At 62.3% G+C, this 55766-nt stretch carries 56 protein-coding genes (1 of these 56 running past the window's edge); 27 read left to right on the forward strand and 29 right to left on the reverse strand.

Annotated elements, in window-relative coordinates; genetic code table 11:
* Positions 1 to 1130 (forward strand): Ulp1 family isopeptidase (locus CWO89_RS01220; protein ID WP_245475629.1); only part of this gene is annotated, 1130 nt, incomplete at its 5' end.
* A gap of 258 nt (positions 1131 to 1388) precedes the next feature.
* Here CWO89_RS01220 and CWO89_RS01225 read toward each other — a convergent pair.
* From CWO89_RS01225 to CWO89_RS01280, 11 genes are all read right to left on the reverse strand, one after another.
* Positions 1389 to 1946 (reverse strand): hypothetical protein, encoded by a 558-nt coding sequence (locus tag CWO89_RS01225; RefSeq protein ID WP_130576859.1) that lies wholly within the window; start codon positions 1944 to 1946, stop codon positions 1389 to 1391.
* Entirely contained in the window at positions 1943 to 2548 is a 606-nt protein-coding gene (locus tag CWO89_RS01230) for a hypothetical protein (protein WP_130576860.1), read from the reverse strand. The genes CWO89_RS01225 and CWO89_RS01230 overlap by 4 nt, the downstream gene beginning before the upstream one ends.
* Before the next feature lie 4 nt (positions 2549 to 2552).
* On the reverse strand, positions 2553 to 2828 hold the full coding sequence (locus CWO89_RS01235) for a hypothetical protein (RefSeq protein WP_130576861.1): 276 nt from the start codon (positions 2826 to 2828) through the stop codon (positions 2553 to 2555).
* Between the two features lie 10 nt (positions 2829 to 2838).
* Positions 2839 to 4200 carry a DNA-packaging protein gene (locus tag CWO89_RS01240; protein ID WP_130576862.1) on the reverse strand — a complete coding sequence of 454 codons (1362 nt, stop codon included), beginning with the start codon at positions 4198 to 4200 and terminating at the stop codon, positions 2839 to 2841.
* Positions 4197 to 4838: a hypothetical protein gene (locus CWO89_RS01245; RefSeq protein WP_130576863.1), complete on the reverse strand. Its 642-nt coding sequence runs from the start codon at positions 4836 to 4838 to the stop codon at positions 4197 to 4199. The genes CWO89_RS01240 and CWO89_RS01245 overlap by 4 nt, the downstream gene beginning before the upstream one ends.
* Positions 4839 to 5221: 383 nt before the next feature.
* Positions 5222 to 6631 (reverse strand): primase-helicase family protein, encoded by a 1410-nt coding sequence (locus CWO89_RS01250; protein WP_130576864.1) that lies wholly within the window; start codon positions 6629 to 6631, stop codon positions 5222 to 5224.
* Between the two features lie 2 nt (positions 6632 to 6633).
* Positions 6634 to 7563 (reverse strand): DUF7146 domain-containing protein, encoded by a 930-nt coding sequence (locus CWO89_RS01255; protein WP_165420945.1) that lies wholly within the window; start codon positions 7561 to 7563, stop codon positions 6634 to 6636.
* 284 nt (positions 7564 to 7847) lie between these two features.
* The gene (locus CWO89_RS01260) at positions 7848 to 8093 is read right to left on the reverse strand and encodes a hypothetical protein (protein WP_130576866.1); all 246 of its coding nucleotides are present in this window, start codon (positions 8091 to 8093) and stop codon (positions 7848 to 7850) included.
* Complete coding sequence (locus CWO89_RS01265; protein WP_130576867.1) at positions 8090 to 8356, reverse strand: hypothetical protein; 267 nt, start codon at positions 8354 to 8356, stop codon at positions 8090 to 8092. Before CWO89_RS01265 ends, CWO89_RS01260 begins: the two co-directional genes overlap by 4 nt.
* Positions 8357 to 8658: 302 nt before the next feature.
* Positions 8659 to 9192 carry a hypothetical protein gene (locus CWO89_RS01275; RefSeq protein ID WP_130576869.1) on the reverse strand — a complete coding sequence of 178 codons (534 nt, stop codon included), beginning with the start codon at positions 9190 to 9192 and terminating at the stop codon, positions 8659 to 8661.
* Positions 9189 to 10505 (reverse strand): tyrosine-type recombinase/integrase, encoded by a 1317-nt coding sequence (locus tag CWO89_RS01280; protein ID WP_130576870.1) that lies wholly within the window; start codon positions 10503 to 10505, stop codon positions 9189 to 9191. Before CWO89_RS01280 ends, CWO89_RS01275 begins: the two co-directional genes overlap by 4 nt.
* Positions 10506 to 11609: 1104 nt before the next feature.
* Between CWO89_RS01280 and CWO89_RS01290 the strand changes: the two genes are divergently transcribed.
* Positions 11610 to 12527, forward strand: a complete 918-nt coding sequence (locus tag CWO89_RS01290) for an NADP-dependent oxidoreductase (RefSeq protein ID WP_130576871.1) — start codon at positions 11610 to 11612, stop codon at positions 12525 to 12527.
* Between the two features lie 448 nt (positions 12528 to 12975).
* Here CWO89_RS01290 and CWO89_RS01295 read toward each other — a convergent pair whose 3' ends face one another.
* The gene (locus tag CWO89_RS01295; RefSeq protein WP_130576872.1) at positions 12976 to 13257 is read right to left on the reverse strand and encodes a hypothetical protein; all 282 of its coding nucleotides are present in this window, start codon (positions 13255 to 13257) and stop codon (positions 12976 to 12978) included.
* Positions 13258 to 13524: 267 nt separating this feature from the next.
* Here CWO89_RS01295 and CWO89_RS01300 point away from each other — a divergent pair, with 267 nt between their 5' ends.
* The 3 genes from CWO89_RS01300 (at position 13525) to CWO89_RS01310 (ending at position 16232) form a co-directional block, all read left to right on the forward strand.
* On the forward strand, positions 13525 to 14322 hold the full coding sequence (locus CWO89_RS01300) for an enoyl-CoA hydratase/isomerase family protein (RefSeq protein ID WP_130576873.1): 798 nt from the start codon (positions 13525 to 13527) through the stop codon (positions 14320 to 14322).
* A 13-nt stretch (positions 14323 to 14335) separates the two neighbouring features.
* Complete coding sequence (locus CWO89_RS01305) at positions 14336 to 15589, forward strand: CaiB/BaiF CoA transferase family protein (RefSeq protein WP_245475631.1); 1254 nt, start codon at positions 14336 to 14338, stop codon at positions 15587 to 15589.
* A gap of 139 nt (positions 15590 to 15728) precedes the next feature.
* On the forward strand, positions 15729 to 16232 hold the full coding sequence (locus CWO89_RS01310) for a winged helix-turn-helix transcriptional regulator (protein WP_130576875.1): 504 nt from the start codon (positions 15729 to 15731) through the stop codon (positions 16230 to 16232).
* Positions 16233 to 16410: 178 nt separating this feature from the next.
* Here CWO89_RS01310 and CWO89_RS01315 read toward each other — a convergent pair whose 3' ends face one another.
* On the reverse strand, positions 16411 to 17154 hold the full coding sequence (locus CWO89_RS01315; protein ID WP_130576876.1) for an IclR family transcriptional regulator: 744 nt from the start codon (positions 17152 to 17154) through the stop codon (positions 16411 to 16413).
* A 286-nt stretch (positions 17155 to 17440) separates the two neighbouring features.
* On the opposite strand from CWO89_RS01315, the gene CWO89_RS01320 reads away from it, so the two are divergent.
* The 4 genes from CWO89_RS01320 to CWO89_RS01335 all read left to right on the forward strand — a co-directional run bounded on the left by CWO89_RS01320 (position 17441) and on the right by CWO89_RS01335 (position 22545).
* Positions 17441 to 18661, forward strand: a complete 1221-nt coding sequence (locus tag CWO89_RS01320; RefSeq protein ID WP_130576877.1) for an ABC transporter substrate-binding protein — start codon at positions 17441 to 17443, stop codon at positions 18659 to 18661.
* A gap of 122 nt (positions 18662 to 18783) precedes the next feature.
* Positions 18784 to 20277 carry an aldehyde dehydrogenase gene (locus CWO89_RS01325; RefSeq protein ID WP_207234373.1) on the forward strand — a complete coding sequence of 498 codons (1494 nt, stop codon included), beginning with the start codon at positions 18784 to 18786 and terminating at the stop codon, positions 20275 to 20277.
* A 49-nt stretch (positions 20278 to 20326) separates the two neighbouring features.
* The gene (locus CWO89_RS01330; protein WP_130576878.1) at positions 20327 to 21097 is read left to right on the forward strand and encodes an SDR family NAD(P)-dependent oxidoreductase; all 771 of its coding nucleotides are present in this window, start codon (positions 20327 to 20329) and stop codon (positions 21095 to 21097) included.
* A gap of 170 nt (positions 21098 to 21267) precedes the next feature.
* Positions 21268 to 22545 (forward strand): cystathionine gamma-synthase family protein, encoded by a 1278-nt coding sequence (locus tag CWO89_RS01335; protein ID WP_130576879.1) that lies wholly within the window; start codon positions 21268 to 21270, stop codon positions 22543 to 22545.
* A 184-nt stretch (positions 22546 to 22729) separates the two neighbouring features.
* Here the strand turns inward: CWO89_RS01335 and CWO89_RS01340 are convergent, their stop codons facing one another.
* The 4 genes from CWO89_RS01340 to CWO89_RS01355 form a co-directional block, all read right to left on the reverse strand.
* Entirely contained in the window at positions 22730 to 23686 is a 957-nt protein-coding gene (locus tag CWO89_RS01340) for an MBL fold metallo-hydrolase (protein WP_130576880.1), read from the reverse strand.
* A gap of 89 nt (positions 23687 to 23775) precedes the next feature.
* Positions 23776 to 24981: an NAD(P)/FAD-dependent oxidoreductase gene (locus CWO89_RS01345; protein ID WP_130576881.1), complete on the reverse strand. Its 1206-nt coding sequence runs from the start codon at positions 24979 to 24981 to the stop codon at positions 23776 to 23778.
* A gap of 123 nt (positions 24982 to 25104) precedes the next feature.
* Positions 25105 to 25422 carry a hypothetical protein gene (locus tag CWO89_RS01350; RefSeq protein WP_130576882.1) on the reverse strand — a complete coding sequence of 106 codons (318 nt, stop codon included), beginning with the start codon at positions 25420 to 25422 and terminating at the stop codon, positions 25105 to 25107.
* A 102-nt stretch (positions 25423 to 25524) separates the two neighbouring features.
* On the reverse strand, positions 25525 to 26478 hold the full coding sequence (locus CWO89_RS01355) for a helix-turn-helix domain-containing protein (protein WP_130576883.1): 954 nt from the start codon (positions 26476 to 26478) through the stop codon (positions 25525 to 25527).
* A gap of 736 nt (positions 26479 to 27214) precedes the next feature.
* Here CWO89_RS01355 and CWO89_RS01360 point away from each other — a divergent pair.
* Complete coding sequence (locus tag CWO89_RS01360; protein ID WP_130576884.1) at positions 27215 to 28141, forward strand: helix-turn-helix domain-containing protein; 927 nt, start codon at positions 27215 to 27217, stop codon at positions 28139 to 28141.
* A gap of 30 nt (positions 28142 to 28171) precedes the next feature.
* Here CWO89_RS01360 and CWO89_RS01365 read toward each other — a convergent pair whose 3' ends face one another.
* Positions 28172 to 29098 carry a catalase family peroxidase gene (locus CWO89_RS01365; protein ID WP_130576885.1) on the reverse strand — a complete coding sequence of 309 codons (927 nt, stop codon included), beginning with the start codon at positions 29096 to 29098 and terminating at the stop codon, positions 28172 to 28174.
* Positions 29099 to 29357: 259 nt separating this feature from the next.
* Between CWO89_RS01365 and CWO89_RS01370 the strand changes: the two genes are divergently transcribed.
* A complete protein-coding gene (locus CWO89_RS01370) occupies positions 29358 to 30308 on the forward strand; it encodes a c-type cytochrome (RefSeq protein WP_130576886.1) in 951 nt (316 codons plus the stop codon).
* 37 nt (positions 30309 to 30345) lie between these two features.
* On the opposite strand, the gene CWO89_RS47505 is transcribed toward CWO89_RS01370, so the two are convergent.
* Entirely contained in the window at positions 30346 to 30795 is a 450-nt protein-coding gene (locus CWO89_RS47505) for a hypothetical protein (RefSeq protein WP_245475632.1), read from the reverse strand.
* Here CWO89_RS47505 and CWO89_RS01380 point away from each other — a divergent pair.
* Together CWO89_RS01380 and CWO89_RS01385 are read left to right on the forward strand one after the other, a co-directional pair.
* Complete coding sequence (locus CWO89_RS01380; RefSeq protein WP_130576887.1) at positions 30772 to 31218, forward strand: baeRF12 domain-containing protein; 447 nt, start codon at positions 30772 to 30774, stop codon at positions 31216 to 31218. The two genes, CWO89_RS47505 and CWO89_RS01380, sit on opposite strands and share 24 nt — an antisense overlap.
* A gap of 348 nt (positions 31219 to 31566) precedes the next feature.
* Entirely contained in the window at positions 31567 to 31779 is a 213-nt protein-coding gene (locus tag CWO89_RS01385) for a hypothetical protein (protein WP_130576888.1), read from the forward strand.
* A gap of 69 nt (positions 31780 to 31848) precedes the next feature.
* Here CWO89_RS01385 and CWO89_RS01390 read toward each other — a convergent pair whose 3' ends face one another.
* Positions 31849 to 32208, reverse strand: coding sequence for a BA14K family protein (locus CWO89_RS01390; RefSeq protein ID WP_245475633.1), 360 nt, complete (start codon positions 32206 to 32208; stop codon positions 31849 to 31851).
* Between the two features lie 373 nt (positions 32209 to 32581).
* Between CWO89_RS01390 and CWO89_RS01395 the strand changes: the two genes are divergently transcribed.
* From CWO89_RS01395 to cutA, 5 genes are all read left to right on the forward strand, one after another.
* Positions 32582 to 33553, forward strand: coding sequence for an isopenicillin N synthase family dioxygenase (locus tag CWO89_RS01395; RefSeq protein WP_130576889.1), 972 nt, complete (start codon positions 32582 to 32584; stop codon positions 33551 to 33553).
* Positions 33554 to 33565: 12 nt separating this feature from the next.
* The gene (locus CWO89_RS01400) at positions 33566 to 34330 is read left to right on the forward strand and encodes an alpha/beta fold hydrolase (RefSeq protein ID WP_130576890.1); all 765 of its coding nucleotides are present in this window, start codon (positions 33566 to 33568) and stop codon (positions 34328 to 34330) included.
* Between the two features lie 137 nt (positions 34331 to 34467).
* Positions 34468 to 35346, forward strand: a complete 879-nt coding sequence (locus CWO89_RS01405) for an FAD binding domain-containing protein (protein WP_130576891.1) — start codon at positions 34468 to 34470, stop codon at positions 35344 to 35346.
* A complete protein-coding gene (locus CWO89_RS01410; protein WP_245475635.1) occupies positions 35346 to 35873 on the forward strand; it encodes a (2Fe-2S)-binding protein in 528 nt (175 codons plus the stop codon). The genes CWO89_RS01405 and CWO89_RS01410 overlap by 1 nt, the downstream gene beginning before the upstream one ends.
* A complete protein-coding gene (gene cutA, locus CWO89_RS01415) occupies positions 35873 to 38266 on the forward strand; it encodes an aerobic carbon-monoxide dehydrogenase large subunit (RefSeq protein ID WP_130576892.1) in 2394 nt (797 codons plus the stop codon). The genes CWO89_RS01410 and cutA overlap by 1 nt, the downstream gene beginning before the upstream one ends.
* Positions 38267 to 38426: 160 nt before the next feature.
* On the opposite strand, the gene CWO89_RS01420 is transcribed toward cutA, so the two are convergent.
* Genes CWO89_RS01420 through CWO89_RS01440 form a run of 5 tightly spaced genes read right to left on the reverse strand, consistent with a single transcriptional unit; the run spans position 38427 to position 43435 of the window.
* The gene (locus CWO89_RS01420; protein ID WP_207234374.1) at positions 38427 to 39362 is read right to left on the reverse strand and encodes an ABC transporter permease; all 936 of its coding nucleotides are present in this window, start codon (positions 39360 to 39362) and stop codon (positions 38427 to 38429) included.
* Positions 39363 to 39372: 10 nt separating this feature from the next.
* Positions 39373 to 40440 (reverse strand): ABC transporter permease, encoded by a 1068-nt coding sequence (locus CWO89_RS01425; protein WP_207234375.1) that lies wholly within the window; start codon positions 40438 to 40440, stop codon positions 39373 to 39375.
* Between the two features lie 22 nt (positions 40441 to 40462).
* Entirely contained in the window at positions 40463 to 41965 is a 1503-nt protein-coding gene (locus CWO89_RS01430) for an ABC transporter ATP-binding protein (protein WP_130576894.1), read from the reverse strand.
* Positions 41966 to 41981: 16 nt separating this feature from the next.
* A complete protein-coding gene (locus CWO89_RS01435; protein ID WP_130576895.1) occupies positions 41982 to 43061 on the reverse strand; it encodes a BMP family ABC transporter substrate-binding protein in 1080 nt (359 codons plus the stop codon).
* Positions 43061 to 43435: a hypothetical protein gene (locus CWO89_RS01440; RefSeq protein ID WP_130576896.1), complete on the reverse strand. Its 375-nt coding sequence runs from the start codon at positions 43433 to 43435 to the stop codon at positions 43061 to 43063. The genes CWO89_RS01435 and CWO89_RS01440 overlap by 1 nt, the downstream gene beginning before the upstream one ends.
* 24 nt (positions 43436 to 43459) lie before the next feature.
* On the opposite strand from CWO89_RS01440, the gene CWO89_RS01445 reads away from it, so the two are divergent.
* The 5 genes from CWO89_RS01445 (at position 43460) to CWO89_RS01465 (ending at position 50225) form a co-directional block, all read left to right on the forward strand.
* Complete coding sequence (locus CWO89_RS01445; protein ID WP_130576897.1) at positions 43460 to 44134, forward strand: cysteine hydrolase family protein; 675 nt, start codon at positions 43460 to 43462, stop codon at positions 44132 to 44134.
* A gap of 167 nt (positions 44135 to 44301) precedes the next feature.
* Positions 44302 to 45156 carry an FAD binding domain-containing protein gene (locus CWO89_RS01450; RefSeq protein ID WP_130576898.1) on the forward strand — a complete coding sequence of 285 codons (855 nt, stop codon included), beginning with the start codon at positions 44302 to 44304 and terminating at the stop codon, positions 45154 to 45156.
* Positions 45153 to 47468 carry a xanthine dehydrogenase family protein molybdopterin-binding subunit gene (locus CWO89_RS01455; RefSeq protein WP_130576899.1) on the forward strand — a complete coding sequence of 772 codons (2316 nt, stop codon included), beginning with the start codon at positions 45153 to 45155 and terminating at the stop codon, positions 47466 to 47468. The genes CWO89_RS01450 and CWO89_RS01455 overlap by 4 nt, the downstream gene beginning before the upstream one ends.
* On the forward strand, positions 47461 to 47949 hold the full coding sequence (locus CWO89_RS01460; protein WP_130576900.1) for a (2Fe-2S)-binding protein: 489 nt from the start codon (positions 47461 to 47463) through the stop codon (positions 47947 to 47949). Before CWO89_RS01455 ends, CWO89_RS01460 begins: the two co-directional genes overlap by 8 nt.
* Positions 47946 to 50225 carry a xanthine dehydrogenase family protein molybdopterin-binding subunit gene (locus CWO89_RS01465; RefSeq protein WP_130576901.1) on the forward strand — a complete coding sequence of 760 codons (2280 nt, stop codon included), beginning with the start codon at positions 47946 to 47948 and terminating at the stop codon, positions 50223 to 50225. Before CWO89_RS01460 ends, CWO89_RS01465 begins: the two co-directional genes overlap by 4 nt.
* 7 nt (positions 50226 to 50232) lie before the next feature.
* Here CWO89_RS01465 and CWO89_RS01470 read toward each other — a convergent pair whose 3' ends face one another.
* On the reverse strand, positions 50233 to 50853 hold the full coding sequence (locus CWO89_RS01470) for a helix-turn-helix domain-containing protein (RefSeq protein WP_165420946.1): 621 nt from the start codon (positions 50851 to 50853) through the stop codon (positions 50233 to 50235).
* A gap of 112 nt (positions 50854 to 50965) precedes the next feature.
* Between CWO89_RS01470 and CWO89_RS01475 the strand changes: the two genes are divergently transcribed.
* Complete coding sequence (locus CWO89_RS01475) at positions 50966 to 51358, forward strand: cupin domain-containing protein (RefSeq protein ID WP_130576903.1); 393 nt, start codon at positions 50966 to 50968, stop codon at positions 51356 to 51358.
* Positions 51359 to 51361: 3 nt separating this feature from the next.
* Positions 51362 to 51766 (forward strand): cupin domain-containing protein, encoded by a 405-nt coding sequence (locus CWO89_RS01480; RefSeq protein WP_130576904.1) that lies wholly within the window; start codon positions 51362 to 51364, stop codon positions 51764 to 51766.
* 466 nt (positions 51767 to 52232) lie between these two features.
* On the opposite strand, the gene CWO89_RS01485 is transcribed toward CWO89_RS01480, so the two are convergent.
* Complete coding sequence (locus CWO89_RS01485) at positions 52233 to 52592, reverse strand: BA14K family protein (protein ID WP_130576905.1); 360 nt, start codon at positions 52590 to 52592, stop codon at positions 52233 to 52235.
* Between the two features lie 157 nt (positions 52593 to 52749).
* On the reverse strand, positions 52750 to 53139 hold the full coding sequence (locus CWO89_RS01490) for a hypothetical protein (RefSeq protein ID WP_463700729.1): 390 nt from the start codon (positions 53137 to 53139) through the stop codon (positions 52750 to 52752).
* A 504-nt stretch (positions 53140 to 53643) separates the two neighbouring features.
* Here CWO89_RS01490 and CWO89_RS01495 point away from each other — a divergent pair.
* Positions 53644 to 54642, forward strand: coding sequence for a helix-turn-helix transcriptional regulator (locus tag CWO89_RS01495; RefSeq protein WP_245475637.1), 999 nt, complete (start codon positions 53644 to 53646; stop codon positions 54640 to 54642).
* Positions 54643 to 54725: 83 nt separating this feature from the next.
* Here CWO89_RS01495 and CWO89_RS01500 read toward each other — a convergent pair whose 3' ends face one another.
* A complete protein-coding gene (locus CWO89_RS01500) occupies positions 54726 to 55121 on the reverse strand; it encodes a YciI family protein (protein ID WP_130576906.1) in 396 nt (131 codons plus the stop codon).
* A 199-nt stretch (positions 55122 to 55320) separates the two neighbouring features.
* On the opposite strand from CWO89_RS01500, the gene CWO89_RS01505 reads away from it, so the two are divergent.
* Positions 55321 to 55766, forward strand: partial view of a hypothetical protein gene (locus CWO89_RS01505; protein ID WP_130576907.1) — the 5' portion only. The gene runs 304 nt beyond the window's last position; 446 of the gene's 750 nt are visible here — the first part of the coding sequence; it begins with the start codon at positions 55321 to 55323; its stop codon lies off the right edge, out of view.

Below are 55766 nucleotides of genomic sequence, written 5' to 3' on the forward strand. Positions count from 1 at the left end.
GCGGCGAAGTGCGTAACGATGCTCACGACAGCCGGGCTTCCCGCGAGTTGAGACAACCGCAACACTCATCTCATCCGGTAGCCACGATACCGGCTTTGGCGCCGGCGCCTGATTTCGAACGTGATTTAGGATATCTCGTCGGCTCGGGCTTCATTCACGGCCCCCAACGCGCCCCCGAGGTCCTGATTGGCGCACTGGCTAGACGCGGCGTGCTGCCGCAGTCACCTCAGCAGTCGACAAATCTGATTATTGATGAACGGCCCTATACGGTGGCGTTCGAGTTAGGGCAAGCGACCCCCAACTATTCCTTGGGCGCGATCATGCTGCGGCCGCGGCCGTTTATAGACACATGTCGATCCACCGCTCAGCAGATCGGCAGCGCGGAGAGGTTCGCTTCCGGTGCGGGCGGGGTCGTGAGCGCGTGTTTGCCCAAAGCGTTCCGAGGGAGCCGTCGCGAAAAGTCGTCGGCCCAACTGGATCAGCCGGATGGACAGGCCTCCGGATCCGGCGTCCGAGTGCCGGCTCCGCCTTTGCCCCACAACGAGTGGCTAACTGACGCGCATATCACGGCGGATTACACGGGCCTGGAGCGGGAGCTGCAGAGGGATCATCCGGATCTGGCTGCTCGGATGCGGCTGCTGCGCCCGGCGGTAGCCCAAATGCTGCGCTTGACCGACAACGCGGTCGAATTGCTGTTAGCCGTGCAAGGAATCGTCTACGATGAGGATCAGAACGATACCGCCGACTTCCTGCTCGTGCCAGTGAACGATGGCAGAGGTGTCGAGGCCGACGACGGCGACCACTGGTCGCTACTGCTCGTTGATCGCCGCAATCGGGAGAACGTAGTTGCCTATCACTACGACTCCAGTCGGAATTTTAACCTCACTCGCGCAGAACAACTCGCGGAACGCCTTGGCGCCAACCTTCAGTCCGCCCGCATGGCCCAACAGCCGAACGATTATGATTGCGGCGTCTTTGTGGTGGACGCCACACGGACGCTGGCGAGACGATTGGCGGAAGGAGAGCGGCCTGATGACGAGCCGCTGCACCTCGACAACCTCGTCGCCGATCGGCGGGCACTCCAGGATCGACTGAGCGGTCGTGCGCATTTAACTCGGCGTTTGGGCTGATGGAGCTGGCTGGCGCGCCTCTTGCCGCCACCAGAGTGCCCGGGAGCCCGCCCCCGCCCGTCCCTGCTCGCAATTGATACGTCGGCGACACGGCCGCCGTGGTGATCGCCTGGTTGAGGATGGCGGCCATTAACTTACCCCTTCATCGGTGGAAATTTTGCTCGGCGTGGCCACCACGCCCCGCCGAGCAGCGCGTCGCCGCGCAGGAGCGCCCGGAGGCGGCCCAAGGATAAACCGAGGCCGGGCACGCCATTCTGATCATTCGACTCGCTCGGTCTTGCACAGCTCGGCGAGCTCACGGTTTTTCGGATCTATGAAGACTTTCGCAAACGCGCCGGCCTCAGTCAGCGAGGGATCAACGGACTGAAGGCCCTTCGCGATCTCCACCAATTTTGCGTAGGCGCTGTCGGCTTTGACGACCGGCGCCGGCTCCGTGGCGGGTGTCCAGTCAGGACCCGATGCGCTCTTGTAAGCGGCGAATACCGCGCGACCGCCGTCATCCTGGGTCACGAAGCGTGCGAAAGCCTGCTCCGTAGTTTCATCATCGCGGCGCTGGTCGGCGGCAAGCTTTGCGAGCGCAACATACCATTCCGATTTGCTGCGATAGTTTTTCATCTCGCCGGCGGCAATCTTTTTTGCCAGTTTCACAATTCCGATTGCGGGGTCCATTTCGGTGTCCTTCGCGGTGTTGGTACCGGCATCTCGTTTGAACAGCGTGATGTGTGCGTGCTGATTGGCGCCCTTATCAACGAGGCTGACTTCGCTAATGGCGAGGCGGCGAATTTTCGCGACCGGCTTTGTCCAGAAGCCCATCATGCCGCCTCCCTCTCTTTTTCGGTACCGAGAACGCCGGCAATCCAATTTCGGATCGACCGGCCCCACGGCGTGGTCAGCATTTGAACCGTGGTGCGCTCGTCTGGTGCCAGCACGACCGTGTGCAACGGCGAAAACATGTTTGCCGAAACGACTGCGCGGCACAAGTTGACTCGAACGCTCTCGGTCATCGGACCGCCACCGCTAAGGCGCCGAAGTTCGGCGAGCTTATTCTCGATGAGAACCGCGGCGTCTTTGGCTGCCGTCAGTGCCTTATCCATCTCGCACCCGAGGCCCTCGACTTCTGCGACGATCGTTTCGGCCTTGCGTGCATCATCGCGACGCCGCTTCGCACGCTCGGCCACCGCAGCTGCGGCTTCGCGCTTGGCAGCCTCCTTGAGGGCAGCCGAGATGGCGCCAATCTGGTTGGTCAGCCCGGAAAGCTCAGAATTGATGGCGGCGACGCGATCGGCTGCCTTCTTGTCGCGGTCAACCAGCGCCGCGAACGCCAGCTCGTCGCGCTCGGCGATCAACTCGACTTGTTTGTGCTCGACGTCGTTTAACTTCGCGCGCAAATCGAGGATAATTTTCGCTTCTTTTGTCATCGGCTTAATCCAGCCCGCCGATCGCGGCGAGAAGATTTTTGATGTCGTTGAGACGCTGATTGACGCTGGCAAGATCGGCGATCGCGGAGTCAAGCGTCGTGCGCAAATCGGCTATGTCGGATCTCCAGGAGGTCGAGCTGGTCGCGAGATTGACCAGCACAGTGCCGGGCAGGCCCGCTGCCATGTTGGCCTGAAGGGTCCGCGCGTTCGAAACGGCGGTCGCAAGCGCGGTGGTGATGGCGGTGGCTGGGGTGGTGATGTTGGTTGCAAAAGATGCCATGGTGGTCTCCTTAACTTGATCTGGTTGGTAAATATGGAACGTCGTTGGCGCCAGCGTAGTAGGGTCCGCGAGCGAGGTGCGGCGAGGTCGCACGCGCAATGTCGGCGCTCGTGATGACGACGGGCGCGACGAAGTTCATCGGAATCGGGCCCGAGACCATCAGCTCGGACAACGCCCAGACCAACGCGTCGACACGGTCGGGAGAGCCGTCTCCTGTGTAGCCGTCGCTGGTCATCGCGGCCATCTGGTCCTCCAGCTCGACGAAGGTCGCGGCGTGTCTGATCTTCGATTGTTCGTAGAGCGCGGCCACAGGTTCTGCGCGGGCAATCTTGCCGCGGGATGCAACAACTTCTTTGTAGGGAACGTTCGGATCTACGGTCTTAATAACGTGCGCTACCATCGCACCGCCGTAATTTCGTTCAGCAATGATGCGATCCGCGCGGAAATCATGATATGCCCGCACGGCCACGCGGCCCCAGCCGTCGGGGCTCAATTTACATGTACGATCGGCCAAAACATAACCGAAACCATCCGACCCTAGGCCGGCAACGACGATGCCGACGCTATCGCCGCTGTCCTCCTCGCCCTTCGTGCCGCTGGGATCGATCGCAACCACAACGCGCTTCATGTCCGGCAGCTTCCATTGCCCATTCGCGCGGTCGATCACTTCCCGGGTCCAGAGGGCTCCGGGGGTGTCCAAAAGAAGCTCGGCGTTCAGCTCCTGACGACCAAGTCGCGTTCCTGCGTATCTGGCCGTCACCGCCTCGATGAATGCGGGAGCGAGATTTGCCGCGTTGTCGAACGTCGAGCCGCGGGTTACGCGGACGTCGCGACCCTCGCGGGCAAGCAACTCGCGCAACAGCTTGATCGGTTTTGGTGTGGTGCTGATGAAAATCCGCGGGTCGCGGCCATGCCGCAGGGTGAATTGAAGTTGATCCCACGTGGCCTGCGGCTCGTTCCACGCTGCAAGCTCATCGGACCACGCCGCGTCGTGATTTGGTCCCCTCAGCCGCTCGGGTTCCTCGCTGCTAAAGGCGGTAGCGATTGCGCCATTGGGCCAGGTCAGCTTGCGTTTGCTGGGCTCATACGTCGGCCGAGCCCAATTGGGTGCGGTCTCCAGGATGCCAGAGACGCCCTCGACCATCGTATCTCGAGCGTCGGCGGCCGTGGGGGCCACGAGGGCAATGCGGCCATACTTGCCGCTCTGCACCAGTTCGTGAACCCAGCTTGCCCCAGCTAGCGTTTTGCCCGCGCCTCTCCCTCCAAGGAACAACCAGATGCGCCAAGGACCGGGCGGGGCCAGCTGCTCGGGACGGGCCTTGAGGCGCCAGCTCTCCTGTAGCGCCGATGCGAGCTGGTCGGTGAAACTCACGGGTTTGCCCTCAACTCGATGAGACGGCCATTTGCGGGGCCAGGCTCGGGCTGTGGCGCGTTCGGGTTGGCGGGATGCAGGGCAGCCAGTACAGCTCGAGCCGCCTCTGGGAACGGCCCCAAAGCTTGTAAAATTGCGACCCGCGCCCTGATGAACTCAGGATGCTCACCGACGACGACATTGTTCGTGATGTTGGTGACGCTGCCTGCCAATGTGCTGACCTCGCCGGTGATCCGTGCCATCCGATCAAGGACATTTGTCAGAGCGACTGCAACACGAGTCGCTAGAAGCCCGTCGCCAGCCTCAGTTGCAGTAGCCAACTGGGAAACCAAGCTGGACCTGCATAGTTTTAAATAATCGATGACGGAATCGCCCTCACGGGCTGCCTTCAGGGCCCAGTTCTCGATGTCGGATGGGCCGACCAAGTACGAAGCCTTAGCCTCGGCCGAGACGTGTTTATGCCAGTGCGAATGGATGGCGTCCCGAGTGACGTCGAACTTAGAAGCGAGGGCATCGAGCGATGCGCCGCCGGCACGCAGCAATTCGATCCGCCATTTCTCGGGATGACGGCAAATTGCGCATTTGCGGCGGCCAATTTTCTGTTGAGCGCTTAGCGACATTGTCAGTTCGTTACCCACGCGTTACCCTGATCAAGATGTACACCATGTCTCACACATCTACAAGATTGACAATCAAGGACAATTCCAGACTTGAGGGCCTGATTGGCTTTCAGGCGACTGCGGTTGGAAATCGTTTGTATGCAAACGTTCGTATACAAACGATCGAAGATGCGGCGAGGGGAACGGCGACGGGTGCAGAGATGTGTCGCGTTCACGGGGACGTTACCTAGCGTGCGAACCAGTTTGGCTGGCGAGGATGGACGGGGGCGTCATGCAGTGTGTGCAGTAAATGCAGTGATCCACCATTCCCCTTATATATTTACCACCTAGGGAATATCCCCAAAAATTCGAGGGATAGGAAACCACTGCATTTACTGCTTAGAATGCACGGCGGTTTATCGTTATGCCCGCGTAATCTCACGCGCTGCCACAAGTCGCTCTGCGGCTGATAGGTTCGTTCTGGCGTAGATCACCTGGCGTTTGCCATGCGCCACCCATAGTCCGCTCTCGGCCGTTGGATTCCTTATTGGTTGATAGCCGGCCACTTCCAGTCGATGGGGGATGACGCGTCTGTTCTTCCGATCTTGCAGCCAGTCTGCGAAGTCGCCGCTCGCTGCTGACTGAAGTCGCGACATCGCAATTGCTGGAGGCCTTCCGATGGCGTCGATCACGTCTGCCAATTCGGCGTCCTCTGGCGCGCGTCCGGCATCTGCGATTGCCCAGAAGGCTGGGGTCTTCTGCGGCGGTGCCTTGGGATCGAAGCCTGAAAGGTCGCGCTCGGCTAGCCACGCAGCCACATGGCCGTCGCCACCGCTGTCGAGCCACGCGTAAAGCTCACGCCAGTATTCTGCCGGGAAGTCTTCACGGCGCGCGTCGCTCCACGCCACGAAATGTCTGCGATCTTCGGGCGGCAGGTACAGGCCGTCCGTTCGGTGGTTGGTCGTAATGACGACCCCAACGCAATTTGGAATCGCATATTCCCGCAGGAATTTTTCATCGACGCGAAGGACGTCTGGTGGGGCCGCCATGAGAGTTTTCGTTCGATCGTAAAATGTGAAGCGATCGATCTCGCCAAGGTCGCGCGCTTCGCTGACGCGAAGGATGACAGACTTAAGGAATCCATTGAACCGACCCAGTATTTGTTGTGGGCCTACCTCGGCGAAGTTCCACGCTCCTACCGCACGCTTCACCGGCTCGAGCAGCGTATCCTTGCCTATTCCCTGCGCGCCGCCCAGCACCACCGCGTGGTTGATCTTCTCGCTCGGTCGCTGGACGCGGTGAGCAAACCAATTGAGGAGGTGTTCAGCTTCGTCTGGATATATCTTTTGAATGTGGTCCAGCCACGGCCCAGCTAATTTTGTGCTGCCCCGCTTTAACGCCGGCGGCCGATACAAATTGAAAATCTTGACGCCAGGCCGGTCAATCATGCCGCCATCGAGAAGCAACTGGTCGGGTATCAGCATCGGCCGGCCCGGAACCCAACTCATCTGCTCGCACCGCCGGTAAAGGGCCAACCACTTCGATGCCTGCATCGTCCGGCGGTTTCCGCGATCGTCGAGAAGCGGCTCGCCGTGCTCGTCGTTAAGCGGGACCGGTTCGAGCACGCCGTCGACGGACCTGGCCGACCACAAATCCCCAGTTGGCAGATATGCGATCTTGTCCTGCGGCGAGATGGCGCGAAAGTTACTGATCTTTTCGCTAGCCTTCCCGACGTCCATGCGAAGCTGGCACACTACCGTGCGGCTGGGATGGGCTGGGACAAAGTGCGCTTCAGGATCGTATGGAATCAACGATATTTTCCGCTCACTCATGGTCACACCTCGATGTCGGCGGCGTCGGCGCCAGCCACGTTAGGAATTAGGATTTGCGCTTCGCGTCCAGCGGCGAGCCATCTGTGGAGACAAACTTGAGCTGCACGCTGGCCGGTGCCGTTGGCGTCGTTGTCGGCAATGATCGTCAACGCATCGATGCCGCTGAGCACTGGGAATTTGTCCATCGTGGCCGTTCCGCCCGTTGCCCAGAGGGGCCGCAGGCCGAGTTCGCGCGCTCTCAATCCAGTCTCGACGCCCTCAGAAATATGAAGGCCATACTCAACGTTCGCGTCAGCGTCGATCTTGGCGACGGCGCCAGCCGCAGGCCCAAGGGTCAATCGCTTGATCTTCCGCCCTTCAGCGTCGAGCGCGGTGCGAGCAATGCACTGCGGTGCGTTTGTTTTGATGTTCCGGAAAAGAGTAATCATCGCCGGATGGCGCTCACCCTCAAAGTGGCACCGGGGGGAGAAGCGGAAAACGTCGTCCACATCCACGCCGTTGAGGTTGAGTTTTCTGGTGTCGAGCAGGTATTTCTCGGCCAAAGAGTTGGCGAACGGCCTGGCGTCATCCCAGATGCGGAGAGCAAATTCGCTGTTAATACTCGGCTCGTGTCGAGCTAATGGAGTGGTGCGGACGACAGGGGCGGCAACTGGCTGCTGCGCGCCACCGAGGTAACGAACCGCCTGCCGAAAACCAACGCCGTCGATGTGCGCGACGAGGCTGATCACGTCACCGCCGCGCTGGCACTGTCGGCAATTCCAAAGTTGCTTGGCGACGTTGATGGAGAACCGGTCCCGGCCGCCACATCGCGGGCAGGGGCCACACCGATCGATGCCGTGACCGCGGAGCTCTATCGCACGACGCTGACACTCATCTTCGATGCGTACCGCCTTGGCCGTATCGATTTGACTTCCAGGAAGAGAAAAATGCATTTGTCTGTCCTTGAAAATTTTTTGGACAGAGCGGTTTGCGCTTGCATTTTTTGTGCATCTGTGGCACATGAAGTCAGCTCCTGTGAAAGCTCTGTCCTATTTGCGTATCGCCCCGCTGGCTGCTCACCGGCGGGGCTTCGCGCATTTGTGTACGCCCGGCGCGTCCCCGGATTTGTGCGGCTTCCCGCTCTGCCTGATCCGGATGCTCTGGGGCGGCGAGATGGGTCTCGTTCTGGGCTGTGGTGAACTGCTGCTGCGCGCCCGTCCAGACGACGCGCTATGTTTTACTGTATCGTGTCGACCGTCGGTGCGGCCTGGTTGGCCCGCCGCGCGCTGATAATTCGCAGCACGTCTGCACCGCTGCCGAAGCCTGCTTCCAGCCGGCCAACATCATCGCTGGTTATTCCCTTTTCGCGCAACTCGCACATCAGGTTAAGGGCATCGTCCAGAAAGTTCGCTATGGCGTTCAGCCAGCGCGCATCATTTTCCGCATCGTCGGTCGCCGGGTCGAAGAGGTCAAATGTGCTCATCTGAGCTCCGGCGCGAACGGAATATCGTCGTCCATGTCCCTGCGATATGAACCGGCTCGCCCCGGTTGCCTTGGCTCTTTACGCTTGATCGAGAAGCTCAGCGCCGGCGCCTTCGGATTGGCGCCTGGCTTGCGTTTCCATGCATCGATCCAATACTGCATGCCCTCGATGTCAAGGGAGCCCCTGAAGTCCGGATGTCGATCGGATTGCTTTTCGTCGTTCTTCCAAACGGCGCCACGGTTTTTGTTGTCGGGCCTGCTCATGCCGCCCTCCGTGACTTCGCAGCCATGGCCTCATCCCACGCTGCGAGTTCGGCCTCATCAAAAAACATTCTATTGTTGATGAATGTCGGTCGCGGGAAACCGAGCTCCGGATTCCTGATCCAGCGGGCCAGTGTTCGGTCGGAAATTGCATAGCGCGCGCAAACGGCGCGGGTAGGAAGTTTGCGGCCAGTGTTTTGGTGGGGGGACATATTCGCTCCTGTCTATGCGGGTACAGGTACGTACATGTCTGGATGCGCTGATGCGACACGGTGAACCGGTTCGCTTCCGAGATTATTCCGAGATTATTTGCCTTCCTTTTCCAAGGTCGTCAAAAAATCCCGCACCTGCCTTGGGCTCGGCGCGTCAGGTACTTTGTCGGAAATAATTTCCGACATCCGAGTCTTACTGATGCGAGGGTTCGTCGCGCGCACCTTTATTGCCAGTTCACGAGCGGCACCGTGCCAAGGTATCGCGCGCGGTGCGGCGCCGGCCTTCCCTTGCGCGGCCTTGTGTTGAAAGACGCGCTGCGTTTCCGACACGGACGCATGGCTTCCGATGACGAACGCGGCGCCAATCGCGGAACAGAGGCAGCGAAACGCGTGCGCCCGGTCGTGTTGGTGCGGCAGTGAATTTATGATGCTCTCCAGCTCCTCAATCGCGTGGAGGTTTCTCGCCGCCCATTGAAGGCTCGCCCTTTCGTCTTCGGCGATCTCCACCTTCTTTCCGGGAACACCATCCAGCTCCAACGCGATGGTCAGGGTGTCGCGCAACACACCTCGCCAATTCTCCGCCTCGCCTCGCCAAGCCTTGTCTTCGTCTGCAGCGACTTCATTCATTTTGTGCCCCGCGAGATCGAGACGACGTTGTCAGGCTGGTTGCCCGACACCACGCTCTCGACATGGGCCGCCCAGGCGGTGAGGGCGGTGCGCTTCTCCTCGGAAAAACTATGGCGCTGGTACACGGAAACGATGCCGCGGAACGTGCCGGATTTGTGGTTCAAGACCTTCTCGATCACGGGCAACTGAATGCCCAACCGGGCCATGCCGGAGGCCACGGTGCGCCGGATGTCATGAAACACCCAGGCCGGCAGTGGCTTCTCGCCGTTCGCCTTCGCGATCGCGACGTCGAGCCGATCCTTGGCGCGGGAGAAGCCGGTGATTGGCTTGCCTTTCCGTCCGGCGAATACGAATCCGCCGTCGGTCTTGATGTGAGGCACGGATTTGAGGATCTCGACCACAGCGTTGGAAAGAGGGATAGTGTGCAGCTCGTCGTTCTTCACGCGACCGGCCGGCAGTGTCCAAAGCTTGTTCTCCAGGTCGATCTCCGACCAGCGCATCCCAGCGACCTCTCCCTCGCGCTGACCGGTCAAGATCATGAGCTTCACGATCGGCCCGAACGGCCAGCCGTCGACATCGGCGGCATTCCATGCAAGCCGCAACTCGTCGTCAGTCAGGACGCGGTCGCGGCTACGTTCTGGTGATGGAGGTTCGAGCAGGGAGCAAGGTGATGCCTGAATAACGTCGCGCGCCACGCACCAGTTGAAGAACTTGCGCACCGCCGCGAGCGTCCTGTTGGCCATCACTGGCGCACCGCGATCGACAATGCTGTCGAGCAGCGCGATGACATCGCGCCGGGCGATATCCTGTACCCTGCGCCCCCTCCATTCGGCGATCACGCCGTTTCCGGTCTCTTCCCATTCGCCAGCGTCCGTTAGCTTGAGGCCGAGAATGCGTCCGGTTTCCAAAAAGCTACTCTCGCGGGTTTGTTTCGCCGCGTGCCGCTTCATGAACTCGACGGCGGCGTTCTGGACCAAATCCCGTTGGCCGCGGAGTTCCTCGGCGGCCTGCAGCTTGGCCTCGGCCTTGGCGTCCTGCTTCTCTCGGGCGGGATCTCGGCCTTCCGCCGCCGCCCGCAAAGCCTTACCGCCGAGTTCCCGTGCCGCCTTGAGGCCGATTGCCGGGTAGGGGCCGATCGTCGCTTTTCTCGGCTTGCCGGCGGCTCGATATCTGACGGCCCAGGACATAGCCCTCGATGGCTGGTGGATGAGGTACAACCCGGGCAGTAGACCGTCGGGGATTTCTTGCCGTGATGCCGGCGCGGGGCCCTTCTCAAGGGCCTCAAGTCGCTTGTCGGTGAGTGCTTTTTTCATAATCAGTCTGCCCTTGGGGTAACAGTCGGGTAACGTCTACTCCGTGTCTGTGAGTGTTACCCTGTGTCCTAGACAATAGCAGACAAATAGTAGCAATATTGGTGTTTTTCAATAGATCAACTGATTTGTTGTCCTGATTTGTCTGGGTTGGTCTAGCCACCATTTCTGACTGTAAATCAGCCGCCTCATGGCTTCGCAGGTTCGAGTCCTGCCTCCCCCACCATCTAGCAACATGCTGATAGACCAGTGGAATTTCTGGATGGCGATGATGGATTAGAGGCATGTCATGCGACTGTTCCCTGCACGAAAAAAGGGTCGCATTCGTGCGACCCTTTTTGATTTTTGTTTAGGGAACGTTCTAGCCAAAGCGGAGTGGTGGCTCCCCTAACCCCGATGCGGCGAAAGGTTCATGACGCGGTAAGCAGGTCGCAGCCAGCGCACGGCTATGACGTGGTTGCCGTAGGTCTTCTCGGCATATCGCGTGCCGGTCCTCGTTGATGACGATTTCCTCTGGCCGCTGCTTGAGTCCAAGCCGAAGCGTAATCGCGGCCACCCGAGCCCGCGAGGCGAGGGGCATCCCCTTCCTTCGGAACGTTGCGGGCGGGGCAGGCGCTCCGGCGCCTTCGCAGCCGCAAGCGTGCTCACCTTCCCACGGCCGGTCCTGGTGGTTCTCACAAACCCAACCGCTGTCCTCGCAGAGAAGGCACTTCATCCTCTCTATGCAGCTATCTGGGGCGGGAAATGCGAAGGCGCTGTCTCCGTTGTGCGAGGTCCGTTTTGGCCCCGAAATCTGGGCAGCCGCCGGAGCCCTTCTGGCACGATTGAGTTGGATGGGGAGGGCAGCCATCGCGCAGTGGTGCAGCCAAAAACACTAATCTTGGTACTGTTTTATGAGCAGGCGCAACGCATCTATTCGCTAACACTGGCGACCGGAGCGATCCCGATCCATCAGGCTTAGTGGGAGCCCCGGTCAATGCAGACAGCGCAGATCGCAGACACGGAGACAGGACTTCGACAACGGCTGGCATTTTGCCGATAGCCGGCGCGTCCACGCTCCCCGCAACATTTCCACCAAAGAGACAAATGACCGAGGAGATAATTCCCATGAAGGCAATCGTCGTAACGGACCAGGCTGCGGGACCCGCTGGGATGAAGCTGGTGGAGCGGCCCGAGCCGCAGGCAGCGATAAACGACGTCGTCGTTCAGGTTCATGCGTCGGGATTCGTCCCGACTGAGCTCGCGTGGCCCTCGACCTGGACCGATCGCGCCGATCGTGACCGAACACCATCCATCCCTGGGCACGAGCTGGCCGGAGTGGTCACCGCTCTCGGATATGGTACGAGGGGGCTGTCGGTGGGACAGCGGGTGTTCGGCCTCGCGGACTGGTATCGCGACGGCACGCTGGCCGAGTATGTGGCGATCGAGGCACGCAACCTCGCGCCGCTGCCGGGCGACGTCGACTTCGCGGTAGGCGCGAGCCTGCCGATCTCGGGCCTAACTGCGTGGCAGGGACTGTTCGACCACGGCCGCCTTCAGGCGGGGCAGAGCATCCTCGTGCACGGTGCGGCCGGCGCAGTCGGGTCGATGGTGACGCAACTTGCACGAGAGGCCGGCGCCTACGTCATCGGCACCGGACGCGCCGCCGACCGTCAGACGGTGCTCGACTTCGACGCGAAAGAGTTCGTCGACCTCGACAACGACGTCCTGGAAGACGTCGGCGGAGTCGATCTGGTGTTCGATGTCATCGGCGGCGACATCGGGAAGCGGTCCGCAGGCCTGATTCGAGCCGGAGGAACGCTGGTGTCCATCGTCGGGCCGGCCGAGGCACGGCCCGCCGACGGCCTCGCGGTCGACTTCGTCGTCGAGTCCGATCGTGCCCAACTGAGTGAAATCGTCCTGCGGGTGCGGGACGGACGACTGCGGACGAACATCGGCAACGTCTCGACCCTCGACGATGCCGTCGCCGCCTTGAACCCGACCGAGCGACGAAAGGGGAAGACGATCATCCGCGTCCGTCCCTGAGCGACGCACGCCCATTGATGCACGCAGCCGGCCTTCGATAGGCGATGTGACGAGACCCCGAGCCGCAACGCGATCATGGAAATAATGAGAATGGCCGCGGTTTGCGGGGTGGAGGGACCGTCTCCTAGTTGCGCTTTCGCGAACAGTTCGCAACGCAAGCATCGTAGTTTGGGCGGCAACGCCTCGAGGCCACACAAGCTTCGATCCTATTGTGCGCGCTTGGTGATCCGTGTCCCTTGCTGTCTCCGCCGCACTCCATAACGCACATATTCCAACTACTAATGCATCCTTCAAGGCATTTCTCTTGCTCTTGAAAGGATGCGATGGCCGACGTCGTCGGCAAAAAGGCTACAACGGCTACGATCAGAAGTCTCTTCATCGGCTAAATACCTACCTCCGGCCCAAGGGTCACGCGAGTCTCCGGGGCCGGTTCGAAAGATTGCGAAAACTACGTTCGTTGAATGTCAACGACCGGTACACCGCCCGCCTCCGGCGTGATCTTCACGTAGGTGCCGCTCTCATGCAGCCGGAGCCAGCCCCGCTCGATCGCGAATTTGGGGCCCGCGCTGTATTCGGCCGGCTTGGCCCTGTCCTGGGAGAGCATCGGGTAATTGATTTTCTCGATATGGATGCGGCCGTCCTGAACGGGCTCAACAGCCTGGGCCAGTTCCATGAGCCGGCGAGCGGCTTTCTCCGGGTCGGCATAGGGGCGATCTTCTGCGTATTTCATGCGGGCCTCGCGGCTTCGGTCCTGCGAGATTCGGCGGGCCTCCGCAATATCCTAATCGCTCAACCGCTGGTACCTCGGCGCGATCCGCGTCCAGCCGTGCGGCCACAAGAGAACTTAATTGCGCGCAGTCACGCCGCAAGCGGAGGTGGGGACGCCCTGTCATTCGGACAACGACTCATGACTTGCAAAATGCAAGTCATGATGTAGTGTCCTGCGAAACGAGAATGCGGCCGTTTCGAAAGCAGCGCCGACACACAGGAGGCAAGTTTGTCCGAGGACGTGCTCGTGACGCGCGAAGAGCGCGGCAATATCTCCGTATTGACCATGGTTTATCGGCCGTACAACCTGCTCGGCCCAAAGCTCATCAATGCGCTTGTGGAGCAGGTAGAGGCGGCTCAGAAAGCTGGCAGCCGCGCCATTGTGATCCGCAGCGGACTACGCCATTTCTCTGCCGGCGCGGATCTGGATATCTTCGATAAGCGGGTCGCCGCGGGTGCGGCTGATCAGGCCAGCGAAAACAGGCGGCTGAACGGCGTCGAGTTCCTGCGTTTCATGGAGTTGTTGCCTATTCCGCTGATCGCCAGCGTTCACGGCGTCTGCCTTGGTGGCGGACTCGAGCTTGCGCTTTCCTGCGACTATATTATCGCCGCTTCCTCGGCAAAGATTGGATCGGTCGAGGCCACGCTTGGGCTTCATCCTCTGCTCGGCGGAATCCAGCGCCAGGTACAGCGCATCGGTGCTCAGCGCGCCAAGGAGATGTCGATGCTGGCCCGACGCTACGACGCGCCGACGCTGGAGAAATGGGGCCTGATCAATCTCACCGTGCCGGAAGAGTCGCTGGAACAGACCACGATGACGCTTGCGGAAGAATTTGCGCAGGGCCCGACCGTGGCGCATGCGGCGACGAAGCAGCTCACCTATATCGCGGTCAATGAAGGCGTCGCTGCCGCCGATGAGGCGATGGCAAGGGTGCAGGCGCCGATTTGGGCCTCGGAAGATCTGAAGACCGGTCTCGCGTCATTCCGCAAGAATGGCCCGGGTCTCGCAAAATTCGCGGGGCGCTGACATGAGCGGCCCCTTGAGCGGAATCCGTGTTGTCGATTTTTCCCGTGTGCTCGCCGGCCCGTTATGCGCACGGACGTTGCAGGATCTTGGCGCCGAGGTCATCAAGATCGAGCCGCCAAGCCCTGATGTCTCGCGCTTCGCATTTCCGTCGACCGATGGCATGTCGGGCTACTACGCACAGCAGAATGCCGGCAAGCGCAATGTCAGCATCAATCTCAATGTGCCCGGCGCCTATGAACTGGCGCTGAAACTCTGCGACACGGCCGATGTTGTCGTCGAGAATTTCCGTGCGGGCACGCTGGGTTTCTTCGGTCTCGACTATGAGACTCTCTCAAAGCGAAATCCACGATTGATCTATGCCTCGATCACCGGCTATGGCCAGGGAGGACCGTGGCGAAGTCGGATGGCATACGCGCCGACGGTGCAGGCCGAGGCGGGTTTCACCGAAAACAGCGTTCGTCATTATGGCAGCGCGCTGACGGAACCGCGCACCGACAGCCTGTCGCACGCGGATGTCTATGCTGGATTGCAGGCAGTGATCGCCATCCTGGCAGCGCTCAACAGCCGCCAGAAGTCCGGGCGCGGCCAGTACATCGATGTCGCGATGGCCGCGACGCTGCTTGCGGTCAACGAACGCGCGCATGTCGATCTCGCCGATGACGATATCGGAGCCGAACCCGCCGTGCTTGGCGCCACCGACTGCTCGTTCTTTACCGGGCCGCAAGGCGAGCACTTCACGGTCGCGACCAGCATTGTCGGCAGCCGGACCTTTCCGTCGTGGTTGCGTGCGATGCGCCGAGCGGACCTCATCGACGATCCGCGGTTCTGCAATGCAGTCGCGCGCCGGCTGAATTTCGGTGCGCTCCACCAGATCATCCAGTCGTGGATACTGACCTTCCCGGACATGGCGACGTTGGACGCCCAGTTCGATGAAGCCAAGATCGCGATGGGCGAGATCCGCTCGATCAAGGAACTCACGGCATCGGAATGGAGCGAATATTGGGGTGCCGTGCAGTACGTATCCGACCGCAGCGGTGGTCAGTATCACCTGCCCGGACGTCCCTGGCGCTTCTCGGAGGCAGAGTTGACGCCGATCGGGACGCCGGCCTTTCAGGGTGAGCATAACGTTGCGGTGTTCAGCGAACTCGGCGTCAGTGAAGCTGAACTGAAGCGCTTGAGCGAAGCCGGCGCACTGGTGACACATCGGCGCGCACAAGAGCCTGAGATCGCCATCAAACCGCAGACCGAGCCAGGTCAGGCGGCCTGATCCACCGAGAAACAAGCCAAGGTACACTGAGACTGGACATACGCGAACTCGGCCCAATATGGTACGGGGGTCGAGTTCGGAGCTGAAAAGAGCCATGTCCGGCGTCAAGCAAAGCCGTCTCGCAAACAAGGAATGTTCCATGGCGCGAGCCATGGAAATCGTCGGCGACCGCTGGACGATCCTGATCTTGCGAGAGGCCTATTATGGTGTGAAGCGGTTCGACGAATTCGAGTACTACGTCGGCGTGGCACCCAATATCCTGAGCAATCGGTTGAAGAGACTTGTCGAGGCAGGCGTCATGGCTCGTGTGCCGCTGCCCGAGCACGCCGGCCGATACGAATATGTTCTGACCGAAAAAGGGCGCGACTTTTTCCCGGCCTATCTTGCGTTGAAGAAATGGGGTGACAACTGGCTGGCGGAGCCGGAGGGCCCGCAAGTGGTTTTTCGTGACCGACACGTCGGACGTCCAATCGAATATCCAGAATTGCGGACAGCCGGCGGCCAGCCGTTGCATCTCGAAGACGTCGAGGTGGTCGCGGGAGCCGGCGCCGTGCCGTTCAACCGCAAACGGTTTGGCGCCGCGGCCTCGACCACGAAGCCGACCGAAGCGCCGAGGAGCGCCTCACGCCGCAAGGGCAAGTAGCGCGCACCTTGTCTCCGTTCTGAGCAGACGGCAGCGTTTGCCGCAACGACGATCGATCCTTCAAGAAAACATCGATACCATCACCTGTATGCCATCCGTTGCGGCATCTAACTGGTCACCGCAGTTGGTGCGGCGGCACGAATCGCTCTTGAACGCGGAGGTGCCGCTTCCGTAACGCTCAATTGCATTCCAACTCGGACGCAAAGCGGCGCAGTGCGCTCTGCATCGTTGCCGCTGTCAGTGGTCTTCGCTCCAGGCATCGAGATGTCGGTCCGGCAACGACGATCGAGAGCTGCCGTGAACTGAGCGGAAGAGAGAGCGCGACACCTGCCAGGTCGGGAATGTACTCCGACGAACTCTGGTGATAGCCTCGTTTGGCGGCGATCTCGAGTTCAGCCTCCACTGCTTCGGCATTCATGGGAGTGGTTTCGGAAAACGGCTCGAACTTGATCTTGCGATAGATTGCGCGCCGTTCTTCGGGAGAATGCTGCGCCAGGATGGCTCTTCCTACCGAACTTGCATACACGGGCACCCGGTCGCCGACTTGAGCGAAGTAGCGGACCGATTGCCCGGATTCCTCGACATGCAGGAAGATCGCAGAGGTGCCCGCCAAGGCCGCGATCGCCGTGGTCTCTCCGGTTTCCTTGGCAATTTCCGCCACGAGTGCATAAGCGACCTCCGGAAGCGGCGCCGCGTCCGCAACGGTGCGCGCCAGCGTCAGCCAGCGCGGGCTTGGATAGTAACCGCTTCGCGCCCGCGTCTCGTAGAGCCATCCCTTTTCGACAATCGTGCCGACAAGATTGAAGGTGCTGGAACGCGGCCAGCCCAGATCATCAGAGATTTCGGCCAGCGTCGCCGGTCGTTTGCGGTGCGCAAAGTACTCCAGCAGTTCGAGAACGTTAGCAGCCTGCCTGACCAACATACGAAACCCGCATCTTCTCCGCGAAGGTTGGTTGCTCCGTGACGTCGAACAACAACTCCCGCTCACTCAGCCGCTGATTGGCGACCCCACGGTCATAGCATCATCCGCTCAGCCGGAAGCTCGTCCCGGAATTTGAGCCAGCAACTCCTGGGGACTTCGGCTCCGAGGTCGGATCGAAACGCCTTGACTCGAAATTCATATACGTGTCTTATGAATTCACAATAAAGAATTTTGTTGAGGGTTGGGGCTACCACCGTCAGCGAAAGCCCACGGGGGAGGACCTTTCATGGCTGCATTCAGGAATTTGCTCTCATCGGCGGTGGCGTCGATGTGCATGGTGACCGCGTCGGCCGCTTTGGCCCAGACCAGCGTCAAGCTCGGCGTGCTCGCAGACATGTCCGGCATCTTCTCGGACATCGGGGGGATGGGAGCCGCCGAAGCGACCAGGATGGCGGTCGAGGATTTCAACAAGCTGCCGGGATCCGACAAATTCAAGATCGAGGTTGTCAGCGCTGATGCGCTGAACAAGCCGGACGTGGCGCGGGGCATCGCCCGCAAGTGGTTTGACACGGAGAATGTCGATGCGGTCGTTGATCTGCCGACGAGCGCGATCTCGCTGGCCATCGCACCTCTCGTTCAGGAGCAGAACAAAGTCGCGCTGTTCACCGCATCGGGCACGTCGGATCTGACGGGCAAGTCCTGCACGCCGAATTCGGTGCACTGGACCTACGACACCTGGGCGCTGTCGCACGGTACCGCCGATGCCATCACCAAGGCCGGCGGCAGGACCTGGTTCTTCGTCACCGCCGACTTCGCCCTCGGGCATTCGCTGGAGCGCGATGCGAGTGCCGTCGTCAACGCGAACGGTGGCAAGGTCGTTGGCAGCGTCAAGCACCCGACCGATTCGAACGACTTCGCGTCCTTCCTCCTCCAGGCGCAGGCATCGCGCGCCGACATCATTGCGCTTGCCAATGCCGGTGGCGATACGATCAAGGCGATCAAGCAGGCCTCGGAATTCGGCATCATCCAGGGCGGGCAGAAGCTCGCAGGCATGCTGCTGTTCATCTCGGACATCCACTCGCTTGGTCTGAAGACGGCACAAGGCCTCCAACTGACGACGGCGTTCTATTGGGACCTGAACGACAAGACGAGGAGCTTTGGCGAGCGCTTCGCGGCCCGGAACAACGGACGCCATCCGTCAATGAACCAGGCTGGAGCGTATTCCGCGACGCTGGCCTATCTGACCGCCGTCGCGAAGGTGGGATCGCCGCGTGATGGCGCCGCTGTCGTAAAGGCGATGCGCGAACTGGGCACGTTTGACGATCCTCTGTTCGGAAGGACTTCGCTGCGTGAGGATGGCCGCGTTCTTCACGACATGATGCTGGTTCAGGTCAAGACGCCCGGCGAATCGAAGAAGCCCTACGACTACTACAGGATCATTTCGACCATCCCCGCCGAAGCGGCATTCCGTCCGCTCAAGGACGGCGGCTGCCCCCTTGTGAAGTGAGTTTCCGGCTCGATCGAACGCGATCGAGCCGAGATTCAAGAGAGCCACGCCAGCCTGCTTGCTGCGAGGCGCGTGGCAGGAATGCTCCGAGATCTTGCGTTGACCTGTGGAGGACCAATCCCGTGCTGAAATCCGATCGTCTGACCCGCTACGATCATCTCTTTATCGGCGGCTCGTGGGTCACGCCTGAAGACGGTGGTTTTCTCGAAAGCATCGATCCTTCCACGGGACGCCCCTGGGCTCGCGTTGCCTTCGGCGGTCCTGGTGATATCGACCGTGCCGTTGCGGCGGCGCGGGCAGCGCTGAACGGCCCGTGGGGACGCATGCCCGGGCACGAACGCGCTGCACTGCTGCGCAAGTTCGCTGACCTCTATGCGAAGCGTGCCGCCGATCTTGCCGTTCTGGAAACAACGGATTCCGGCCGCGCGCTGCGGGAGTCCCGTGCCGATATTGGTGGCCACACATATGGCTATCACTGGTGGGCATCATTGGCGGACAAGCATTCCGGCCGCACCATTCCATTCGACGACAGTGTGCACGCATTTACCACCCGCGTTCCGGTCGGAGTGGTCGGCGCGATTACGCCATGGAACGTGCCGCTCATGGCTGCGGCATGGAAGCTCGGTCCGGCACTCGCGGCAGGTTGCACCGTGGTGTTGAAGCCAGCAGAGCAGACGCCGGTCACCTCGCTTGAACTCGGAAAATTGTTCGACGAAGCCGGGTTTCCGCCTGGGGTGGTCAACATCGTTCCCGGGTACGGGAAGGACGGCGCCGGTGAACGGCTCGTCACCCATCCTGGCGTCGACAAGATCGCATTCACCGGCGAGGGGACAACGGCGAAGGTCATCCTGCGCGCCGGTGCCGACACGATGAAGCGCTTTACCTTCGAGCTTGGCGGCAAGTCGCCCCATATCATTTTCGCCGACGCCGATCTTGAACAGGCACTGAACGCGGCCACCAATTCAGCATGGACGCTATGCGGACAGAGCTGTGCGCTCGGGTCGCGGGTGCTGGTTCAGAGGCCGATCTACGATCAGGTCGTCGCAGAGTTTGCGCGCCGTGCGGCCCAGGTGCGGGTCGGTCCTCCGCTGGATGAAGCCACGCATATGGGGCCCCAGGCGCACGAGGAGCAACTCGCCAAGACGCTGTCCTATATCGATATCGGACGGGCCGACGGCGCTGAACTGGTGACTGGCGGAGGTCGGCTGAGCGGCGGCGTGCACGGAGACGGCTACTTCGTCCAGCCAACCGTCTTTGCCAACGTCTCCAACGAGATGCGGATCGCCCGCGAGGAGATTTTTGGCCCCGTGGCCGCGCTGATTCCGTTCGACGATGAGGAGCAGGCGATCGCAATCACGAACGACACGGCATACGGACTGACGGCTGGCCTTTGGACCCAGGACATCGGACGCGGCCATCGCGTTTCCAGCCGGATTCGCGCCGGCATGGTGTGGGTGAACACCTATCGTTTCATTCGCTGGTCGACGCCCTATGGCGGTTTCAAGGGCAGCGGTTGGGGCCGGGAGAACGGTATCGAAGCGCTCGATTCCTATCTCGAAACGCGCACCACGGTGGTCAGCACGACCGGGCGTTTTCCGAACGCCTATGCCAACTGAAATCAAGCACAGCACCTCTCGTTAAATCCAACAAGAAGAGAAGACGATCATGCGTTTGGCGAACAAGCTCGCGGTGGTAACGGCTGCTGCATCCGGAATGGGACGTGCCGGTGTGGAGATCTTCCTGAGGGAAGGGGCCAATGTCGTCGCCGTCGATATCAACCGCGATGCGCTGGCACAGCTCTCCGCGGATATGCGCGCCATTGGGCACTCCATCGAAACGGTTCAGGCGGATCTGTCGCGGCCGGAAGAGGCGCGGCGGTCGGTGAACGATGCGGCGGCGTTGCTGGGCGGCATCGACGTGATGTGGGCTCATGCCGGAATTCCCGGCCCGGCCGGCGTGGAGAATCTCGATCTGGCGGCCTATGAAACCGCGATGGCGCTCAACGTTACGTCCGCTACATTGGCGGCAGGCGAAGTGATCGGCCACATGCGCAAGCGGGGCGGTGGATCGCTGATCTTCACGGCATCCGTCTCGGGCCTGGTCGGCTCGATGTTCAGTCCGGTCTATTCGGCCGCAAAATTCGCGGTGGTCGGGTTGACCAAGTCGTTGGCGCAATGCTTTGCCGCGGACAATGTGCGCGTCAACGTCATTTGCCCCGGGCTTGCAGATACGCCCATGAAGACCGGATTTACGGGGCGTTCGGGTGACCCTGCCGAGGCCGCCGCCAATCAGGCGCGCCTGCTTGCGTCCGTCCCGATGGGACGACTCTGCAAAGCGGAGGAGGTCGCGCATGCGGCCCTTTGGCTGGCATCGGATGAAGCGTCGTTCGTGACCGGCGTTGCGCTTCCGATCGATGGCGGATTCACGGCTCGCTGAGTTCTGACGATCAGGACGAGAGCGGATGGCTTCGATTGTGCCATCCGCCGAATTATGCCCGCATCGACGGGCTCGATCTGGCCATTCTGGCGTTATAGCCATAGGAGACCTTCATACCGCCGTAGACAGGCGCCGGGTAAGATGTTCCCCCAAGAGGAGCGAGGCAGGCCATGGTGAAACCGTCGAAGACCCGCATTGGCAACCACACTCTTCACCCGGAAACGCTGATGCTGAACTACGGCTACGATCCGCAATTGTCGGAGGGAGCCGTCAAACCCCCGGTCTTCCTGACCTCGACCTTCGTCTTCAAGACCGCGGAGGATGGCAAGAACTTCTTCGATTTCGTTGCGGGCCGGCGCGAACCGCCCGAGGGGATGGGCGCGGGCCTGGTCTACTCGCGGTTCAATCATCCCAACAGCGAGATCGTGGAGGACAGGCTCGCTGTCTATGAGCGTACGGAGAATTGCGCGCTGTTCTCGTCCGGCATGGCGGCGATCTCGACCACGATCCTGGCCTTTGCACGTCCCGGCGATGTGATCCTGCATTCGCAACCGCTGTATGGCGGGACGGAAACACTGTTTGCAAACACGCTTGCAAAGCTCTCCATCGGCGCCGTGGGCTTCGCCGATGGTCTCGACGAGGCCGCGGTCAGGCACGCGGCGGAGGACGCCATGCGCCGCGGCCGAGTGACGATGATCTTCATCGAGACCCCGGCAAATCCCACCAATGGCCTGGTCGATATCGCGATGATCCGCCGTATCGCCGAGCTGATCGGCCAGGTCCAGGGCCACACGCCGATCGTCGCATGCGACAATACGTTGCTCGGGCCGCTGTTTCAGCGGCCGATCGAGCATGGCGCTGATCTCTCCCTGTACTCGCTGACCAAATATGTCGGTGGCCATTCCGACCTGATCGCCGGTGCTGCGCTCGGTTCAAAGGCCCTGATGAAGGACATCAGGGCGTTGCGAGGGGCGATCGGTACCCAACTGGATCCCCATTCCTGCTGGATGATCAGCCGGTCGCTCGAAACCCTGAGCCTGCGGATGGAAAAGGCCGACAGAAATGCGCACCTCGTGGCGGATTATCTGCGCGATCATCCCAAAGTGGAGCGAGTCCATTATCTTGCCCACCACGCAGAAGATTCCCCGGCCGGCCGTCTGTTCGCGAGGCAATGCAGCGGAGCAGGCTCCACGTTTTCATTCGATATTGTCGGCGGCCAAAGCGCTGCATTCAAATTTCTGAACGCGCTGCAAATCCTGAAACTAGCGGTCAGCCTGGGTGGCACCGAATCGCTTGCCAGCCATCCCGCAACCATGACCCACTCGGGCGTCCCGGCCGACATCCGCCAAAGGATAGGCGTGCTCGACTCCACGATCCGGCTGTCCATCGGTATCGAGCACCCCTCCGATCTGATTGCAGACATCGCGCAAGCCTTGATCGCGGCATAGGTGGTCGGTCTGGAGACCGCCGGCAGCCAAGCAGTTGGACATCGACCAAAAGTTCGATGTGATCAAAGCGGGCATAGACTATCGCTTCGGTTTCGGCGGCCAGTGGTCGCGACGTATTGAGCTAGGGCGTGAACTCTTTACGTTGTGAGCACACGCCCTAGTTCGGATTTAAGCCAACAAGCGGTCAGTAGTCCCAGAAGACCGGTACCCAACGAAACGCGTCGCCGTCCACCGCGACCCGACCGACGGACGGGAATGGCAGGTGGGTGGCCACCAGCATCTCGCCGGTCTCAGCCAGTTCCCGCAAAAGACGGACCCGAACGCGCGCCGCCTCCTCGGGGTCGCGCTCGAAACCGTTGTGCCAGTCGGGTTGCTCGAACCCGACCGCAAACACGGCGTCGCCGGCGAACGTCAGCGCGTCGCCGCCGGACGCCAGGCGGACCACGCTGTGCCCGGGGGTGTGGCCGCCGGTGCGACGGATGACGACGCCCGGCGCCACCTCGTGCTCCTCATCGAACTGCCGCAGCTGGTTGTGGTATTCTTTTGTGAACCGCTTGGCGGCCGACCGAAGCGCGTCCGGGAACCCCGGCGGCATGGCGGTGTGGGAGAAATCGGGCGACTCCCAGAATTTGACCTCGGCGGCCGCCACGTGGATCAGCAGGTCCCGACGCAGCCGGTCCTTCACCCCGTCGACGAGCAGCCCGCCAATGTGGTCCATGTGCATGTGGGTCAGCACCACGTCGGTCACGGACGCAAGATCGATGCCGGCGGCGTCGAGTCGCTTGATCAACTGCCCGGCCCGCGGCAAGTGCAAGTCCGGGTCGCCCCCTAGTCCGGCGTCGATGAGGATGGTCCGACCGCCGCTACGCACCACGACCGCGTTCAGCGCCCAGTCGAAAGCGTCCGGCGGCAGGAACATGTCATTCAGCCAGGCCGCCCGGATGGCCGGGTCGGCGTTGTGTCCTAACATTTTGGTGGGCAGCGGTAGTACGCCATCGCTGACCACCAGCACGTCAATCTCGCCGACCTTCAGCGCGTAGCGCGACGATACCAACTCTTCTGGCCCCGATCGAACGGAGTGTGCGGTCGTGTCTAAGCTCATGTTCGTCTCCTGCTGAGTGTTGCGGATCATCTGGTTCATCTTCGAAAACTCCTGCGTTCAATCTTGACGCTCGATCCTGGGCGAGCGTGCTTCCCGCGTGGAAATCGCGGTCAATGCTGGTGAGGTGTTCAGAGGTCAGTCACCCGCTCAGGATCGGCCGACGCCAGCGCAGCGGCACGCTCAGCTCGCGGCGGATAGATCCAGACGGTGTTGATATCCTGCTTGGTCTTCTTTGCTTGCTCGCCGACCATTTCGACTTTGCGTTCCCAGCCGCGCGTGAAGAGGGCACCTGCTTCGCCGAGGTCGAGGCAGGTGACGTAGGCCTTCTGGTGATATGGCTTGGTCGGGACTCCCAGGAGCTCGGCGGCGGCATTGTGGCCGGCAAAGGCGCCCATCCGCGTCGCGTGCTGGCACGACATCAGCGCGTAGTTGCCGACATCGTCGCATGCAGCTCTCGCGGCATCGCCGGTGGCAAAGACGCCAGCCACCGACGGCACGCGCAGATCGCGGTCGACAAGCAGTCGGCCGAAATTATCGCGTTCGGCGGGGATCTGCGCGGTCAACGGAGCGGCGCGAATGCCGGCCGCCCAGATCACGGTCGCGGTTTCGATGTGTTCTCCATCGGAAAGCGTGACGCCGGATTTGTCGAGCGAGGCGACGCCGGCGCCGAGCCGGGTCTCCACGCCGCACTTGCGCAGTGCGTCCTCGATGACGGGGCGGGGACCCGCGCCCATATCCGGGGCGATCGCATTGTTTCGATCGACGATGATGACGCGCGGCGTGGCCTCCTCGCCAAGGATCGCACGAAGTCGTGTGGGGATCTCCGTGGCCGCCTCGATGCCGGTGAAGCCGCCGCCGGCAACGACGACCGTGTCGCGCGCCTTCGATGCCGGCCGATCCGCGAGACTACGCAGGTGCCGGTCGAGGGCGATCGCGTCCTTGAGCTGATCGACGCTGAACCCGTGCTCGGCGAGGCCAGGAACATTCGGACGGAACAGCCGGCTGCCGGTGGCCATGACCAGGCGATCGTAGGGGAGCGTCTTTCGTGCGCCCTTGGCCGTGACGATTTGCACGGTGCGAGACTTGGTGTCGACCGTCTCGGCGCTGCCCTGCACATAGACAACATCGATCGCGTTGAGGACATCGAGGAGAGGTGCCGTCAGGGTCTCCGGCTTCGGTTCGTAGAGCCGCGGGCGAACCACCAGCGTCGGCTCTGGTGAAACCAGCGCGATCTCCAAATCCTCGGGCGAAACGCCCTGGATGTCGCGCAGACGGGCAGCGGAAAGTGCAGCATACATGCCGGCGAAGCCGGCGCCGATGATGACAAGTCTCATATGATCTTCTCCTGTGGTTGGGTTTTCCTAGACGTGCGCGCGCGTCGTCGCCGCTTGCCATTGGCGGCAAAGCTTGTTGCGATCGATGACGCCGCGAAGACGTGAAACGAAGATGGTCGCCGCTTATGGTGCGGGGCAATTCAGCAGTGACGACATTGGCATGGCGCTCTCGCATGCCGCGCGGCAGCTTCTCGAACCCAGCGGCCAGCCGAGTTGAAAGGCGATCGGCAGAGCGGGCTTTGGAGGCCAGTCCTTGTAGAATATCTGGGCGCCGGAAATCATTGGGCTGGTGCTTTGCGCAGCTTGTGCCGAAGCTTCCGTTTCCTCGCCCGCTGCCGAGGTGAAGCGAACGGTCAATGAAAGTCCGTACACAAGTGCGGTCGCGACGACTCTGCGTCGCCGTGTAATTGCAAGTGAGCTGCCGAAATCCTTCCAGGCCATCGCTTCTCTCCGTCCGTTTGTAGGCGTGGGCACGGTGATGATGTAACGAACCTGATCTGCGACTGCCCCAGAGCGATTGCCGTACCTGCAGAGCGATTGCTGCTAGCGCATGCGTCGTCGCCAATCGCTTGGAGTCTCGCCGGTCAGCTTCTTGAACGCCGCCGCGAAGGCGGTCTGGGAGGCGTAGCCAAGCGCCGCTGCGACCGACACGACGGATTCGTCAGTGTTGCGCAGCATGTTCATTGCCTGCTCGAGCCGGTACTGGCGCAGCCAGGCGTGAGGCGAAAGCCCGGTGCTTTCCTTGAAGGCACGGCAGAAATGGAAGCGCGACAGGCCAGCGTCCGATGCAAGCGCAGCAAGAGAGACGTCCGCGTCGCTGTCCGAGCGCAACCGCTCGATGGCACGGAGCAGGACCTTCGGCGGCAGCCCACCCATGGTCGGCTGAAACGTGGTTGGCGAGCCCGTGTGCGCAGCCAGAAGGCGGGTGGCCAGAAGATTCGTGAGTTGCTGCCTGAACAGCGCATCCAGGGCCCCATTGCCCTCCAGGCAATCGGCCGCGCTCAAGAGCAATCGGGATGTAATGGGGTCGGGATGCGCCGTTCGCTCCAGGAGATCGCTCGGTGTGGCGGTGTCGGCTTCGCGGGCAACGCGCTTAAGCGTTGCGGGCGGAAGATAGAGTTGAACGACATCAACAGGTTTCGGAATGTCCCACCGGGAGCTTGAGCCGGCCGGAATGATTATCACGACCCCAGGACGAAATGTTCCAATCGCAACCGATCGTCCTGACCGCCGCTCCATGCGCTGCATCGAGCCGTTGTAAGCCATGATGACGTGGTCGGTCATGGGCTCGACGACGTCGTGCAATGGTTCATGTTTCCAGTGGGCGATCCCGGCACCGGAGGGATCCAACGCCATGCGGAAAGGCGCGGTCCCGAGCACACGGGCCATCTCCACATCGGCAGGACGCCCATCGGCAATCGGCACGTTGCTCTGGCGCGCCTCAGATGCGGCTCGCGGGCTCTCCTGCAGTGGATCGCGCAAAATCGGCTTACTCATGGGCGTATGCTCGCATTCCAAAGGCCATGCGCTCACTGCGCGCAGCCGTGTCGTGGGACAATGAGGCGTGGAGCCAGTGCCTCTCGTATGCTTCCAATGATGTTGGAAGGTGCTGCACGAGGGTATCGCGCAGCGAGTCTAGTCTCGCAGGTTCAGCGGATAGACTGACGCTTCTGCTCTCCGGTCTGGCGCCGTTCTTGGGTTCGAGGCTCGGTATGGGTTCTAAGGCCCGTAAAAGTCCGGCGTCTTTCCCAAAGCGGCCATGCTTTGCCAGATCCTGCTCCAAGCGCGCCATTGCGACACTTTGTGATTTGTCGCCCGAACTTCTGATCGAGATGGCCAAGCGACGCAGTAGCGCGCTTTCATGCGACAAAAGTCGTAATCATGTGCCGCGAACGCCATCGTCTTGCCGCTGTTGAACAAGGTCGTTGAGCGAGTCGTTTCCCGCTCTCGGTCGGGGGCGCTGTCGGCTCTTTCACAAACGCACGCTGGAATCGCGCCGTGATTTGCCACCTCGTCGGGCGGAATGTTTCTTGCGACCAAGCCGCAAGGGTCGAATCAAATTGAAATCGCTTTGAAATTCATTTTGTCGTGATTGGTCCGGTATGCTGTCAGGACGGCTACGCATTCACCGGGCGAGCGTGGACAGTGGCTCACTGATCCTCGATACTGCCAGCGTGGCCTCGCGGACGACAATGACTCGCATGGTCCAATTCCATTGATGAGGTCAACCAATATGAGACAGGCGGGCGCCTACGGTCAGAGGCTCGGGCGACGCTTCCGCCTGAAGGAGGCGCCCTCGCTGGTCACGCGTACATTGCGCAGCGCCGAACTCGCCGTGACTGAAACCCGGGACGATGATCCCGTGCCAGGTCTTTCCGGCTCGATGCCTTCTGAGGATGCCTATCTCGTCAGCCTCAAGTTTCGCGACTACCCGGACTGCGAGTGCTGGGAGCGCGGACGATGCGTCATCAAGACGGATGTCGATGGTGGCGCAACCTATCTGTACGACCTGAAGCGCAATCCCCGTTACGTGATCGACAAGCCGTTCCACTCCATCTTTTTCTATCTGCCGCGCGCGGCGCTCGACGATATCGCCAGGCAGGCCGGCGCACCGCTCATTGGTGAACTCGCCTACGAGCCGGGTATCGGCCATGACGACGCGGTCGTCCGTCATCTCGGTGCGTCGCTTGTGGAAGGACTGCGTCGGCCGGACGAGACCAACCAGCTGTTCGTCGATCACATGATGCTCGCGCTCACCGCGCACGTCGCCCAGACCTATGGCGGACTGAAGCGTGCCACCGAACCGGCCCGCGGCGGTCTTGCCCCGTGGCAGGAGAAGCGCGCCTGCGAAAGGCTCGAATCCGACCTCGCCGGAAAGATTTCATTGGAGCAAGTCGCGGCGGAGTTTGACCTCTCGGTCAGTCATTTCTCACGCGCATTTCGCATCTCCACCGGCCTGCCGCCGCACCAGTGGCTGCTTCGCCAGCGCGTGAAGGCGGCCAAGCAGTTGATGACTGTTCGCGACCTGCCGCTGTCCGAGGTTGCGATATCGGCCGGCTTTGCCAATCAAAGCCACTTCACGCGGGTCTTTTCGTCCGTGGTCGGCGTCAGCCCGGGAGCGTGGCGTCGCGAAGCGCTCAGCGCCCCGGACGAGAAGTAACTTAAGGATAATACCGGGCGCCTCGTCCGATCAGCGACGCTTCGCCAGTGAGACGGTGTAGGCGGCGTGGCGCGCCGCAAAGATCTCGTCCGGCGGATGGCCGATGCCTTCGGCGAGATTTGCTGGATCGAAGATGGACGCGTCGCACGCATCATTCGCTTCAGGACCGGTGATGACGATCGTTCCCAGCCGCACCGCTTCGCGATTGTCCTCATCCGGCCATCGAATGGTCACGTCCATGGTGGGATCGCCGGGACGGTCGAGCAGCGCCATCACGTTGAACCGGACATCGCCTGCCGCGATCCGGTTTTCGAGGTCACCATGCAGAAAGTCGGCGGACTTCGCTTTGGCCTCGTCCTCGGTCAGCGTGATGTCTCCGCCGACAGGAACGACCATGAACTTGATGAATCGCGTCTCGCCCTTCGAATTCGTTGCGGGAAAGCAGTGCACTCCCCAATAGGTCGTGCCGGCAAAACTCCCGGGCAGTGGACGCGCGGCGATGTAGTTTGCCTGATGCAGCGTTTCGGGATTGGCGGCGGAGAACGCCTTGACCTTCGCCATATCCGGCTTGCCGTCCGATCCCGGAATCCGCGCCTTGAGGAACGCCTGCATCTGGTCGAGCGTCCTTGCAAAATGCACCGGAGCGCTTTCCACGAGAATATCCGAGCGATGGCGATCGTCGCCAAGCCTGAAGCTGAAGCCGCGCAGCACGAGGTTGTTTGTATCCGCGACGTTAGGATTGCCGCCACCCACCGAGAAGCGCGCCAGCACGCGCGACGGTCTGGTGAAACTTGGGGATTTCGTAATCTCCGCCGCCCGATCCGACGGGGCATAGGTGCCGCGAACGCAACGGCCCTTGGCAAAGCTCGCGCGCACCTTTGGCGGATCGCCAGCTACCGCTTTCAGGGCATCGACGATGGACGCGGGCGTGGCCGCGCCAGTTGGGAACCGGGACATGGCGGGACCTTGGCTTTGAGTGTTCAATACGAGTTCTAGGCGACGTACCGGTCCGGTGTCTTTCCCAAAGCGGCTGTCCCTTGTCCGATCCTGCTGCTACTAGCCATCGCTGACGAGAGGGGCAGGTCGTCGCGCACGTTACACCTGTAACACGATAGGCCGGTCTCGAAATTATTTCGTATCGCTTGCCCCATAGCGTCTGCAGTGGCCGACATTTCATCGTCCAACGCATCGATTTTGATTTTTGGGGCAATACAGGATGTTCGAATGGCTCGAGCCCGCGGCGTTGGTCGTCATCGCGGGATTGCTGGCATGCTCAAGTATTCGTGGCTGGCGATCGAAGAAACCAATTGTCAAATGGGGCGGAGCAGGTTTGGCGGCTTTGGCTTCCGTCATTGCCTTCTCGATCAGCGTGCTGCTGACCATCGGACTGTTCAAGCTGCACGCACGCAGTGCGCCAGGCGTGGACTTGAAGGTTGCGGGGACCGCGGAGCAAATCCGGCGCGGCCAGACGATCGCGGACAGCTTTTGCAGCGGCTGCCATACCAGGACCGACACGCTCACCGGCGGCGGGGATCTCGGCAAGGATATCTCGTTGCCGATCGGTTCGTTTATAGCCGCCAACCTCACGCCGGTCGGGCAATTAAGCCGGTGGTCGGACGGCGATATTTTCCGCGCCATTCGCAACGGGGTCGATCCTGACGGTCGCTGGCTTGTCATCATGTCCTACACCAATGCCGGAAAGCTGAGCGACGAGGACACCAAAGCGGTGATTGCCTATCTCCGCAGTCTGCCTGCTCTGGGAGAAAAGACGATAAATCCGGCCGATCGTCTCACCCCGCTGGGCATCGCGATGTTGGGCGCGGGCATGCTGCCAACGGGCAAGCCCGTCTCAACAGAACATGTTACCGCGCCACCAAAAGGTCCCACGTCGCGATACGGTGAATATCTCATTTCGTATCAAGACTGCCGCGAATGCCATGGCAAGGATCTGACCGGCGGCAAACCCGGCCAGCTCGCGCCGCTAGGGCCCGACCTCAATGTCGTAAAGGGCTGGAAATTCCAGGAGTTCGTCGCCACCATGAGGACCGGTGTCGATCCGAACGGTCACACCCTCGGCAATCAGATGCCGTGGCAGCCGATCGGCAGGATGGAAGATGACGACCTTCGCGCCGTTTATGAGTATCTGACGCATCTGCCCGCAGCCTGAACAACCCCGTGCGGCGCTCGCATCCTTAGAATGAGGGCTAGTTTTTCGGGCTCGAATCCGCGCCCAGCAATTGGCCGGTCTTGCGGCTGAGAAAATGCAGTCGCGTGCAGGCGGGGCAGCTTACCGCCGTGAATTCGTTCTGATCGGTATTATCTTCCTCGTCCAGGCTGTGCTGAACGTTGAGATGGGTATTGGGGCAGACGAAGATGAAATGTCTCATCCGCTCTTTGTCGAAGATCTGCAATCGGACGATTTGATCTAGCGCAAGGTTTTGGCCCGCGGAGGCGAAATGCCCCCACGGCCCGGTGCCGTTATATGACGCGCGATGCATCCGGATGGTTTGATCCAGAACAAACCGCGGAGAATGGTACCGAGATAGCCTGCTGTCGTTGTCGAATCGTGTGCAGCTACGACCACGTTTCGCGCCGTTCGGCAGACTGAGGACAAGTACCGGAGCTTCATCATGGGCAAACTCAAGATTCCGCATGACGCCATCGTATTCGTGGGCGACGGGCGGAAAGCGCTGTTCCTCCGCAACGAGGGCGATGAGAAATTCCCCAATCTGAAGACCGAGCGAGTCTTTGAGCAGCAAAATCCCTCGACCCATGATCAGGGCAGCGAGCGGCCCGGACGCACGAAGAAGCCGGGTTCGGGGCAGCGAAGTACGGTCGAGCCGGTGGACTGGCATGATCTCGAAGAGCACCGGTTCGCGCGACAGGTGGCGGCGGCCGCCGAGCAGGTCATCCGCAGCGGCAAGGCAAAGGCCCTCGTCGTCGTGGCCCCGCCGCGAACCCTGGCGGAGCTTCGAGTTGCCTTTCATGCTGACGTGAAACGGCATATCCTGGCTGAGTTCGACAAGGATCTCACCAAGCATCCTGTCGGCGAAATCGAAAGGCATCTGGTTGGATGATCCGCGGGTGATGCCCGCTGATCTTGATGCATAACGTGTTCTCACGCGCCTCTGCGGGAGAAAATGATGTCCTCTGTTCCTCGAAAGCGGCGTGATGCAGTGTGGCCAAGCGTCGCTCGGAAATCGTCTGGTCTCACGGACCCATCGTTCCGAAAATCACACCGCGCTTTGATGCCGCCGCGTTTGAAAGCGGAAAGTTCGGGCATGGAGGACGGCGTCCACCTGTGGTTCCGCGCCTGGTGGGGATCTGCGCTGCAATTTCGGGTCATCGCCTATTCGGCTTGCGCGAGATCAACGCGAGGCCTCGCGGGCTGGCTCAGCTAGCAGAGGAAAAGAGGAGCTACGCGGATGGCGCGCTTCATTGCCCGATTTTACAAAAATGTGCTCGGCGAGAACGGCCAGGTCGGCGACATCTGCCAGTGCACGGTGGACCTCGACGTCCCGGACGACGCGCAAGCAGTGGACGTTGCCAAGCAGAAATTCTGCGAGATGCACGGGGTTCGTGATTGGACCCTGCACGCCGATCGGCTCGAGGTGGAGCCGGCTGACTTTCCGTCGTAGGCAGCACGAATCCGGGCCTGCGTGCTATGCACGCATCCCGGAATGACGCTTGTGTGGGGCTAAGCCTCGTTACGGACAGGGATGGCGGTAACCGTCGTTGCCGAGATAGGTGCCCGAGGCGGGATCATAGGAGCGGAAGCGCTGCGCGCAGTAAGCTTGGGCGTTTGCGGCTTGTGCCTGGCTGGATGCAATGGCACCGCCGATGATGGCGCCGGCGGCGAGTCCGCCAAGCACGGCCGCGCCGGTTCCGTATCCTCGTCCCCCATATCCGCGACGGCCGTAACCATAATGGCGGTAACCGGGACCACCATGCCAGCGGCGGTATTGCACCTGCTGTGCCGAAGACTCCTGTACCATCGGGGACGGCATCATCGGCGCGGCTCGAACAGGTAGGGATGCCGATATCGTCAGCGCTGTGGCGGCGGCCATCAAGAAAATCCTACGCATGTTCACGGCTTGCTCCTTTTCTTGTTTAGTTGGGAACACAACGGCCGTGCTGCCGAACGGTTCCCGGGACTTCCCGCTCGCGACGACAGAGAGTCAGCGAAGCGTTAACTCCCAGTACAAGATTCCGCCCCTGCGGTCATCACAAGATCAGTCGGCCCTCACGTGCGAATATGAAGGGCTCCGTTGCATCTCTGCCGTGTGATCCGATTCGCCTTCGGATGCTTTTTTGGGCCGAAAACGCCAATTTTTGCCGAAACTTTCAGCGCGCGTGATCGCGCTTGCCGCGCTACCTAAATGCTGTGGGCGAGGGTGGCGCTTCATGGTCGTGAGGCGGACGCGAAGGAGGGTAATCAACATGCTCGAAGCGGCACGGGTTTCGCAGTCCAGTCTGCCGGTGATCGATATCTCCGGCCTATCGTCGCCAAACCTGTCGGATCGCAAGGCGGTTGCCGCCAAGCTGCGCGCCGCCTGTTTGTACAACGGCTTCTTCTACATCTCGAACCATGGCGTCGACGAAGAGCTTATCGCCGATGTCTTCGCCGAGGCTGCTGCCTTCTTCGATCTATCGCCCGAGATAAAGGCCGAGGTCGACAAGTCGCGCTCGAAGGCCAATCGCGGCTACGAGCCGCTGCAGGGCCAGACGCTGGAGCCCGGCGCGCCGCCCGACCTCAAGGAAGGCTATTATGTCGGGCCCGAGCATACGCGTGACGATCCGCGCGTGCTCGCCGGCATGTTTAATCACGGCGCCAACCAGTGGCCGTCGTCGCGGCCGAACTTCAAGCCGGTGATGGAAGCCTATCTCAACGTGATGCTGGACCTGTCGGCGCGGATGATGGGCGGCATCGCGCTGTCGCTCGATTTGCCCGAAGACTATTTCGAGGGTTATTGCACCGACGCTATGGCGACCGTGCGGCTGCTGCACTATCCGCCGCAGCCTGCAAACGGCAATCCGGATCAGAAAGGCGCCGGCGCGCACACCGATTTCGGCGGGCTGACACTGTTGCGCCAGGGCGATGTCGGCGGCCTGCAGGTCTGGGACCAGGCAACCGGCGGCTGGATCCATGCCGACCCCGTGCCTGGCACCTACGTCGTCAATCTCGGCGACATGATCGCGCGCTGGACCAACGACAAATACCGCTCAACGCTCCATCGCGTGGTCAACGTATCAGGCCGCGAGCGCTATTCGGTGCCGTTCTTCTACACCGGCAATTACGCGCACACGGTCGAATGCATCCCGACCTGCCTTGCACCGGGCGAGCAGCCGAAATACCCGCCGATCACGGTCGAGGAGCATATGCGCGCGATGTACAAGCGGACCTACAAGTAGTCGGTCGTCGCCATGAGTGCTCCATCCCCGCGCTACACCTTCATCCTCATCCACGGCGCCTGGCAGGGCGCCTGGGCCTGGGAGACCATCGTCCCGCGCCTGAAAGCGCTCGGGCACGAGGCTGTCGCCGTCGACCTGCCGGGCAACGGCCACAACCCGCTGCCACCCGAGCAGGTCAACCTCGACCGCTACGCTGCGCATGTTGTCAACATCATCGACAGGACCGAGGGGCCGATCATCATGGTCGGGCACAGCATGGGCGGCACGGCGGCCGCGCAGGCCTGTGAGCTGCGGCCCGAACGGATCGCGCTCGCGGTCTTCCTCTGCGCGTTCATGCTTCCTGACGGGATGTCCGTGCTGCAGTTCTACGAGCGCTATCTTGAGCCATGGATGCGCGGCGCGCATGCGCGTGTCACCTACGATGACGCAGGTTTATTGTCGCGCATCGACCCGGCTTCCGCGGTCGAGGTGTTCTACCAGAAGGCGGATCGCGCGTTGGCCGAGGCCGCGGCGCGTCGCCTGACGCCGCAGCCCGAAGGTGGCCGCCGCTCGCAACTGAAGCTGTCGCCGGAGTGCTTCGGCACCGTGCCGCGCGTTTATATCGAGGCGCGCGAGGATCGCTCGGTGCACCTGCCGCTGCAGCGGAAGATGCAGGAGCTGTCGCCGTGCCTCGAAGTCTATGGCCTCGACAGCGACCACGCGCCGCAGCTCTCGCAGCCGGATGAGCTGGTTGCGCTGTTCGTGAAGGCGGTCGCCGCGCACGCCCGCACGCTGTGACGGATTTTGCGACCGCGCTTCAATCGCGACGGCAGATCGATGCTTCATTTGTAGGCAAATGGTGCTCATTTCACTTCGTTGACAGCGTTTTCGCGCAACCTATCCTGACCGCAGTTTTGGCGAGCTGAACAGATCAGATGAAGCCCTCCATCTTTGGCTACCAGGCGCCAACATCAATCGACGAAGCAATCAGCATTCTGGCCGGCGATCCCGATGCAGTCGTGCTCGCCGGCGGGCAGACATTGTTGCCAGCGATGAATTTTCGCGCCGCCAATCCGTCCACGCTGGTGGACATCCAGCATGTGGCCGATCTGCGTGGCATCGAGGTCGGCGCCGACGTCATCGTCGTGAAGGCGATGACGCGTCACCGCGAATTCGAACTCGATGCGGAGGTTGCGCGCGTCAATCCGCTGGTCGCTGAGGTCATGCAGCATGTTGCCCATGTGCCGATCCGCAACCGCGGCACGGTGGTGGGCAGTCTCTGCCACGCCGATCCCTCCGCGGAAATGCCGCTGCTGCTAGTCTTGCTCGGAGGCTCCGTGATCGCGCAGGGGCCGTCGGGGCAGCGCGAGATTGCGGCCGAGGATTTCTTTCAATCGTTCCTCACCACCGCTCGCGAGCGGGACGAGATCATCACCGAGGCGCGCTTTCCGGTGCTGTCGAAAGGAGCGGGATGGGCCTTCGACGAGGTGACGCGGCGTCATGGCGACTACGCGATTGTGGGTGTCGGCTGCGTGCTGTCGCTCGATGATGGCGGCCGTGCGTCGCGCGTGCAGCTTGCGGCCTGCGGCATTGCGGATACGCCGGTGCGCCTGAACGAGGCGGAGAATACCCTCACGGGCACGGTGCTCGGTGCGTCCGATCTCGACGCCGCGGTGGCAGCTTCCGCTGCGGCCGTGACGCAGCCTGACGAGACGCATGTGTCCCAAACCTATCGCCGCAGGGCGCTCGGCACGCTGATCCGCAGGATGGTGACGACGGCCGCGCAACGCGCCACGCAGATGGAGACCGCCTGATGGCGCGAACGATGAAGGCCGCGATCCCCGACCGCTCGGCCGATGCCGAAGTCGACGTGTCGATGACGGTCAATGGCGAGGCCGTCAGCCGCAGCGTCAGCGTTCGCATGCTGCTCAGCGACTTCCTGCGACATGAACTGGGGCTGACAGGCACCCATGTCGGCTGCGAGCACGGTGTCTGCGGCTGCTGCACGGTGCTCCTTAACGGCAGGGCCGGCCGCTCCTGCCTGACGCTGGCGGTGCAGGCGAATGGCTACGATATCCGCACCATCGAGTCGGTCGCCGCCGCTGACGGCACGCTTCATCCGGTGCAGCAGGCGTTCAAGGAGTGCCACGGCCTGCAATGCGGCTATTGCACGCCGGGCATGGTGATGAACATCGTCGCCCGCTTCGAGGAGCCGGGAAAGCTTGATCTTTCCGACGAGGGTATCAGGGATCTGCTCTCCGGCAATCTCTGCCGCTGCACCGGCTATCTCAACATCATCGCTGCGGTGCGCCGCGCCGCCGAACTGCTCGGACGGGCCTGATGTCGACACGCCAGTTCGGAGCGCGCGTCGAGCGCAATGTCGATCCCAAGCTGCTGCGGGGCGAGGGCGCCTTCGTCGACGACATTCCGCTGCCGGATGCGCTGCACGTCGCCTTCCTGCGCAGCCCGCATGGGCGGGCGCAGATCGTCTCCATCGACACGTCGGCGGCGAAGCGCCATCCGGGCGTTGCGGCGGTCTTTACGAGCGACGATATCGGCGCGCTCGACGTCGAGATGCCGCTGTTGATTCCGCACCCTTCGATGAAGAATCCGAAGACCCAGCGTCCGCTGGCGCGGGGCGATGTCTATTATGTCGGGCAGACGGTGGCGATGGTGGTCGCGGTCGACCGCTATACCGCGGAAGATGCCGCAGCCCTGATCGAGGTCGAGTATGCGCCATTGTCGCTCGAGATGGATCTGGCGAAGGCGCTGACCGACGACGCGCCGCTTGTGCATGCCGACGTGCCGAACAATCTGGCGGCGCATTTCATCCAGACCAGCGGCGATCCGGACGACGCTTTTGCACGCGCTGAGCACGTCACCAAGATCACCGTGCAGGTCGACCGCTCGACAGCAGCGCCGATGGAATGCCGCGCGGTCGCGGCGCGCTGGGATGCGGTATCCGGTGAACTCACAGTATGGGACGGCACGCAGGCGCCGATCTCGGTGCGCGGCGGGCTTGCGTCCGTGTTCGAGCTCGATGAGGACAAGGTCCGCGTCATCGCCCCCGATGTGGGCGGCGGCTTCGGGCAGAAGGTGCTGCTGTTCTATCCCGACGAGCTCCTGGTACCGATGGCGGCGATGCGGCTTGGGCGCCCCGTGAAATATATCGAGGACCGCCGCGAGAATTTCCTGGGCTCCTCGCAGGAGCGGACCCAGATCCACACCATCGAGCTCGCCGCGCTCAGGACCGGAGAGGTGATTGGGCTGCGCGATTTCTTCCTGCACGACACCGGCGCCTTCATTCCCTATGGCATCGCCGTGGCGCAGGTCGCCTCCACCTCGATCGCGGGCCCGTACCGGATCCCCAACATCTTCGTGGAGTTCAAGGCGGTCTATACGCCGACCGTGCAGGTGACGCCCTATCGCGGCTGCGGCCGCCCACAGGCCTGCTTTGCCATCGAGCGCGCGATGGATCAGCTCGCCGAGGAACTCGGGCTCGACCGTTTCGAGATCCGTCGCCGCAACTTGATCGCCGAGAACCAGTTTCCCTATGAGCGCGACGGATTGCTGTTTGCGGATGGGCTCAAGGTCACGCTCGACAGCGGCCAGTATGGCAAGGCGCTGGCGATGGCCGCGGCCGAGCTTGGCGCGGAGAATTTCGCCGCCGAGCAGGCGAAGGCGCGCGCCGAGGGACGCTATCTCGGGCTCGGGCTCGCCTGTTACGTCGAAGGCACCGGCCTCGGTCCCTACGAGGGAGGCCACGTCAAGATTCATCCGATCACCGGCAAGGTCTATGTCAACACCGGTCTCAGCACGCAGGGGCAGGGGCACGACACCGTGTTCGCGCAGATCGTCGCCGATCAGCTCGGTGTCAGCCCGCAGGACGTTATCGTGGTCGAGGGTGACACCAAGGCGTTCGACTGGGGTGTGGCGACCTTTGCGAGCCGCGCCGCCGTCGTCAGTGGCAACGCGATCCACAAGACCGCGCTCACTGTCCGCAAGAAGGTGATCGAAGCCGCCGCCAACATGCTCGATGTCGACCCTGACCAGATCGAGCTGCGCGACTCTGCGGCGTGGGTGAAGGGCTCGAACCGCTTTGCGCCGCTGGCGGCGATCGCAACTGCGAGCAATCCCTTACGTTACGCTTTCAACAAGGCCGCGCAGGCGGCGACACAATTCGCGCCAGCGAGCAAGCATGATGGCCCGCCGCTTGCCGACGGCCAAGCGCCGGGACTTGAAGCCACCGACTATTACAGCCCGTCGCGATCGACCTGGGCCTATGGTGTTCACGGCGCAATCATCGAAGTCGATCCCGGTCTGTGCACGGTGAAGATCAGGAAGTATGTCTGCATCCACGATTGCGGCAACATGATCAATCCGATGATCGTGGAGGGGCAGGTGCTCGGCGGCATCGCGCAGGGGATCGGCGGCGCGCTCTACGAGCATCTCGACTACCAGGCCGACGGTAATCTCGCCAATGCCAGCCTGATGGATTTCCTGGTGCCTTACGCGACCGAGATTCCCAACGTCTCGATCCTGCACCTGGAGACGCCGACGCCGCTCAATCCGCTGGGCGTCAAGGGCGTCGGCGAAGCCGGCTGCATCGCGGTCGGCGCGGTCGTCGCCTCCGGCGTCGAGGACGCGCTGCGTCCATTTGGTGCGCTGAAATTCCACCAGGTGCCGCTCTCGCCGAACATGATCTCGCACGCGCTGGAGCAGGTCGGGTACTAAGCGGCTCCGCTATATACCTCGCCCCGCTTGCAGGAGAGGTCGGATCGCATCGCAGATGCGATCCGGGTGAGGGGGAGTCTCCGCGCATCATGGTCCCACCGTCATCGCGGAACCAGCCCCTCACCCCGACTCTCTCCCCGCAAGGGCGGGGAGAGAGAAGTCACCGCCGCTCCTCGCGCACATGCGGCTGGCCGAGTGCGCCGGGCTCCTGCGTGATGCCGGAATCCTTGGTGCCGACCCAGATCATGACGGCGATGGTCGCGAGATACGGCGTCATCAGCATCAGATATTGCGGCACGCGGATGCCGGCCGCTGCGATTTGCGGGATCAGCGCCTCGATGCAGCCGAACAGAAGCGCGCCGGCGAGTGCGGGCCACGGCGCCCAGCGCGCGAACACGACCAGCGCCACCGCGATCCAGCCGCGGCCGCCGGTCATCCCGGTCACCCATAGCTTGACGCTGACGACCGAGATGTAGCCGCCGGCCAAGCCGATCAGCGAGGAGCCGGCGACGATCGCGAAGATCCGATGCAAGGTGACGCTGACGCCGGCGGCGTCCGCGGCGCCCGGGTTCTCGCCGACCGAGCGGATCCGCAATCCGAGCATCGTGCGGAACAGCAGAAAGTTGACAGCGAAGAAGATCAGGATGGTGAGATAGACGATCGGATCCTGCTGGAACAAGATGCGCCCGATCCCGGGGATTTCCGACAGCGGCCAGATCTTCAGCGGCGCAAGGCCCGTCAGTTGCTTGTTCTGCCATTTCGCCAGCGTGCCGACGAGGCCGGTAAAGCCTTGGCAGAAGAACACCACCGACAGTCCCGCGATCACCTGGTTGATGCGCAGCACCACCACCAGCACCGCAAACAAGAGCGAGACCGCGCTCGCCGCCACCATCGCGGCGACGAGCGCCACCGCCGGATAGCCGCCGAGCGCGAGGCAGGCGCCCGCGCCCGCGAGCGCGCCGACCAGCATCAAGCCTTCCGCGGTGAGGTTCAATACGCCGGAACGTTCGGCGATGATCAGGCCGAGCGCCGCAAGCGCGTAAGGTACCGCGGTGACGGGAGCGTTGGCCAGCCAGTTGACGAGGAAATCGATCACAGCTGTCCTCTCAACGTATCCACCTGATGCGGTGACGGATCAGGAATTCCGACGACGCAACCGTCATGACGATGATCGCTTCGATCATCTGCACCATGGTGAAGGGGATCTGGTAGAATACCTGCAGCGTTTGGCCGGTGATGAAGAGCACCGCGATCAGGAAACCGACGATTGCGACCACGATCGGATCATTGCGCGACAGGAAGGCGATCAGCACGCCGGAGAACACGTAGCCATTGGCGAAGGATTGCGTGAGCCGGCCTTCCTGGCTGGCGACATTGACGAAGCCGCCGAGCCCCGAGCAGGCGCCGGAGATCGCGATGATCCAGATCGTCGCCGTCTGCACGGGCACGCCAACGACTTTCGCCATGCGCGGATTGGCGCTGATGAAGCGGGTGTAGAAGCCGATGCGGCTGAGATGGATCATCCAGCCGGCTGCGAGCACGCCGCCGAGCGCGATCAACAGACCGGTGTTGACGCCATAGCCGATATCGGTCAGCCGCTCGAAGGGACGAAAGGGCGTGGACTGCGGGAACGCGGTCTTGGAGTCCTGCCAGGCGCCGTAGAGCAGGTGGAACAGGAAATACATCGCCACGTAATTCAGGAGCAATGTCGCGATGATCTCGTTGACCCGGAAGCGCAGCTTCAGGAACACGACTAGCAGCACCCAGAGCGCGCCGCCGAGTGCTGCGGCCATTCCCATCAGGATCAGCCGCGTGGCCGGCGGGCCGATGTCATAGATCGAGATCGCGGCGGCAAAGATGCCGCCGAAGACCATCTGGCCCTCGATGCCGAGATTCCAGAAGCCGATGCGGAAGGCGAGGCTTGCGCCCAAGCCGACCAGGATCAGCGGCGCGGCCTGGATCAGCACGCCGCGCAGGTTCTCCGCGGTCAGCACGCCCGCAAGCTCGCTGGCGAGCGTCAAGGGTGGGATGCCGGCCACCGCGAGGATCGCGACCGAAATCGCAAGGCCGAGGATCAGCGACGATCCGACGAACACCGCCTGTTTCCATGCCGGCAGGTTCTGGCGCACGTCGAGCGTGAGGCGGCCGAAGCCGCGCGAGGTTACGGGGGTCAATGGTTCGGCTCGGCGCGAGATGTCATGCATGGTCGACCATGGCGCGGCCGATCGCCTGGCGGTCCGCAGGGCGTTCGAATTCGGCGACGATCGCGCCGCGGGTCATCACGCCGATGCGGTCGGACAGGCTCAGGATCTCGTCGAGGTCCTCGCTGATCAGGACGATGGCGGCGCCGCGCTCACGCGCTGCGATCAGGCGTTGATGCACTGCGGCACAAGCGCGCGCATCGAGACCGCGGCTCGGGCTGTGCGCGACCACGACGTCCGGCTCGCGGCTGAACTCGCGGGCGATGACGAGCTTCTGCGCGTTGCCGCCGGACAAGAGTGAAGCCTTCTGCTTGACGCTGCGCACGCCCTGCACGTCGTAATCCTTCACTGCCGCGATGGCGTCGCGGCGCATCGCTGTGCGATCGAGCCTGACAATGCTGCCGTAGCGCCCGGAGCGGATCTGCGCCACCGCAAGATTGTCCTGTATCGGCAGGCTGCCGGCGAGCGCGTAGGCGTAGCGGTCGGCGGGGATCGCGGCGATCGCAGCTTCCCGCCGCTTGGTCGGGCCGGCATGGCTGATGTCGCCGGCGCCATCCACCCAGATCTCGCCGGTGGAGGGCTCGATCGCGCCGATCAGCGCTTCCGCAAGCTCGGCCTGGCCATTGCCGCTGACGCCGGCGATGCCATAGATCTCTCCGGCGCGCACAAAGAAGCTAGTGTTATTGAGCATGGTCCGGCCGTCGGCGCGCGTATAGGTGAGGGCGCCGACATTGAGCCGCGTTGGCCCGCCCTGGTGTGGCGTCCGCTCCGGCAGAGCCGAGGTCTGGCCGACGGTGAGCTCGGTCAATTCTTCCGCGGTCGATTGCCTGGGATCGAGGGTGGCCACCGTCTTGCCGCCGCGCATGATGGTCACGACATCGGCGTAGCGCTTCACGTCCTGCAGCTTGTGCGTCACCAGCACGACCGCCGTGCCGGATCGCGCCAATCGCTGCACGATCTCGAGCAGGCCGATGGCTTCGGCGTCGGTCAGCACTGCGGTCGGCTCGTCGAGGATCAGGATCCTGGCGCCGCCGACCAGCACCTTGACGATCTCGGCCTGCTGCTGCTCGGCCACCGTCATGCTGTCGATGCGGCGATCGGGATCGATGGAGAATTTGAGCGCATCGACCTGCTTCTTGATCGCGTCGCGGATGTCGCGCAGGCCGGAAGCGAAATGCGGTTGCGGATTGGCGAGCAATACGTTCTCGGCCACGGTGAAAGGTCTTACCAGCTTGAAGTGTTGGTGCACCATGCCGATCCCGTGAGAGCGGGCCGAGGCAGGTCCGCTCAGCGAGATCGGTGCACCATTGATGGAGATCGATCCGGCATCCGGCGCGTAGAGACCGGCGGCGACATTCATCAGCGACGATTTGCCGGCGCCGTTTTCGCCGAGCAGGGCATGGACTTCGCCGGAGCGGCTCTCGAAGGACGCGCCATCGAGAGCCAGAGCCCCGTCAAAGGATTTCCTGATCCCGGCAAGTTGCAGGGCCGAATTCATCAGAAGCTATGCTCGCCTATTTCTGGGTGATGACACCAGGCACGAACCAGTCCATCTTCCAGAAGCCGGCATCGTCGAGCGACTTGCCTTCGGCGACGCGGACGGTACCGGCGGTGTCCTTGATCGGACCGGCGAAGATCTGCTTGCCGGCGATGATGGCGTCGCGCTCGGCCATCACCTTGTCGACGACCTCCTTCGGCACCACGCTGTTGCAGCAGGCGATGTCGGTGCCACCATCCTTGATGCCGGGGAAGGCGCCATAAGGATTGGGCTCCCAATTGCCTGCCGCGATTTTCTTCAGTTCGGGCCCGAGGAATTTTTCCCAGGTCCAGGCCGATGAGCACAGCGTTGCCTTCGGCGCGAACTCGCGCAGGTCGCGATGGTGGCCGGTGCCGTAGATGCCGCGCTCCTGCGCCACGATCTGAGGGGTGGGGGTGTCGACATGCTGGCCGATCACGTCGATACCCTGGTCGGCCATGGCCTGCGCCGCGGCGCGTTCCTTGACCGGATCGTTCCAGGCACCGGTGAAGATCACGGTCACCGTGGCCTTCGGATTCATCTTCTGCGCGCCTAATTCATAGGCATTGATGGTCCAGTTCACCGGGCCGATCGGATGCGCGGCGACGAATCCGAGCTTGCCGGACTTCGACATCGCGCCCGCGATCATGCCGCAGAGATACTGGCTCTCATAGGTGCGGCCGTAGAAGGATTCGAGGTTCGGGCCGTTGGTGGTGCCGGAGCCGTTGAGGAACGCGACCTTCGGATATTTCTGCGACAGCTCCTTGAACGTGTCGGAATAGCCGAATGCGGTGCCGATGATCACGTTGTAGCCGCGCTGGATGAAGCGCTCCGCGGCCGGCGTGATCTGTCCCGCAACCTCAGGCACATTTTCGACGAAGGGAATCTGCATGCCGACTTCCTTCTCGATCTTCGGGCGCGCCTCGTCATAGGCCTGCGTCCAGCCGCCGTCGGTCTTGTCGGCGAAATAGAGGAACGCGATCTTGGCCGGCGCCGGGAGTGTGAACCCGGCGGCATAGGCGGCTGCCGCGCCGCCTATCAGGGCAACGGCAAGAACAGGAATTGTAGTCCAGCGCATCACGCAGATCCTCTCGATGTGCGAAAATTTGTCGACCGTTCAGGACGGGTTCCGAAAAAATCTTCGCATTGTTGGAAAAAATAGCACGCCAATTGTTTAGTCACCGTCGAGCCAATCGATGAGCAGTCCCCTTGCATCCTTGTCGTCGCGCGACGCGTGCGGTAGCGCGCAGGAATGAGCGAAGCGAGCTTGCGTTCGGCTCGCACATTCCATTGTGTTGCCCGGCGGCATCCGGTCGCGCGCAAGGCGCAAACGAAAATTGATGTGTGATTGATGTTGACGCGCGTTTGCGCGAGCGCCTCCTCGCGGCTTGAATATTGCTTGGCGGCCGCCGATGCGCTGTGATCGATGCGTGCATTGGCGCGGAACGGCAAACTGCTTCGGCGATAGGAGGCGTGATGAAGGCTTATGTGTATGGTGCGAAGCGCGAGCTGTCGCAGGGGTTCGAGGATTTCACGCAGGCCTCGCGGACCGCGATCATCTCCGTCGACATGCACCAGGGACATCTGGCCGATACGCCGGATTGTCCTTGTCCCGCGCCGCGCGCGCGAGAGATCGTCGCGCCGATCGATCAGTTCCATGCCGCGGCGCGCGCGATCGGCGTGCCGGTGATCCACGTCAAATCGGTGCTGCGCAAGGGCGGGGTCGACGACATCGCCGGCATTCCCTCGGCGTGGCGGCGCACCTTTCCGCTCTATGTCGGCGCGATCCCCAACTCCGATGCGCATGCGATCGAAGGTTCGCGCTGGACCGAATTCGTCACCCATGTGGAGCCGCAGGACCTGATCGTCGCCGGCAAGAAGCGGCTGTCGCCGTTCTTCGCTACCGATCTCGATTTTCTGCTGCGGCAGATGAAAGTGCGCACCGTGGTGCTCGACGGCGGCATGACCGATTGCTGTATCCTCAACGCGGCGTTCGATGCCAGCAATCTCAGCTATCGCGTCGTTGTCTTGCGCGATCTGGTGCGCGGCACCAATGAGGAGATGGAAGATGCCGCGCTCAAGATGGTGTCGCTGCATCTTGGCATCGTGACCGACGCCGCCGACCTGCTTGCGGAATGGCGCGGCCGTTGAGCTGAAACCGCGCGGTGCATCAGGAGAAGCAAAAGCGCGGCCGCCGGCCGCTCTGCGCTTTTGCCCCTCGGCCCTGGCCCAACCCATGCAGACTCACCGTCCCGAACAGTAGACACCGCAATGAGGTCATGTTAATCAGACTAAATAAAATTGAGCAAGGTTGAAATGTGAAGGCTGCAGCGTTCGACTATCTCAGGCCAGCCGGTCTCGGCGAAGCGCTCGCGCTGCTCGCGACACACAAGGACGATTGCAAGATCCTGGCGGGCGGCCAGAGCCTGGTTCCGGCGATGAATTTCCGCCTGGCGCGGCCCGCTATCCTCATCGATATCAACGACCTCGACGAACTGGATTACCTGCGCGCGGACGCCGATCAGTTGAAGATCGGTGCGCTGACGCGGCACGCCGCGTTCCATCGGCCGGTGGTCGAGGGGCCGCTCGGCACGCTCTTGGCGAAGGTCGTGCGCCACATTGCGCATTATCCGATCCGCCAGCGCGGCACCTTCGCGGGAAGCCTGTCGCACGCCGATCCCGCCTCGGAATGGTGCCTGGTCGCGACCACCCTTCGCGCCGAAATGGTTGCGAAGAGCGCGCGCGGCGAACGGGTGATCGCAGCAAGCGATTTCTTCCACGGCACGTTCACGACCGCGCTCGAACCTGACGAAATCCTGGCCGAAATCCGCCTACCGCTGATGACGCCGGATTGGCGCGTGGGCTTCTACGAATTCTCGCGGCGCGCCGGCGACTTTGCCTTGGGGATGGCGGTGGCGGCGACAAGGGTTGAAGACGGCACGATCCGCGAGGCCCGGCTGGCTGTCGGCGGTGTCGCCGATCGCGCGATCCGCCTTGGGCTGCTGGAAGATCAGCTTGTTGGGAAGCCTGCGTCGCTTGCGATCATCGATGCCATCGCCCGCGAGGCGCGTGGCATGATCGAACCGAACGGAGACATCCATGCCTCGCCCGAGTATCGGCGCGATCTGATCGCCGCTTCCGTCAAGCGCGCATTGACCGAGGCGCTGGCATGAACTGGATTGGCCGACGGCTGCCACGATTGGAAGATCCGGCGCTGCTGAAAGGCGGCGGCAGCTATGTGGCCGATCGCGCGGCCAAGGCGGCCGCCGTCAGTTTCGTGCGCAGCCCGGTCGCGCGCGGAACGATCGTCGATATCGAGATCCCATCTGATGCAACGGTCTTCACCGGACGAGACCTCGTCGACGTGAAGCCGATCCGGCCGATCCTGCATCGGCCGGACTATGTCGCGATCGGCCAGCCCGTCCTGCCGATCGATCGCGTCAGCTTCTGCGGGCAGGCGCTCGCGGTCGTCGTTGCCGACGACGCGGCGCTGGCGGAGGACATCGCCGAGCAGGTGTTCGTCGATATCGACGTCGCGGATGCCATCATCAATTTCGAAACCGCGCTCGCCCCCGATGCAACGCCGGTCCATCCCGAAGCTGCATCTAACGTGCTGGTCGAAGGGCGCATGAAGACGCAAGGGCTCGACAAGGTCTTTGCGGACGCCGCCGAGATCGTCGCGCTGGACGTGCGCTCGCACCGCCAATCGGCGGCGCCAATGGAGAACCGCGGCGGGCTCGCCGAATACGACGCGGGATCGGGGCGCGTCACGCTCACAGCCTCGGTGCAGATGCCGCATATGCTCAGGACCGGCATCGCCGACACGCTGGACATGCCAGAGTCGGACTTGCGCGTGATCGCGCCCGATGTCGGCGGCGGCTTCGGGCAGAAGATGTCGCTATTTCCCGAATATGTCGTGCTGGTGTGGCTGGCTCGTAAACTGAAGCGGAGCGTCGCCTGGATCGAGGACCGCCGCGAAAATCTGCTCGCCTCCGCCCATAGCCGCGACCAGGCGTTCAGCCTGCGCGGAGCCTTCGCCAAAGACGGCAGGCTGCTCGGGCTGGAGGCGGATTTGCGTTCCAACATCGGCGCGTTCTCCTGCTATCCCGTGACCTGCGGGGTCGAGCCGCTGATGGCCTTTGCCGAACTGCCGGGCCCCTATGATTTCGCCGAATACGGCGTTCGCTCGCGCGGCGTGACCACCAATACCTGCATGATGGCGCCGTATCGCGGCGTATCGCGGCCGACGCTGACCTTCTCCATGGAACGGATGATGGATGTCGCGGCGAAACGGCTCGGCATCGATGCCGCCGAGATCCGCCGCCGCAATCTGATCAAGGCGTTTCCGCATCGTTCGCCGACCGGCCTTGTCTATGACGAGGGAAGTTATCTGCAGGCGATGGAGGTCGCAATCGATGCCGCGGACCTGCCGGCGTTCCGGGCGCGGCAGTCGGCGTTGCGCACGCTCGGGCGCTATCTCGGCGTCGGCATTTCCGTGTTCAGCGAGCGGACCGGCTACGGCACGCCGGCCTATGCCGCGCGCGGCATGGACATCGTGCCGGGCTACGAGATCGTCGATTGCTCGATGGACCCTTCGGGCGACGTCGTGCTGCGCATCGGCTCGTCACCGCATGGCCAAGGCCTGAAGACCAGCCTTGCGCAATTGGTGTCGGACGAGCTCGGCATTGAGCCGCACCGCATCCGGATCATCTCCGGCGATACCGATGCGACGCCCTATGGCTGGGGCACCTTTGCCAGCCGTTCGATGGTGATCGCCGGCGCTGCCTCGAAGCTCGCGGCGGGAAAGATCGCGGTGAAGCTCAAGACCATAGCCGCGACCTTGATGGAAACATCATCAGACAATATCGAATTGAAGGACGGCTGGGCGCGGGTGAGCCATTCCAACCAGGCCATGGAGATCGGCGCGCTGGCGCGGGCCGCCTATCACCAGAGCCATCGCTTCGAGGGGCTATTGCCCGGACTGCATGAGAACGCGGTCTACGATCCCGGCGGCACGTTCTCGAATGCCTGCCATATCGCTTTTGTCGAGGTCGACATCGAGACCGCCGGCGTTCGCGTCGATCGCTTTCTTGTCGTCGAGGACGCCGGCGTCCTGATCAATCCGATGATCGTCGACGGCCAGATCACCGGAGGCGTCGCGCAAGGCATTGCCAACGCGCTGTTCGAGGAGATCGTCTACGACGACACCGGCAATCTGCTGACCGCGTCCTTTGCCGACTATCTGCCGCCGACCGCGGCGGAGATCCCGGAGATCGAGATCATGCACATGGAAACTGTCTCGCCCGAAAGCGTGACCAAGGCGAAAGGCGTCGGCGAGGGCGGGGCGATCGGGGCGCCGGCGGCGGTCGTCAACGCGATCTGCGATGCGCTGTCTCCCTTCGGCATCGAACTGTTCGAACTGCCTGCAACCCCGCAGCGCATCCGCGAGGCGCTGCGCCGGGCCGGAGGTGCGAGCTATGCCTGACAAGCGCGACGTTACCCTTGCCGTGAACGGCAAGACTTACGCAGTATCGATCGAGCCGCGCCGGAGCCTTGCCAACGTCCTGCGCGACGATTGCGGGCTGACGGGCACGCATCTCGGCTGCGAGCATGGCGTCTGCGGCGCCTGCACCGTGCTGGTGAACGACAAGCCGGTCCGCTCCTGCCTGATGTTCGGTGTGCAGGCTGAGGGCAAGACGGTACGCACCGTCGAGGGACTGGCCGACGGCGAGACGCTGCATCCGCTACAGCAGGCGTTCTGGGAAAATCACGGCTTGCAATGCGGCTTCTGCACCCCGGGCTTCCTGATGCTCGCCGCCGGCGCGCTGCAGGAAAATCCTGATATGTCCGACGACGACATCAAGGACGTGCTGTCGTCGAACCTCTGCCGCTGCACCGGCTATCAGAACATCGTCAAAGCGGTGCGGCTGGCCGCGCGCGAGATGCGGGCGAGAGCGCGGGCATGAGCTTTGTCGGCCGCTCGCTCAAGCGGATCGAGGACCGTCCGCTGCTGATGGGCCAGGGCGCGTTCGCCGCCGACTGCAACTGGCCGGGCCAGCTCCACATGCGCGTGGTGCGTTCGCCGGTCGCTTTCGGCCGCATCCTTGGCATCGAAACCGAGGAGGCAGCCGCGCTCGAGGGCGTCGTCGCGATCTGGACCATTGCCGATCTCGACGATCTGCCGCCGATCGATTTCCGCCAGATGGGCCTCGAGCGGCTCGCGCCATACCGGCAATTCGTGCTAGCGCGCGATTATGTGCGTTATGTCGGTGAGCCTGTGGCTGTGGTTATCGCCGTCGATCCCTATGTGGCCGAGGATGCGGCCGATCTGGTGTTTTGCGATGTCGAGGAACTGGAGCCGCAGCTCGATGCGACCGCCGAGCCGATGGCGTTCATGCCCGATGTTCACCCCGGATTGATGTCCGAGCCGGCGGTGATCCGCCGCGGCTATGGCGATCTCGACGCGGCCTTTGCCCGCGCGCACAGAGTGGTCGAGTTGGAGGTGAAGATCGGGCGCCACACCGGCGTGCCGATGGAGACGCGCGGCGGGTTGTGCGTCTACGACGGAGACAAGGATACATTCACACTCTACGGCGCCGCCAAGGTGCCGCACTATAACCGCGACGCCATCAGCAGGATGCTGGGCCTCGCGCCGGGACGGCTCGAGCTCAGCGAAGGCCATGTCGGCGGCGGCTTCGGCATTCGCGGCGAGCTTTACCCCGAGGACGTGCTGGTCTGCGCCGCGGCGCTGCGGCTGCAGCGTCCGGTGAAATGGATCGAGGATCGAAGGGAGCATCTGCTCGCCGCCAACCATTCGCGCGACCAGGTCTATCGGCTCAAGGCCGCCGTCGACTCGAGCGGATTCATCCTTGGCCTGAAGGCGGATTTCTTCACCGACCAGGGCGCCTATGTCCGCACCCACGGCACCACGGTCACCGATCTCTCGGCGGGCCTGCTGCCGGGCCCTTATGTCATTCCCGCCTATGGTGTCGCTGGCCATATCCGGCTCACCAACAAGACGCCGGCCGGAACCTATCGCGCGCCCGGCCGCTACGAATCCACTTTCGCGCGCGAGCGGCTGATCGACGCGATCGCCGTCGAGCTCGACCTATCGCCGGTCGAGGTGCGCCGCGTGAACCTGATCGGCGAAGCGGCGATGCCGTTCGATCGCGGCTTCGAGACGCTCGGAACCAGGGTCGTCTACGACTCCGGCAAGTACGCCGATCTGCTCGAACGCGTGCTGGCGCATCTCGACTATGATCGGCTGCAGCAACAGCTCGCTGAACGTCGGAGTGGCGGCGAGCTGGTCGGCTTGGGCCTTGGCTATTTCGTCGAGAAGAGCGGTCTCGGTCCGCAGGACCTGGTGCGGATGAGGCTCGACATGCACGGCGATATCGAGATCGTCACCGGCGTTGCCTCGGTCGGACAGGGCGTTGAGACCGCGCTGGCGCAGATCTGCGCGGAGACGCTGCAGGTGCCGATCGAGCGCATCCGCGTGATCCATGGCCAGACCGACCGGATCGAAATCGGCTTTGGCGCCTTCGCCTCGCGCGTCACCGTCATGGCGGGCTCCGCCGTGAAGATCGCTGCCGAAGCACTGCGTGCCAGCGCGCTGGAAGTGGCGGCAAAGCTGTTGCAGACCACACCGGAGGTGCTCCGCCTGTCGAACGGCATGATCGAGACCGTCAATGGCAGCGCCTCGCTGCTGCTTGGCGATGTCGCCGCGCATCTCGAGCAGACGGGCGGGTTGACGGGCGAGGGGCGTTTCGCTTCCTCGCACATGACCTATCCCTATGGCATCCACGCCGCGCAGGTCCGCGTCGATCCCGCAACCTGTGCCGTCACCATTGAGCGCTATGTGGTCGCCTACGATGTCGGGCGCGCCGTCAATCCGATGCTGATCGAAGGCCAGATCGTGGGCGGCGTGGCGCAGGGCGTCGGCGGCGCGTTCCTGGAAGAGTTCGTCTATGACGAGAACGGCCAGCCGCTAGCGGCGAGCTTTGCCGATTATTTGATGCCGACTTGTCACGAGGTGCCGGAGGTCGAAGTGCTCCTGCGCGAGGATGCGCCGTCGCCGCTCAATCCGCTCGGCGTCAAGGGCGCGGGCGAGGGCGGGATCAATGCGGCTGGCGCGGCGCTCGCGGGTGCCATCGACGCCGCCATCCAAAAGCCCGGCGCGGTCGCGCAGCTTCCGATCACGCCCGGCCGCCTGCACGCCATCTTGCGCGGGGGCCGATCATAAGGGGGCCTCAGTCGCGATCGAGGTTGAACCAGAGCGTGCGGACCTTGGTCTTGCCGTGGTTCCAGAGCTTGTGCTTGCGGCGCGAGCTATAGGCGATGAGATCGCCCTGCCGCAGCACGTGCTTGATGCCGTCGACCTCGACGGTCAGTTCTCCCTGCAGCACGAAGCCATATTCGAATCCGTCATGGGTGATCGGATGCTCGGCGCTGCCGGTATGCGGGGCATATTCGTTGACGGCGACCGAGACGCCGCGGCTGCGGTCTTCCCGCATCAGCCGCCGCACGACATGCTGCGCGGTCTCGACGACGCGCGCCTCGGACGCGCGCACCACGATCTTCTCCTCGGCAAGGCTGCCGCTGACGAGCAGATCCGACATCGTGACGCCGAGCGCGCTCGCGATCACGATCAGCGATCCGATCGAGGGCGAGGCGCGTCCGCGCTCGACCAGGCTGAGCATCGAAGCGCTGAGGCCGGAGACGTCGGCAAGCTCCTGCAGCGTCAGTCCGCGCGCCTGCCGCAATTCGCGGATGCGCACGCCGATGGCGGCGAGCGTGTTCGCGGTGGTCTCGGCGATTTCCTCCGACAGATGGGCAAGATCGGCGTTCGCCTCGGTCTCGGATTGGCTCATGTGCTGACGCTCCCGGCGCCGTTCGTCCTGGTCTTCGCAAAGAAGACGTTGCGTGTCCTGTGATTTTGAATATACTAAAAATACTTTAGTTTGGATCAAAAAATAGGCGGCGATGGCCAATCTCTCGTTTTCCCAGGTTCGAGTCATCGACAGCGCCGCCGGATGTCCAGAAATACCGATCGTAGAGGGCGAGGGCAACGCGAAGGTTGTGCTGTCGCGGCACAATGGCGCGGCGTTCCGCAGTTTTCAGCTCGTGTCGCTGCAGCAGAATGCGCGCACCATCGACCTCAGCCATGCGTCCGACTGCGTGTACTACGTGATCGCGGGCGAGGGCGCGATCGTCGATACGGCCGGTGGCTCGCGCCACGAGGTCGCCGAAGGGCACATGGTCCATATCGATGCCGGCGATCGCTACCGCATCGAGGCGGGTGCAGCCGGCATCAAGGTGATCGGCGGGCCGTGCCCGGCCGATGCCAGTCTCTACTCAATGATCGCAGCGAGCTAGACCATGGCCATTCGCCTGTTTCATCGCGACCATCCGACGCTGCGCTTGCCGCTGATCTCCAAGGACGCACGTTTCGTGATCTGGCCCGGCGTTGGCGCCTGGCAGGCAAATCTCAACTATGTCTGCCTCGAACCTGGCGAGGCCAACGTTCCCCATATCCACACCCAGTCGGAGGACACGATCTTCATCCTCGAAGGCGAGGGGACGATTCACGACTACACCAACAACATCTCGCTGCCCTTCCACGCCGGCTGCATCGTCCACGTGCCCGTGGGCGTCAAGCATGCGGTCGCGGCCAATCGTGGCAGCCATATCGTCAGTGTCGGCGGTCCCTGTCCGGCTGACGTTCCGCTGCTGAAAAAAGTCGGTGCGCTGCCGGCGGATGCGACGCCGCCGCTATCGGCGTAATCGGGCCGGCGCATGAAGCTGGGCTCCGCGGCATGGATGAACTGGTCGAGGTGATGGGCGATGTCGCCAGCGCCAGCCTTGCACGACACTAGCCGTCCCGTGTTCCAGCGCGAATACTACATTGTGACCCTCAGCGACGACTGCCGCTCCGTGTGGCGGTGGGAAATCAAGCGCAGAGGCGCGCCGATGGGCGTCAGAGTGACCGGAGATGGATATTCATCCCAGCGCGCGGCGGAAGAGGCCGGAAAGCACGCCCTCGCGGAATTCCTCCTTGCGGTCGCTTCCGAGCAGAAGCGCGGATGAGATGATCGCGTCGACGTGTGCTCGGAACGGATCGATCAGCCAGACCTCTGCGCCTGCTCGGCGAACCGCCGGTCTTTTATCGCAGGCCCTGGCAAATCAAGAGGGCTGCGGTGTCACACCGCAGCCCTGAAAGCAGATACGGTCGCGACTACATCTGAAAGACTTACTGGCAGGGATACCGCCGGCCCTTTGCCACGTACGTATTCGACGCTGGATCGTAGGAGCGGTAGCGCTGCGCGCAAGATGCCGCGTGCTGCTGGGCGGCGGCGGCTTCCTGCTGGGCGGCGGCAGTGGCTGCACCGGCCGCGATGGCGCCGCCGATGAGGCCGCCGACCAGTCCGCCAACACCGACGCCGTTGTCATAGCACTGTCCGTAACGGCACCAGACCTTCTCGGTCAATGCCGGGACCGCGGCAGCAAGACCCGTGCTGGTCTGTAACGGAGCCGAAATCGCGGAGGCTGAAAGCACCACGGCACCGGTGGTGGCCATCAAAACGACTTTCAAAATGTGATCGGTTCGCATCGAATCTCCTGCTTCATTCCTGTGGGCGCAGGTCGGCGCCTGCCTCCCGATTCCTGAACATGGATTACGGGCTCGCCTGGCCTCGGCCCGGGCGAGACCGTATACGCACGGCCGGTTGCAATTCGCGCGTCAGCATAAGTTCACAGATGGGCGGAGTTTATTGGCCGGCTGCGTCCACGACGCGGCAGAGGTTATTGCTGACACCTGGAGCCAATTGTCCTGGCGGCAAGGTGAAGACCGCATCGACGCGGCTACCTCTGCCTTCCTTGCGGACGACGACCTGCAACGTTTGTGGTCGGCCGGATCCGGTTGTCTCTTGCTGAGTGGTCAGCGTGCCAAGCTTCTTGTCCACGTTCACACCGACAAAGCCCTCTGCCAGAACGGCCCGGGAAACCTTGTCAAGGGCGACACTGGGATTGACGGACGGGAAAATCATCCAGGTCTTGTGGGTCATGCCCGTCACCATCGGAACGCCGCTGCTCTGGAAGTGCTCTGCGCAGCTATCGGCCAGCGCAGGCATAGACGACAGAACCATGAGCGTGAACACGCAAGTTATTCTTGTAAGCATGCTTTCATAACCTGTTGGAGTAAGTCGGGAGGATTGCGACCAAACGCGCCGTAAGTCCATCGATGCCTTCGCATTCTGGATGGAGGCATTCGGATTTTGGCTAGTGCACGGAGTGATCCTGCAAGCGATCGGCGATCTGGCCGACGTAGGAAACGCCGACGCTCGCCTGCGACGTCACGCGCAGGTCGAGCCCGCCTTCCATGAGCGCCGCGAGAATGGATCAGCGCTTTTTCGGAATAGAGGCCCGCGAATTAAATCAAATCTTAGCTTTCGCGGCTCGGTTGCGCGATCTGGATGTTTCGTTCGACAATTGGATATTGAGAGAAAGAATTGATAGAAGGAGAGCTCGACCTGAATTGACCAAAGCTGTTCTAGCGTGGTGACGCGGGTCTGTGCCTCTGGCGGACGCCCTGAACGATGGATACTCGGTCTGATGGGTGAGATCGGTTCGCGTCCAGCAAAAGTCCAATGGTCAGGATTTGCATGATCGAAGATACACTCGCTGCACCTCCCACGCGATCAGGATCTTCGTTTCAGGAGTTGCTTGAAATACTCCAACCTCACGGGATCAATGCCCGCTCCTCGCCGAGGCCTAACAAATCATTTCGTTGGCATGCGGATGTTGCAGTTGGAGCAGGAATTGACGTCGTAAGGGCGGAACTTTCTGCTGGTTGGGATTGGCGCTATTCATACGAGAATTCATCGGGAGAGCTTGCAATAAGCTTGCTGAATGCCGGCAAGGCCGAAATGCTCATTGCAGGAAGGAACGTGCAACGAACACCCTCTGAAATGGCCATCGTGTCACTTCCAACGTTGCAAGAGCAGAGGGTCGAAGCGGTGGACGGAAGATACTCAAGTGTAACGCTAACGTTGCATACGAGTATGGTTACAAAGGTGCTGTCTGCGACGTTCGGGAGCACAGCACTGGAAGATCTCAATTTGACACCAACAGTCGATTTGTCTACGGGCGCCGGGCAGACCCTTTTTCAGCTTGTTCGTGCCAGCACGACCGGCTTGTATGACGGGATCCTGGCACGCTCTCCGAAAGCCAGCGCTCTGCTATCGGAAGCTGCGATACAGCTCATCCTTGAAAATGTCCCCCATCGGCTGATCGACCGGTTGAACCGCTACCCACTGGATGCGCCTCCTCGTTACATTCGGCGGGCCATCGAGTATATGCGGGCCAATCTTCATCTGCCGCTTACGATAGCCGATATTGCTGGGACGGTTGGTGTTAGCAGCCGATTGCTACAATTGGGATTTCGTAGAATCCATGGCACGACGCCTGTCGCCTATTTGCGAAGAATTCGACTTGAAGCGATCCACGATGAGCTATCGCGACCAGAGAACCTGCTTCCGGTAAGCGAAGTTGCACTGAAGTGGGGTTTTACTCACATGGGCCGTTTTGCGGCGTTGTACCGCTCCGCATTTGGCCTGTATCCGTCCGATACAGTCCGGCGAGCGCGAGGGGTCTGCGACTAAGAGAGTTTATGTTGCGCTCAACAGTCCGATTGGCGGGCGCGTTATGAGGCGGGCGGACGAGCTTCGGTTCTTGTCCGACTGATCTATTCGCTGTCGCTTGCGGCCTCCGTCAGTGGAAAGGCTGTGCCCGGAAGATAGAGCGTGGTCGGCCGGATCTCGTACACCGCCGTTGGATTGAACCGACGCAGGTCGCGGGCGGCTTCGATCGCAGCGTCCTCGCTGGCGCAGTCGACGACGTAAAAGCCCAGCAGTTGCTCCTTGGTCTCGGCAAAGGGGCCGTCGATCACGACGCCGGCGCCCGGACCGCGCAGGGTGCGGGCTTTCCCGGTCTCGCCGAGCCGCGCCGCCGGCCCGAGGCGGCCCTCCTTGGTCAAGCGGTCATGGACCTTGTGCAGGTCGACCATCAGCGCGGCATCTTCCTCCGGCGTCCAGGACATGACCTCCGTTTCGACGTGATAGGCGAGGATGGCATAGAGCATCGGTACCTCTCGTTGCTGGGTGGCGAGGCGAAGGACGTCTCGGGTCGGCCGAATCCGACAAATCGTCGTGGCCGGGTTACCCTTTCTGAGCCGCCGCGTCCTTCATTTTTGTGCACGATGGCCGCTCGCGCCTTGTTTTGGCCGCAAGGCGGGAATTCAACAGGCGAGCTAAAGTGTAAGCGTGTTCTGAGGTGTCCTTATGGTGGCACTTGCGGAGACTGCTCCTTCTGATCTGGTCGACGAGCTCACCGCGCATGCGGTTGCCAGCATCGAGACTGCCGATCATTTCTCTTTGCCCTTCCCACATATTGTTTTCCGCGATTTCTTCCCCGCAGATTTTTACCGGGATCTGGTACGGAGCGTTCCCACCGAAGGATATGATCCGATCACCGGCACAGGCACCCGTCTGGCGCTGCGCCTCTATGGCGAGAACGTTGAGAAGATCGATCCGTCACTGCGACCCGCATGGGCTGCGGTGTCGACCATGCTGACCTCGACCGAGGTCGAGCGCGCGGTCCGGAGCAGACTGCATGACGGGCTCGAGATTCGTGCTCGCGGCGACAAGGTGCCTCGCCCCGACGATCTGAAGCTGGTCGCGAAGCCGGTGGTCTACTGGGACAGTGACGGCTACCAGATCAAGCCGCA

Source organism: Bradyrhizobium sp. Leo170, from assembly GCF_004296405.1.
Classification (GTDB): Bacteria; Pseudomonadota; Alphaproteobacteria; order Rhizobiales; family Xanthobacteraceae; genus Bradyrhizobium.

Excerpts from the sequence above, each read along its gene's own strand:
- CWO89_RS01455 (WP_130576899.1), top strand. The coding sequence starts at position 45,153 with ATGAACTGGATTGGCCGACGGCTGCCACGATTGGAAGATCCGGCGCTG.
- CWO89_RS01405 (WP_130576891.1), top strand. The coding sequence starts at position 34,468 with ATGAAGCCCTCCATCTTTGGCTACCAGGCGCCAACATCAATCGACGAA.
- CWO89_RS01350 (WP_130576882.1), bottom strand. The coding sequence starts at position 25,422 with ATGGCCTGGAAGGATTTCGGCAGCTCACTTGCAATTACACGGCGACGC.
- CWO89_RS01265 (WP_130576867.1), bottom strand. The coding sequence starts at position 8,356 with ATGAGCAGGCCCGACAACAAAAACCGTGGCGCCGTTTGGAAGAACGAC.
- CWO89_RS01390 (WP_245475633.1), bottom strand. The coding sequence starts at position 32,208 with ATGGCCGCCGCCACAGCGCTGACGATATCGGCATCCCTACCTGTTCGA.
- CWO89_RS01410 (WP_245475635.1), top strand. The coding sequence starts at position 35,346 with ATGGCGCGAACGATGAAGGCCGCGATCCCCGACCGCTCGGCCGATGCC.
- CWO89_RS01495 (WP_245475637.1), top strand. The coding sequence starts at position 53,644 with ATGATCGAAGATACACTCGCTGCACCTCCCACGCGATCAGGATCTTCG.
- CWO89_RS01340 (WP_130576880.1), bottom strand. The coding sequence starts at position 23,686 with ATGAACCAGATGATCCGCAACACTCAGCAGGAGACGAACATGAGCTTA.
- CWO89_RS01260 (WP_130576866.1), bottom strand. The coding sequence starts at position 8,093 with ATGAGCACATTTGACCTCTTCGACCCGGCGACCGACGATGCGGAAAAT.
- CWO89_RS01385 (WP_130576888.1), top strand. The coding sequence starts at position 31,567 with ATGGCGCGCTTCATTGCCCGATTTTACAAAAATGTGCTCGGCGAGAAC.
- CWO89_RS01280 (WP_130576870.1), bottom strand. The coding sequence starts at position 10,505 with ATGAAAAAAGCACTCACCGACAAGCGACTTGAGGCCCTTGAGAAGGGC.
- CWO89_RS01330 (WP_130576878.1), top strand. The coding sequence starts at position 20,327 with ATGCGTTTGGCGAACAAGCTCGCGGTGGTAACGGCTGCTGCATCCGGA.
- CWO89_RS47505 (WP_245475632.1), bottom strand. The coding sequence starts at position 30,795 with ATGCGGAATCTTGAGTTTGCCCATGATGAAGCTCCGGTACTTGTCCTC.
- CWO89_RS01255 (WP_165420945.1), bottom strand. The coding sequence starts at position 7,563 with ATGCATTTTTCTCTTCCTGGAAGTCAAATCGATACGGCCAAGGCGGTA.
- CWO89_RS01460 (WP_130576900.1), top strand. The coding sequence starts at position 47,461 with ATGCCTGACAAGCGCGACGTTACCCTTGCCGTGAACGGCAAGACTTAC.
- CWO89_RS01400 (WP_130576890.1), top strand. The coding sequence starts at position 33,566 with ATGAGTGCTCCATCCCCGCGCTACACCTTCATCCTCATCCACGGCGCC.
- CWO89_RS01500 (WP_130576906.1), bottom strand. The coding sequence starts at position 55,121 with ATGCTCTATGCCATCCTCGCCTATCACGTCGAAACGGAGGTCATGTCC.
- CWO89_RS01345 (WP_130576881.1), bottom strand. The coding sequence starts at position 24,981 with ATGAGACTTGTCATCATCGGCGCCGGCTTCGCCGGCATGTATGCTGCA.
- CWO89_RS01355 (WP_130576883.1), bottom strand. The coding sequence starts at position 26,478 with ATGAGTAAGCCGATTTTGCGCGATCCACTGCAGGAGAGCCCGCGAGCC.
- CWO89_RS01320 (WP_130576877.1), top strand. The coding sequence starts at position 17,441 with ATGGCTGCATTCAGGAATTTGCTCTCATCGGCGGTGGCGTCGATGTGC.
- CWO89_RS01470 (WP_165420946.1), bottom strand. The coding sequence starts at position 50,853 with ATGAGCCAATCCGAGACCGAGGCGAACGCCGATCTTGCCCATCTGTCG.
- CWO89_RS01475 (WP_130576903.1), top strand. The coding sequence starts at position 50,966 with ATGGCCAATCTCTCGTTTTCCCAGGTTCGAGTCATCGACAGCGCCGCC.
- CWO89_RS01295 (WP_130576872.1), bottom strand. The coding sequence starts at position 13,257 with ATGAAATACGCAGAAGATCGCCCCTATGCCGACCCGGAGAAAGCCGCT.
- CWO89_RS01370 (WP_130576886.1), top strand. The coding sequence starts at position 29,358 with ATGTTCGAATGGCTCGAGCCCGCGGCGTTGGTCGTCATCGCGGGATTG.
- cutA (WP_130576892.1), top strand. The coding sequence starts at position 35,873 with ATGTCGACACGCCAGTTCGGAGCGCGCGTCGAGCGCAATGTCGATCCC.
- CWO89_RS01380 (WP_130576887.1), top strand. The coding sequence starts at position 30,772 with ATGGGCAAACTCAAGATTCCGCATGACGCCATCGTATTCGTGGGCGAC.
- CWO89_RS01480 (WP_130576904.1), top strand. The coding sequence starts at position 51,362 with ATGGCCATTCGCCTGTTTCATCGCGACCATCCGACGCTGCGCTTGCCG.
- CWO89_RS01435 (WP_130576895.1), bottom strand. The coding sequence starts at position 43,061 with ATGCGCTGGACTACAATTCCTGTTCTTGCCGTTGCCCTGATAGGCGGC.
- CWO89_RS01365 (WP_130576885.1), bottom strand. The coding sequence starts at position 29,098 with ATGTCCCGGTTCCCAACTGGCGCGGCCACGCCCGCGTCCATCGTCGAT.
- CWO89_RS01290 (WP_130576871.1), top strand. The coding sequence starts at position 11,610 with ATGAAGGCAATCGTCGTAACGGACCAGGCTGCGGGACCCGCTGGGATG.
- CWO89_RS01230 (WP_130576860.1), bottom strand. The coding sequence starts at position 2,548 with ATGACAAAAGAAGCGAAAATTATCCTCGATTTGCGCGCGAAGTTAAAC.
- CWO89_RS01310 (WP_130576875.1), top strand. The coding sequence starts at position 15,729 with ATGGCGCGAGCCATGGAAATCGTCGGCGACCGCTGGACGATCCTGATC.
- CWO89_RS01485 (WP_130576905.1), bottom strand. The coding sequence starts at position 52,592 with ATGCGAACCGATCACATTTTGAAAGTCGTTTTGATGGCCACCACCGGT.
- CWO89_RS01360 (WP_130576884.1), top strand. The coding sequence starts at position 27,215 with ATGAGACAGGCGGGCGCCTACGGTCAGAGGCTCGGGCGACGCTTCCGC.
- CWO89_RS01235 (WP_130576861.1), bottom strand. The coding sequence starts at position 2,828 with ATGGCATCTTTTGCAACCAACATCACCACCCCAGCCACCGCCATCACC.
- CWO89_RS01465 (WP_130576901.1), top strand. The coding sequence starts at position 47,946 with ATGAGCTTTGTCGGCCGCTCGCTCAAGCGGATCGAGGACCGTCCGCTG.
- CWO89_RS01315 (WP_130576876.1), bottom strand. The coding sequence starts at position 17,154 with ATGTTGGTCAGGCAGGCTGCTAACGTTCTCGAACTGCTGGAGTACTTT.
- CWO89_RS01395 (WP_130576889.1), top strand. The coding sequence starts at position 32,582 with ATGCTCGAAGCGGCACGGGTTTCGCAGTCCAGTCTGCCGGTGATCGAT.
- CWO89_RS01335 (WP_130576879.1), top strand. The coding sequence starts at position 21,268 with ATGGTGAAACCGTCGAAGACCCGCATTGGCAACCACACTCTTCACCCG.
- CWO89_RS01225 (WP_130576859.1), bottom strand. The coding sequence starts at position 1,946 with ATGATGGGCTTCTGGACAAAGCCGGTCGCGAAAATTCGCCGCCTCGCC.
- CWO89_RS01250 (WP_130576864.1), bottom strand. The coding sequence starts at position 6,631 with ATGAGTGAGCGGAAAATATCGTTGATTCCATACGATCCTGAAGCGCAC.
- CWO89_RS01275 (WP_130576869.1), bottom strand. The coding sequence starts at position 9,192 with ATGAATGAAGTCGCTGCAGACGAAGACAAGGCTTGGCGAGGCGAGGCG.
- CWO89_RS01445 (WP_130576897.1), top strand. The coding sequence starts at position 43,460 with ATGAAGGCTTATGTGTATGGTGCGAAGCGCGAGCTGTCGCAGGGGTTC.
- CWO89_RS01430 (WP_130576894.1), bottom strand. The coding sequence starts at position 41,965 with ATGAATTCGGCCCTGCAACTTGCCGGGATCAGGAAATCCTTTGACGGG.